Origin of the sequence: Bifidobacterium sp. wkB338 (assembly GCF_003688325.1) — a bacterium.
Classification (GTDB): Bacteria; Actinomycetota; Actinomycetes; order Actinomycetales; family Bifidobacteriaceae; genus Bombiscardovia; species Bombiscardovia polysaccharolytica.
This window is the reverse complement of record NZ_NPOR01000011.1, coordinates 346029-390730: the sequence shown is the minus strand read 5'-3', so window position 1 is coordinate 390730 and position 44702 is coordinate 346029. Positions and strand designations below refer to the sequence as shown.

Annotated in this window: 29 protein-coding genes and 3 tRNA genes (1 of these 32 only partly in view); 4 read left to right on the top strand and 28 right to left on the bottom strand. The window is 63.6% G+C overall.

All coding sequences use genetic code 11. From position 1 onward, the window contains the following. The 7 genes from CI603_RS03085 to CI603_RS03055 all read right to left on the bottom strand — a co-directional run. Positions 1-1056 (bottom strand): ABC transporter substrate-binding protein (locus CI603_RS03085; RefSeq protein WP_121912983.1); only part of this gene is annotated, 1056 nt, incomplete at its 3' end. 392 nt (positions 1057-1448) lie between these two features. Continuing rightward, positions 1449-1940, bottom strand: a complete 492-nt coding sequence (locus CI603_RS03080) for a holo-ACP synthase (protein ID WP_259465458.1) — start codon at positions 1938-1940, stop codon at positions 1449-1451. 333 nt (positions 1941-2273) lie between these two features. Then, positions 2274-2347 (bottom strand) — tRNA-Gly (locus CI603_RS03075). A 668-nt stretch (positions 2348-3015) separates the two neighbouring features. Then, on the bottom strand, positions 3016-12375 hold the full coding sequence (locus tag CI603_RS03070; RefSeq protein ID WP_121912982.1) for a type I polyketide synthase: 9360 nt from the start codon (positions 12373-12375) through the stop codon (positions 3016-3018). A gap of 51 nt (positions 12376-12426) precedes the next feature. Beyond that, positions 12427-13998, bottom strand: a complete 1572-nt coding sequence (locus tag CI603_RS03065; protein WP_121912981.1) for an acyl-CoA carboxylase subunit beta — start codon at positions 13996-13998, stop codon at positions 12427-12429. Continuing rightward, the gene (locus CI603_RS03060) at positions 13995-15830 is read right to left on the bottom strand and encodes a biotin carboxylase N-terminal domain-containing protein (protein WP_046323362.1); all 1836 of its coding nucleotides are present in this window, start codon (positions 15828-15830) and stop codon (positions 13995-13997) included. The genes CI603_RS03065 and CI603_RS03060 overlap by 4 nt, the downstream gene beginning before the upstream one ends. 64 nt (positions 15831-15894) lie before the next feature. After that, the gene (locus tag CI603_RS03055; protein ID WP_147438273.1) at positions 15895-17001 is read right to left on the bottom strand and encodes a biotin--[acetyl-CoA-carboxylase] ligase; all 1107 of its coding nucleotides are present in this window, start codon (positions 16999-17001) and stop codon (positions 15895-15897) included. Between the two features lie 177 nt (positions 17002-17178). Between CI603_RS03055 and CI603_RS08935 the strand changes: the two genes are divergently transcribed. Further along, positions 17179-19071, top strand: a complete 1893-nt coding sequence (locus CI603_RS08935; protein WP_147438272.1) for a DUF6020 family protein — start codon at positions 17179-17181, stop codon at positions 19069-19071. Continuing rightward, positions 19068-20300, top strand: coding sequence for a CdaR family transcriptional regulator (locus tag CI603_RS03035; protein ID WP_121912976.1), 1233 nt, complete (start codon positions 19068-19070; stop codon positions 20298-20300). Before CI603_RS08935 ends, CI603_RS03035 begins: the two co-directional genes overlap by 4 nt. Positions 20301-20390: 90 nt before the next feature. Here CI603_RS03035 and rplA read toward each other — a convergent pair whose 3' ends face one another. The 12 genes from rplA to dapE all read right to left on the bottom strand — a co-directional run bounded on the left by rplA (position 20391) and on the right by dapE (position 32140). Next, positions 20391-21080 carry a 50S ribosomal protein L1 gene (rplA, locus tag CI603_RS03030; RefSeq protein ID WP_121912975.1) on the bottom strand — a complete coding sequence of 230 codons (690 nt, stop codon included), beginning with the start codon at positions 21078-21080 and terminating at the stop codon, positions 20391-20393. Between the two features lie 64 nt (positions 21081-21144). Continuing rightward, positions 21145-21576 (bottom strand): 50S ribosomal protein L11, encoded by a 432-nt coding sequence (gene rplK, locus CI603_RS03025; RefSeq protein WP_015022451.1) that lies wholly within the window; start codon positions 21574-21576, stop codon positions 21145-21147. 138 nt (positions 21577-21714) lie between these two features. Further along, the gene (gene nusG, locus CI603_RS03020) at positions 21715-22557 is read right to left on the bottom strand and encodes a transcription termination/antitermination protein NusG (protein ID WP_121912974.1); all 843 of its coding nucleotides are present in this window, start codon (positions 22555-22557) and stop codon (positions 21715-21717) included. Positions 22558-22587: 30 nt separating this feature from the next. Then, positions 22588-22812 (bottom strand): preprotein translocase subunit SecE, encoded by a 225-nt coding sequence (gene secE / locus CI603_RS03015; RefSeq protein WP_046323894.1) that lies wholly within the window; start codon positions 22810-22812, stop codon positions 22588-22590. Between the two features lie 44 nt (positions 22813-22856). Continuing rightward, a tRNA-Trp gene (locus tag CI603_RS03010) sits at positions 22857-22932 on the bottom strand. 120 nt (positions 22933-23052) lie between these two features. Next, positions 23053-24261 (bottom strand): pyridoxal phosphate-dependent aminotransferase, encoded by a 1209-nt coding sequence (locus CI603_RS03005; RefSeq protein WP_183122222.1) that lies wholly within the window; start codon positions 24259-24261, stop codon positions 23053-23055. A gap of 43 nt (positions 24262-24304) precedes the next feature. Then, positions 24305-25447 (bottom strand): glutamate 5-kinase, encoded by a 1143-nt coding sequence (gene proB, locus CI603_RS03000; protein ID WP_121912972.1) that lies wholly within the window; start codon positions 25445-25447, stop codon positions 24305-24307. Next, positions 25444-27123: a GTPase ObgE gene (obgE, locus tag CI603_RS02995; RefSeq protein ID WP_121912971.1), complete on the bottom strand. Its 1680-nt coding sequence runs from the start codon at positions 27121-27123 to the stop codon at positions 25444-25446. Before obgE ends, proB begins: the two co-directional genes overlap by 4 nt. Before the next feature lie 131 nt (positions 27124-27254). Then, positions 27255-27506: a 50S ribosomal protein L27 gene (gene rpmA / locus CI603_RS02990; protein ID WP_015022457.1), complete on the bottom strand. Its 252-nt coding sequence runs from the start codon at positions 27504-27506 to the stop codon at positions 27255-27257. 32 nt (positions 27507-27538) lie between these two features. Then, positions 27539-27847 carry a 50S ribosomal protein L21 gene (gene rplU / locus CI603_RS02985; protein ID WP_024626855.1) on the bottom strand — a complete coding sequence of 103 codons (309 nt, stop codon included), beginning with the start codon at positions 27845-27847 and terminating at the stop codon, positions 27539-27541. Positions 27848-28001: 154 nt separating this feature from the next. Next, positions 28002-30674, bottom strand: a complete 2673-nt coding sequence (locus tag CI603_RS02980) for an Rne/Rng family ribonuclease (protein WP_121912970.1) — start codon at positions 30672-30674, stop codon at positions 28002-28004. Positions 30675-30910: 236 nt separating this feature from the next. Beyond that, on the bottom strand, positions 30911-32140 hold the full coding sequence (dapE, locus tag CI603_RS02975; RefSeq protein WP_121912969.1) for a succinyl-diaminopimelate desuccinylase: 1230 nt from the start codon (positions 32138-32140) through the stop codon (positions 30911-30913). A 143-nt stretch (positions 32141-32283) separates the two neighbouring features. Here dapE and CI603_RS02970 point away from each other — a divergent pair, with 143 nt between their 5' ends. Next, the gene (locus CI603_RS02970; RefSeq protein WP_121913002.1) at positions 32284-33228 is read left to right on the top strand and encodes an AEC family transporter; all 945 of its coding nucleotides are present in this window, start codon (positions 32284-32286) and stop codon (positions 33226-33228) included. Between the two features lie 22 nt (positions 33229-33250). On the opposite strand, the gene CI603_RS02965 is transcribed toward CI603_RS02970, so the two are convergent. The 8 genes from CI603_RS02965 to CI603_RS02930 form a co-directional block, all read right to left on the bottom strand. Continuing rightward, on the bottom strand, positions 33251-34600 hold the full coding sequence (locus CI603_RS02965) for a Maf family nucleotide pyrophosphatase (protein WP_082097800.1): 1350 nt from the start codon (positions 34598-34600) through the stop codon (positions 33251-33253). Next, positions 34590-35642: a homoserine kinase gene (gene thrB / locus CI603_RS02960; protein WP_121913001.1), complete on the bottom strand. Its 1053-nt coding sequence runs from the start codon at positions 35640-35642 to the stop codon at positions 34590-34592. The genes CI603_RS02965 and thrB overlap by 11 nt, the downstream gene beginning before the upstream one ends. Then, complete coding sequence (locus tag CI603_RS02955) at positions 35642-36982, bottom strand: homoserine dehydrogenase (protein ID WP_183122215.1); 1341 nt, start codon at positions 36980-36982, stop codon at positions 35642-35644. Before CI603_RS02955 ends, thrB begins: the two co-directional genes overlap by 1 nt. 107 nt (positions 36983-37089) lie before the next feature. Beyond that, positions 37090-38661 (bottom strand): diaminopimelate decarboxylase, encoded by a 1572-nt coding sequence (locus tag CI603_RS02950; RefSeq protein WP_121912968.1) that lies wholly within the window; start codon positions 38659-38661, stop codon positions 37090-37092. A gap of 26 nt (positions 38662-38687) precedes the next feature. Further along, positions 38688-40445, bottom strand: coding sequence for an arginine--tRNA ligase (argS, locus tag CI603_RS02945; protein WP_121912967.1), 1758 nt, complete (start codon positions 40443-40445; stop codon positions 38688-38690). Between the two features lie 43 nt (positions 40446-40488). Continuing rightward, positions 40489-40878, bottom strand: a complete 390-nt coding sequence (locus CI603_RS02940) for a Rid family detoxifying hydrolase (RefSeq protein ID WP_046323372.1) — start codon at positions 40876-40878, stop codon at positions 40489-40491. 103 nt (positions 40879-40981) lie between these two features. Beyond that, a complete protein-coding gene (gene spxB, locus CI603_RS02935) occupies positions 40982-42736 on the bottom strand; it encodes a pyruvate oxidase (RefSeq protein WP_110425807.1) in 1755 nt (584 codons plus the stop codon). Positions 42737-43018: 282 nt separating this feature from the next. Beyond that, positions 43019-43094: transfer RNA gene (locus CI603_RS02930), tRNA-Arg, on the bottom strand. A 364-nt stretch (positions 43095-43458) separates the two neighbouring features. On the opposite strand from CI603_RS02930, the gene CI603_RS02925 reads away from it, so the two are divergent. Beyond that, positions 43459-44088, top strand: a complete 630-nt coding sequence (locus tag CI603_RS02925) for a hypothetical protein (protein WP_046323900.1) — start codon at positions 43459-43461, stop codon at positions 44086-44088. Positions 44089-44125: 37 nt separating this feature from the next. On the opposite strand, the gene CI603_RS02920 is transcribed toward CI603_RS02925, so the two are convergent. Next, positions 44126-44702, bottom strand: the 3' portion of a protein-coding gene (locus CI603_RS02920) for a tetratricopeptide repeat protein (protein ID WP_121912966.1). Its footprint extends 389 nt past the window's final position; 577 of the gene's 966 nt are visible here — the last part of the coding sequence; its start codon lies off the right edge, out of view — the gene reads right to left on this strand; it ends in the stop codon at positions 44126-44128.

Sequence of the window (44702 nt, the reverse complement as noted above, 5' to 3'; positions counted from 1 at the left end):
GATGGCAGCCGTGAAGGTCTTAGTCGAAGGAATTAATCCTGCACCATCCTGTATGGCCTTGAGGCCCTGATCAGAAGCAAGATAGGTCAGGAACTTTTCAGCGGAGGCAAGCTTGTCGCCGCTGATCTTGGCATTAATGGCATATCCGGAATCAGCAGATCCTGGGGCCCAAGATTCGTCACCTTTATGCAGCATGGGAATGCGCCCGAAGGCAAAATTGATTCCAGCCTGCTTAAATGGCTTGACATCCCAGTAACCCGAAGGCATGACGGCCAAACGTCCGGAGGCGAATTCTGAACGCACCTGATCATCACCCAGACCAGTCACATCCGAACTCATGACATTCTGAGCAAAGAGCTTTTGCCATTGCTCGTAGTACTTGGTGTAGGAATCTGCGAAGCTGCTTTCGTGATCGCCGATTTGTTGGTCTATTGTCTTCGATTGTCCAGAGGAATCGTTACCAATCCAAGCCTCCACCGGAGCACCTAGTCCTGACTTAGGCTCAAGGTAGGGTTTCTGGACTCCTGCGTCTTTCAGCTTCTTGAGCATAACCAAGAACTCATCCCATGTCTCAGGAATATTGTCATACCCAGCCTTGCGCAGGAGATCCTTGTTATAAGCAAAGGCATTCGACCAAGCCGTGGTCGACATAGACCATATCTTTCCGTCGACCGTGGACTGCTGCTTGTTTGTGTCGCCGATATTCTTCATAAATGACTCATTGGTCAAATCCTTGACAACCTTGTTTTTGACGAGCACAGACAGTTGTTCTGGAGGCGCCACGAACACATCTGCCAACTGCCCTCCTGAGATACGGGTCTGCAAGGTCTGTTGATAACCAGCTTGTGCTCCGTTGGTAGTGGTGAATTTGATTTTGATATCTGGGTTAGCCTTGGCAAAGCCATCCAACACAGGCTTATAGGCTTCCTTAGTATTGTTGGCGAAGAAAGTGATCTCCTTCCCGCTGCTCGTTGACCCGGCTCCGCATGCCGCCAGTGGGAACAGCAACGCCGCCGCCCCTATTACTGCCAGAGCTTTCATACTGCGTTTCATCATCACTTACCCTCCTTGGTAAGAGGCAATGCCCGAGGCACGGCCAGGCCATGAAGTCATCATGTCTTGGTCGTTTCTACTATTGTCGGTTTTCATTATGCACCAATGACATTAAGCATGCAAATCGGCATAGTTGCAGCATATATTCGGTTGTCATTTTTTCTATATCATGTCAATTTTTCTAAAGCAGAATAAAATTTCATCTTGATTGTCCATGAATTATATAGGTAGACTCTTCGTAGCTATGCCAATCAAAGCCACTCATACATATCTAGGTTGTTGATTCTTCATCAAACTGACCAACATGCCATATAAATGACTGTGGTCAGACAGTACAGCCTTCACCATGATTCAGAGCCTGATGTGCTGTTTAGGCGATTCCGAATAGTTTAGATTCAGACACACCTGCACAAAAGCACGACCGCTGAAGCCATCGGTCCGTCATGGCTGAGAGCAATGTGCCAGCATAACTGCACTCGGTCGACCTGACCCCCGGTTAGAGGCAAGGAATCGTAAAGCCTGGCTTCTACGGAAGGCTCTAGATTGACGCTCGGCCGACCCCGGCCATCATCCAAGATCTCCACACCACTCCAAGGAAAATCATCCAAACCATAGGGCGATGACTCAGGTCCCAGCGCCTGCGACCATGCCTTGATCACCGACTCCTTGCCGGCCCAGCGCACGGCCAAGTGTGCCGCTGTGTCGTCATGCTTGAGCAGGGCCCGCTGCTGGGCCTGCCGCCGCTCCCGAGGCGAAAACAAGCTTGTCATACGCGTGCCAGGCATAGCCAGCTGCCGGCCAAACTCCTTCAGGTCGACTAGGTCATGTCCCAACCCCAGCACTTGTCCAAACCCGGCATCTTCCATAGGCCCGAGTATGCCCCTCATCGGCCACCGCAGCAAATCATCCGATCAGAAATTGAGGATTCCGCACCCCCCCCCGCTGTGTCATATTGATAGCTAAGTTCCTGAGCGAACGACTGCAGGGGGATAAAGAAGATTTCGCCATATTAGCAACAGGAGTCACAACGCTGGCATGACGCTGTTGGACAGCTCTGTAGCCACTACCATCCAGCAGTCTCCGCTGTGTAGCCTATCGTGTACCCACTTAGCCCGTAAAGTACCGAATACTAGGGAGAATCTCACTCAGTCAGGCCTGATCCTGACCACTCCAAGTGGTTGAGAAACCCGTCGAAAATCCCGGAATATCAACGATTATCGTGGAGCGGGCGGCGGGAATCGAACCCGCGTAATCAGTTTGGAAGACTGAGGCTCTACCATTGAGCTACGCCCGCGAAGCCGTTGGCTCGGTAAACAGCATAGCACATGGGCCAGCTAGAACATGCGGTCAATTAATCATTGCGTGGTTTTATTCAGTGATAAACCTATGTAGGCATCACTGGGCAGAGCCTTGTACAACATGGAATCCTGCCCACAGCTGAAGGGGAAAATATCGGCGTGGCTATGATGGTCGGGCTTCTCGCCATGAGTATTATGACAACAAACCACAGCCGCAGGAATTCCATAACAGCGGCCACTAACACCAACACTTCGTACGAGTAAGCGGTCGGACGACTCCCCAAAGACAAGTCCGGCCATTCGGGTGGCCCAGCAATAACCCCAAGTAAAATCTGGGCCACCCATCTACTTTTTTATACCTTTTCATGAGCAGGAGCCAAACACCGTCAGGTCGTAAAGGCCGCCTGCCCCTCAAACAGCATTGAAGCAAGACAAGGGATGACCATAGCCAAGCCTGACGTACCCAGGGACATTTCATCCACTCTCCCGCGAAGAAAGCGATCACCCGAGTACGAGCAGCTGATGAGCATCCGCCCCATAACCCCATAACAAAAGGGGAGGTGAGCCGTTTGGCTCACCTCCCTGATCAGCGCAGTGTTTGAGCTCTTACCGATTTCCCATCTCCCACTGAAAAGAATAGAAAACCGACCAATTCACGCTGCTCTCAGCCCCGGTCGTAGTAGCCGTCGGCACCCAGGCGGGCCTGGGGATCCAGCAGCATGGCCTTCTCGACCTCATGACCCACATACCCGTGGCCGTCCTCATGGAAGCGACGGTTGTCTATGGGCTCGTAGAGCGGCGCCCGACCCATGCGGCCCTCCTCCAGGCGACGCTGGCCAGCGGCTAGACGGTCGTTGGCCCGTCGACGCCACTCGTCCAGGGCCTCCTGGCCGGAGGTCTGGAGCACAGCAGCTTCGAAGGCTCCAGGGCTGACGATGACCCCTATGCCGGAGACATGGCCGAAGCCCAGGGATGTGACCAGTCCAGCCTTGACCCTGCCCACCTTCAGAGGCTGTTCCAGCCAGACCAGATGGTCGTCGCGCCTCAGGACCGGATCCACGCAATCCAGGGAGGCATTGGCCGGGATGACACCGGACCGGAAGAGCTGGGTGAGCCCGTTGATCTGGAAGATGCAGGCGCCGCCCTTGGCATGGCCGGTCAGGCTCTTCTGGGAGATGACGTAGAGCGGGTTGCCGTCCGTCCGCCCGATGGCGTGGGCCAAGGTGTTGTGCAGCTCGGACTCGTTGGGGTCGTTGGCATTGGTGGAGGTGTCATGCTTGGAGACCACGGCGATGTCGTCGGGGTCCACGCCCAGCTTGGCCAGCGAGCGCACCAGGTCCGAGTCCCTGCCGCCCATGCCGGCGGCCAGAGCCCCCAGCCCGGGTGCGGGGATGGAGGTGTGGGCGCCGTCCGCGAAGGAGTGGATGTACCCGACCACGCCAGCCACGGGCAGACCCATACGCAGGGCGATGTCGCCGCGGGTCAGCAGTATGGTCCCGCCGCCCTGGGACTCCAGGAAGCCGCCGCGACGACGGTCGTTGGCCCGGGAGAAGAACCTGGGCTGAATGCCCTTGGCATACATCTCGGCGGAATCGGCGGTGGCGTTCATGTTGCCGAAGCCGATGACCGACTCCACGCCGATGTCGTCGATGGCGCCCGTGACCACGAAGTCCGCCTTGCCCAAGGCGATCTTGTCAGCGCCCTCCTCAAGGGAGACCGCAGCCGTGGCGCAGGCCGAGACCGGCTGGACCATGTTGCCGTATCCGCCGATGTAGGACTGCATGACGTGCGCGGCCACCACGTTGGGCAGAGCCTCCTGAAGGATGTCTGTGGGAATCTCCTTGCCCAGGAAGCGGTCCAGGTAGAGCTTGCGCATGGAGGCCATGCCGCCGAAGCCGGTCCCCTGGGTGGAGGCCACCTTCGAGGGATGGACAGCCTGGAGGATCTCCACAGGGGTGAATCCGGCCGACAGGTAGGCATCCACGGTGGTCACGATGTTCCAGAGGGCGATCTCGTCCACGTCCCCGACCATGGAGGCGGGAATGCCCCACTTGACCGGGTCGAAGCCCTGGGGGAACTGGCCGCCCACGGTCCTGGACATGGTGGCCCGACGTGGCACGCGGATACGGGAGCCGGGCAGGCGGGTGACGGTCCACTCGCCGGACTGCTCGTCGTGGGCGATGCTGGTGTGGTCCGGATCCTGGGCCACGTACTCCTGAGCCATATCCTTGGTGGGCACCGAGAAGGCCACGTCGTGATCCAGGAAGACGTCGACCTCCTCTTCGTTGGTGCCCTGTCGGTAGTCGGAACCCATGCCGTCGTCGAAGGGACGGATGCCGGAGCGGGCCACCACCTGGTCGTGGTAGCGCTCGGCAATGTCCTGCTCGGGCACCAGCTCGCCGTCGGTGTCGTACCAGCCCGGCTTGGGGCTGTCCTGCCACTCGACCAGACCCATGTTCCAGGCCAGTTCGAGGACGGCCGCGGCACTCAGGTCGACCTGACCATCCGAATGGATGCCCATCTCGGCCTCGAAGCGGGTGCGGCCGGAGCCCCAGGGACCCATCTCACCGATGGAGACGATGACGATCTGATCCTCGGGACGAGCGGTCACGCCCTGCCAATCCTGCAGGTCCACCGGGGCCTGGGCGGGCACCCGGGGTGTGGGCAGAGCCTTGATGACCCGGCCCGGATCCTTGTCTGCATCTGCGGGAGCATCTCCGGACTTCCCGGTTGGAGCCGGTGTCGACGAATCGCCGTCCTGGGCAGCCTCGGCCTTCAGGGCCTTGAGGTCCAGCGGGCTGGAGCCCAGGCCACCGGTCAGGTCTGCCTTAAGCGGGGCCTGGAGAGCCTGCTGGCGGGCCTGCACAGTGCACAACTCCAGCAGGGAATCGGCCATCTGCCTGGTTGAGTATGTGTGAATGCCGTGACGCTCCACCACCTGGACCAGCGGATCATTGCCGCCCATGAGCCCGGTGCCCCGGACCCAGCCGATCAGCGGGTGGGCGAAGGTTACACGGCCGGACCAGTCCTGTTCGGGGCGGGACCGGTTGACGATAGCATCCAGTGCGGCCTTGACCTCCCCGTAGGCTCCGTCGCCGCCGAACATGCCACGGTTGGGCGAGCCTGGCAGAACCACATGCAGACGGTGGTCGACGTCGGTGTCCGCCCCGATGCCGGCGAACCCGGCAATCTGGCGTTCCAGGCTCCAGAGCATGAGCCGGGCCTGGGACTCGAAAAGCCGGCCCGAGTCGGCCATGGTCCCGTGCATGGCGGGTGCTGCGAAGGGCAACAGCAGGGTGGGCTCGTAGGCGGGCTTGAGCACGGTGGTCGTGGCCCCCGTGGTCTTGCGCTGCTCATTGCCCACCCAGTCGACCAAAGCGTCCACATCCCGGTAGCTGGACAGGTTGGCAGGAACGATCCAGAGACGAGCACCGCCCACGGCATGGCGACGGTAGAGGTCACGGGCCCAGATGACAGTCTGCGGCTTCAAGGAGTGGAAGACAGCGATGACCGTCGCCCCACCCTCCAAGAGGCCCGCAGTCAGAGATCCTGCGATGGACTTGGGGGCCACGCCGGTGACCACGGCCACGTCCTTGGCGAACTGTGCTGCGGTCTGGTCCGAGTCGGCAGGGGTCATGGCCTGATCGGCGATGCCGCTGAAGACCCGGGCCAAATCCTGCTCGCCGCGTTTGTCTGCCTGCTCGGCGTACCAGACGGCCTGATCGTGCACCTCGCGTCCGGCTCCTACGAAGCTCAGACGGCTGCGGTCATCATCATGCTCGTGGTAGATGTGAGCCAGATCCTCTCGGGCGCTGGCCCAGCGGTCGTCGAAGAGGACGGCGCGTGAGGCCTCGAAGCGTGGTTCCACCTGCTCGGGCCAGTCGCTGCCCAGCTCGGCATTGACGGCGGCCACAACGGCAGCATCCTCATTCTCGCCAGGCTGGACGGCCGGGGGTTCAAGCCCCAGCTTGTCCAGGAGGAAGCGGGCGGTAGAGGCCAGCACGCCCTCAGAGCCGGTCACCTGAGCCGCGAAGGCATCAAGGGCAGCGGAGTCGACCACGGCACCGCCAGCGGCACCACCTGCAGAGGGCATGGAGACCGTGACACCGTGACGCTGGGCCACCTGCTGAACGGCCTGGTCAATCAGCGCGTTGGCCGCAGGCACTGTGGAGACGGCTTCAGTGGGCAGGAGCGCCAGATCACCGCCACGCGAGGAGGCACCCTCACGGGTGTCCAGGACCAGACTGGCCACGGTGGCCGAAACCCAGCCCGCACCCAGCTGCCAGACATCGGAGACCCGTTGCTCAACCTGCTGCAGCTTGAGGCCGGAGGGGCCGAAGAGGTCACGGATGCGCTCACGCACGATGTCGGAGAGCACCGGGCCAAAGGGCCGATAGTTAGGAGCCACCTTGTTCACCAAGGCGCTCAGATCGGTCATGCTGGCCTCGGCTGCACCATCCACGCTGGCCACACCCAGCTCCGAGCTGATGTCCATCAGCAGCTGGTTGCGCCTGGAGGAGACGCCATTGGTCAGGGTGTCGGTGGTATCGGTCTGCCCGATCTGCTCGGGTCGAATCTTGGTGGAGTAGGCCAGCAGGACGGCGATGGCGTCCGATGCCTTGAAGGGCAGGTCGGCCACATCGGCACCCGACGGACCAGCGGTCGCCGGGGCCGGAGCAGGAGCCGAATCCTCGGCTGCTGCAGGGGCAGGAGCCGAAGCTGGATCCGGATTCGATGCCGGGGCGGGAGCAGCAGCCTGAGCAAGTTCAGTACTGGAGTCGTGGGCCGGAGCTGCGGGCTCCTCCTCCACTGTGGCCATGGGATCGGTGTCGGTCAGATAGACCCGGCTCTCGTCCCTGCCCAGGTTGTAGACGCTCACGTGACGCTCGCGGAAGTCAGGCAGCTTCAGGGTCTTGGTGCCCAGGTTGGCCAGGGTGGGTGAATGGCCCAGTCCCACCTCAATCAGCTGCTCCACGCCCAGGCCGCCCTGTTCAGGGGCGTCGAACATGATCGCCTGGGTCTCGATCCACCGCACAGGAGAGGCGAACTGCCAGGAGAGCAGCTCAGTCAGCAGCAGACGACCCAGCTTCTGGTCGTCAGCCGCATACTGGTCCCAAACCTGGGGATCGCCCAGAGCCTGCTTGATGCGCTCGGAGGGAACCACCTCCAGGATGGAGGCCGCGAACTCCTTGGTCATCTGGAAGGGCCGTGCAACCAGGTTGGGTATGTAGCGACCCTCCAGGCGGGAGTAGTCAATGTGCTCGGGCAGCAGGGCGTCCAGGGTATCGCGGAACTCGGGCACCCCCTTGCGCAGCAGGGTGGAGTGGAAGGGCACGTCGATGCCGGGCACGTACATGAAGGCCGGCTTGCCGCCCGCCTCCTTGGCCTGACGGTTGGCATCGGCACGCAGATACTCCAGACCGGCGATGGTCCCGGCCACGGCGTACTGCTGGCCGGCCAGGTTGTAGTTGACGATCTCCAGGAATTCGCCGCACTCCTTAGATACGGACGCCACATACTGCTTGACGCCGGAGTCGCCCACGCCGAACTGGTTTGGACGCAGGGCGCCCATCCGGTAGTTGCTGCGCCCCTGGTCGTCGCGTTCGATCAGGGAGTGCATGGTGGACCCACGGTGAAAGACCAGCTCCAGAACCGTCTCCAGGGACATGACCCCGGCGAAGGAGCTCAGGGCGTTGTACTCGCCCAGGGAGTGGCCGGCGAAGTAGGCGGGCCAGATGTCCATGCCGGACTCGCGCAGGCGGGCGGTCTGGGCGAAGGCCACGGTGGCCAGGGCCACCTGGGTGAACTGGGTCAGGTTGAGCAGACCCTCAGGATGGTGGTAGGTGACCCCCTTGGCTGTAAGGGTATGCGGGTTGTCACGCACCACGGCCAGGATGGAGAACCCCAGCTTGCTACGGGTCAGGGCATCGGCCCGCTCCCAGGTCTCACGGGCGGCCGGGGACTTGGCACGCTCATCCAGGACCATGCCCTGCTGCTGGATCCCCTGGCCTGGGTAGACGTAGGCGGTCCTCGGGGCCCGAGCTATTGCCGTGCCGCGGGAGACCAGCTGGCCGTCGATCCTGCAGGTGACCTCCAGGACCAGGCCGCCATGGCGAACCTTGCCCACACGCTCCAGGCTGATCTCCACCTTGTCGCCCAGCTGGACCATGCCGTACATGTTGTAGGTCCATCCGGCGATCTCGTAGTGGACGCCCTGCTCGTCAGTGGCCTGGGCCGCGTACTGGGCGGTGGCCGACAGCCACATGCCGTGCACCAGCGGCGCAGACAGACCGGAGACCGCCGCTCCTCGCTTGGACGTGTGGATGGGATTGAAGTCACCGGAAGTGCGTGCGAAAGCGGTCATGTCCTTGGGGGCGGTGACGGTGACGCGACGCAACAGCCTACGGGGTGTGTCCACCGTGTCGGCGCGGATGCCGCCATATTCGGGAGCCTCCTGGGGCAGCTGGTCGCTGTAGGCGCGGCCACGGATGGCGAAACGCTCGACCTCGCGGGCCAGCACGGTTCCGTCCTGGGCGGCGTGGACCACATGGATGGTCACCACCCGACCGGAGGCTGACTCCTGGTAGGGCTCGGCCCAGCTGGTCAGTTCAATCCGCTGGCCGGTGTGCTCCAGCAGGCGCTTCTCGCTGACCTCCAACTCGATCAGATGGTCCAGATGGACCGCGTTGAGCAGTCCCTCGATGATGGGGAAGCCATCCACATAGACGGATCCCAGGGCTGCGTAGATGGCCGGCCAGGCCGGACCCACCAGAGCGTCGGGAGCGAAGCCGGAGGGGATCAGTGCATCGGGCAGGGCACCTCCGGTGGCCGCCTCATGGTCGAAGCCCAGGTTGGCCGCCAGTGTGTAGCCGCTGTGGGCCAAACCGAAGGGGTGGTCCTGGTCGTCATCATCCTTCTCGATGACAGGCATGGCCTCCAGCTTGTCGCCGGTGATGGAGGTATTGCCGATGCCGGCTGTGTCGGCCAGCATGGCGTAGACGTCCTTGGGCAGGCGGCTGCGGTCAACCACCGGGAAGAGGCCGACCTGGTCGCTCTTGAGGGTCAGAGGCACGACGATGTCACGCACCGCATGCCGGTCCAGACCGCCGTCGGGATCGTCGTCCCAGTAGGTGTCCAGATGGATGTCCAGATCGTAGTGCTCGCCCTGGTCGTCCTGGCCGGTGGCGGTGATGGTGTAATTGGGGTCGTCCATGGCCGTGCCGTAGGCCGGATTGGCCATCAGGTGTCCCACCCAGGAGATGTTGGGGCTGCGGCGGATGAACTCCTGTGCGTCAGCGGCGCCTGCCAGCTGGCTGTAAGCCTTGGCGGGACCGCTGTCCAGGCCACGCACCCGATCTATGGCCGCCTGCTCGAATCGTCCCAGAATGGAGGCCACCGGCTCGTCCACCGTGGTGATGCCCGCCACGGAGATGGGTCCGGGGATGGCCCTGACCGAGTCGGCACCGTAGCGGGGATCCTCGGACTGCCAGAGCTGGTCCTGACCCCACCAGCGCAGCAGATCGTTGTCGATGACCGGCACGAAGGGCATGGGCTTGGGGTACTCGCGCACCAGGACGGGGAACCAGGCCACGTCGGTGGGCACCACCTTGAGCTCGGCTGCCTGGGGATAGGCCTCGTGCAGCCGTCGAAGCGCCTGCTCGGGCTCGGCAACATCCTGCCTGGAGGCGAAGATGGAGTCGAACTCGCCGCTCTGACGCTCGCAGACACGGGCCTCGATGCGCCGCAGCAGGTGCAGGAAGCGGTCGATGTAGGTGTCATCGGCCCAGGGGTAGGCCAGGTCGGCGAAACGTTGGGCCCAGTCCTGGTAGGTCATGGTCTCCAGATCGCCGAAGTAGGGCTTGGCGGTCTTGTTCAGGGCCTCGATGATCTCTGCGCGACGGGTCTCCAGCTCCTCGGGGTGCTTCATAACCCGGACCAGCAGGCGGCCGCACTCGGCTGAGGAGTTCTCCATCTCGTAGATGTCGGCGTGCAGATGGCTCAGGCCGGAGCCCACACCTCCCACAGACTTGCCGCTGGGCACCCACTTCTCACCCATGGGGGCGAAGGGGTCCGGATCGGGGGTGGAGCTGTCGATGCCAAGGGTGGCCACCAGAGCCCGCTTGATCTCAGGATTGGTGTGGGCCTCCTTGGCGGTCATGGCCGCTGTGCCGATCATGACGCCGTCCACGGGCATGTCCGGCAGGTGGTAGGCACGGGACCACTGACCACTGATGTAGTCGGCCGCCCGCTCAGGGGTGCCGATGCCGCCGCCAGCCACGAGCACGATGTTGGGGCAGGCACGAACCTCGGCATAGGTGGTCGAGAGCAGGTCGTCCAGGGACTCCCAGGAGTGGTGGCCTCCTGCGGCCCCGCCCTCGACCTCCATCAAAATGTGGGTGGGTGCGACCTTGCGGGCGATGGCCACGACCTGACGGATCTGGTCCACCGTACCGGGCTTGAAGGCCACGTAGGGGAAGCCTTCCTCGTTGAGCTGACGGATCAGGGTCACGGCCTCGTCCAGCTCGGGGATGCCGGCAGAGATGACCACACCGTCGATGGGGGTGCCGGAGGCGCGCTTCTTTGGCACGATGTGCTGGCTGCCGAACTGGAGGTTCCACAGGTAGCGGTCCATGAACATGGCGTTGAACTCGACCGTGCGGCCCTCCTGCAGCTGGTCCTCCAGCTGGGACACATGGCGGTCGAAGACCTCGGCGGTCACCTGACCGCCGCCGGCAAGTTCGGCCCAGTAGCCTGCGTTGGCGGCTGCAGCCACGATTTCAGGCTCCACAGTGGTCGGGGTCATGCCGGCCAGCATGACCGGGGGCTTGCCGGTCAACCGGCTGAAAGCAGTCTCCACCCGGGGGCCAGCCGGGGTCTCAAGCAGACGGGGGGCCAGCTTGGACCAGTCCTGGGTTCGGGCCGGATCCTCCTCCATGGTGGACAGCTGCGCGCGCCGGGCCTGGTTGGAGGCCTCGACCACACCAACACCGGTGCCCTGGACCAGGTTGTCCACCAGCTTGCCCAGGGTCTCGCCCGGGCCCAGATCCACCAGCCAGAGGGAGGCGGCATCCTGCTGGTCCATGACCTCGGCGATTCGGCCGGCCCAGTCGGCATGGTTGAGCAGGACCTCCTCAGCCAGAACCCGGGCACGCTCGGTGTCCAGACCGCAGCGGGAGGCCCATTCCACGCTCAGATCCACGGCTTCCTTCATGAGCGGGGAGTGGAAGGGCAGGGTCACATCCAGGTACTCCAGAACCGGCGAGAAGGCGGTTCCGCCACGGACCTTGTCTTCGCGCAGTTGGCGCTGATGCTCGCTCTCCTTGCCAGCCTCGATGGCAAAGGCGGCCAGATCCTCCGGATAGCCGGACAGGACCAGGTTGCGATCCGAGTTGGTCACGGCCACGCTGATGGGGCCGCGAGCGCCAGGCACCCGGTCGACCAGAACCTCCACCTGATGGCGGGTGGCCCCGCGCACCGAAAGCATAGGGGTGGCCTCACCCTGGCGGTGGATGCCCAGACGACGGGCCTGACGAGTGCCAGCCGTGCCGATCAGCATGGCGGTGGCCAGAATCTGGTCAATGGCACCCTGGGCAGCCTTGAGGGATCCGGCAGCCTGAATCTCCTGAACCATGTGAACGCCGATGATGCCCTGGGAGTGCCCCAGCAGGGCCACCGGACGGGCCTGGGCCGCGTCGTAGCCCAGCTGGTCCATATCCATGAGGGCGCCCAGCTGGACCAGGGCGATGCCGGGCACGCTGACCGCCGCGTCGGCGGCCGGCCCCAGCCTGACCGGGTCGGGCCTGTAGCCGAACATATCCAGCTGACGACCGTTGGTGGCCAGCAGGTCGGGCTTGACTGCCCTAAGCAGGTCGGTGGCCGCCGCCATGCGCTCCTTCAGGGCCTTGTCGATGTCAGGATCGCCCTGCAGATCGGCCAGGGCCACGGTCCAGGGGTTGGACTGGCCGGCGAACATGAGCGCGTGCGGCTGCTCAGCGAGACGGTTGATGAAGAATGTACTGGTCATGATGTCCTATTCATAGAGAGTTGGTGATTGCTGATAATGACGAGGGGAAGTTCACAGAGGCTGGTTGCCGTGGTGCTTGTCGTTGACCCTGACGCGTTGCTTGTCTGCCAGGAGGTCCATGGCCTGAACCAGGACCGGTCTGGTCTGCTCGGGGTCGATCATGCCGTCCAGCTCGCCCATCTCCAGGGAGAGATTGGCGTTGACGGTGCTGGTTTCGTACTCCTGGGCCAGCCTGTTTCGCAGCTCATCCACGTCCCGGCCGGCCTCCTTGGCCTCCTGCAGGTCGCGCCGGTGGATGATGTTGACCGCGCCCTGGGCTCCCAGCACGGCGATCTGCGAGGAGGGCCAGGCGTAGTTGAGGTCCGCGCCGATGGCCTTGGAGCCCATGACGATGTAGGAGCCGCCAAAGGCCTTGCGCAGCACAATGGTGACCATGGGCACCTGGGCGTTGGCATAGGCGTAGATGACCTTGGCCCCCCGGCGGATGATGCCGGCGTGCTCCTGGTCCGATCCCGGCTTGTAGCCAGGGGTGTCCACCAGGGTGATGACCGGCAGATTGAAGGCGTCGCAGAGGCGGACAAAGCGGGCCAGCTTCTCGGAGGATTCCACATCCAGGCTGCCTGCGTCCACCATGGGCTGGTTGGCCACGATTCCCACCGGCCGGCCCTCCAGGCAGGCGAAGCCCACAACGATGGACCGGGCGTAGAGCTCCTGGACCTGAACCAGCTCGCCGTAGTCGACGATGGCGTGGATGACGTCCAGCACGTCGTAGGGCTGCCGGTCGTTCTCGGGGATGACCGTGGCCAGGCGTTTGGCGGCCTGGCGCTCGGCATGGCCGGAGATGAAAGCGTACCGGGGAGGCTCCTGTCCGCTGTTGGCAGGCAGGTAGGCCAGGACGGTCCTGGCGTAGTCGATGGCGTCGGCCTCGTCCTCACCCAGGTAGTGGGCCACGCCGGAACGGGTGTTGTGCACGTAGCCGCCGCCCAGCTGGTCCATGCTGATGGTCTCGCCGGTGGCCGCCTTGACAACATCAGGACCAGTGACGAACATGTCGGAGTTCTCCTTGGTCATGATGATCAGGTCGGTCAGCGCCGGGCAGTAGACAGCACCGCCTGCGCAGGGCCCCAGGATCAGGGAAATCTGCGGAACGAAGCCGCTGGCCTGACAGGTCTTGCGAAAGATGCGTCCGTACTGGGTCAAGGCAGCCACACCCTCCTGGATGCGGGCGCCGCCCGAGTCGATCATGGCCACGATGGGGACCTTGATACGCAGGGCCATGTCCATGAGCCGGCAGATCTTCTCGCCCTCGGCCCGGCCCAGGGTGCCGCCCCTAACGGAGAAGTCCTGGGCATAGACGCCGACCTTGCGCCCGTAGACCAGGCCGAAGCCGGTGATGACCGCAGAGCCCGCCCGGTCCCCGGCGATGTCGCCGCCGGCGAAGCGGCCCACCTCCTCGAAGGTGTCCTTGTCGAAAAGCAGATCCAAACGCTCCCGGGCGGTTTGCTTGCCCTTGGCATGCTGACGGTCGCGGGCGTGCTCCTCGGCCTGCTTGGCCAGGGCGGCGGCCCGGTGGACGCCCTGGCGCACCGGCTGGGAGCCCAAGGTGGATTCGGTGACGCTCATGCCTGCTCCTCCCCGCCCAGATCCAGGGTGACCAGGGTCTGGCCCGGATCCACCCCTTGTGCCACGGACACATCGATGGTCTTCACACGCCCCTTGGCCGGGGCATAGACGTAGTTCTCCATCTTCATGGACTCCAGAACCACCAGCAGGTCGCCCTTGTCCACCTCCTGGTCGGGGGCCACGTTGATGCGGGTGACCACCGCCTGCATGGTGGCTACGATGATGCCGGACCGGGCTGCATCCTGCCGGGGGGCGCCAGGCTCCTGATCCCGAAGCCCGCGCCCGCGCAGGGGCTGCCGGGGCCGGGAAATGCCGCCATGGCCGCCGACGCCGCCCATGCCTCCCAGCAGTGACTGGGGCAGGGCCAACCTGACCCGCTTGTCGTCGATCTCCACGTTGTAGGTCTCCATGGGATCGCTGTCCCGGTCCTGTTCCTGGGCGGAGGCGCCGGAGACCGAGGCTGGCTGGCCGCTGCCGTTGGAGGCAGGCTCCACATTCAGGTAAACCCGTTCCAGCCACTTGGTCGACACATCGAAGGAGTGCCCGTCCTCGGCGGTGAACTCGGGGTTGGTGAAGATCTTCTGGAAGAGGCCGGCCGGGGTGGGGACCCCGCTGATGCTCATCTCGCGCAGGGCCCGGCGAACCCTGGCCACGGCGGCCGGGCGGTCCTGGGCGGTCACGATCAGCTTGCCCATCATGGAGTCGTCCCTGGGCGAGACCGTGTCGCCCACCTCGACACCCGAGTCCACGCGGATGCCGGGGCCGGAAGGCCACTGAATCGACTCGATGGTCCCTGAGCTGGGGGTCAGGTTGGTGGCCGGGTCCTCGCTGGTGATGCGCAGCTCGAAGCTGTGGCCTCGGGGCGGAGGCGCCACATTCAGGGAGCCGCCGTCAGCGATCCGCAGTTGCTCGCGGACCAGGTCCAGTCCGCAGACCTGCTCGCTGACCGTATGCTCCACCTGCAGCCGGGGGTTGACCTCCATGAAGTAGACGTCATCCCTGGGAGTGACCAGAAACTCGCAGGTGCCCAGGCCCACATAGCCCACCGTGTCGAACAGACGGCGGGAGAACCCCTCCAGCTGGGCGATCACATCGTCGGACAGGAAGGGAGCCGGGGCCTCCTCCACCAGCTTCTGGTTGCGGCGCTGAACCGAGCAGTCCCTGGTGGAATAGACGGTGAACTGGCCGTGGCTGTCCCTGCCGGACTGGGTCTCCACATGTCGGGCGCGGTCCACGAACTTCTCGATGAAGTAGTCGCCCAGGTCGCCGCCCTGAAGAGCATCATGGTTCATGTAGAAGGTGCGCAGCTCGTCGCTGTCGTTGATCAGGGTTATCCCCCGGCCGCCGCCGCCGTCAGCCTTCTTCATCATGACCGGATAGCCGTGCTCGTCGGCGAAGTCCAGCAGGGGGCGCATGTCGGTGACGGGCTCGCTCAGGCCAGGCACCACAGGCACCCTGGCCCGCTCGGCCACCTTGCAGGCGGTGATCTTGTCGCCCAGCTCGTCCAGGACCTCTGGATCCGGCCCCACCCAGGTGATGCCCGCATCAAGCACCTTGCGGGCGAAGGAGGAGAACTCGGACAGGAAGCCGTATCCCGGGTGAAGGGCATCAGCGCCGGCCCGGCGGGCGATGGAGACGATCAGATCCTCGTTCAGGTAGGTCTCCATGTTGGTGTCCCCAGGCAGGAGGTAGGCCTCATCCGCCATCTGGGCATAGGGGGCATCCCGATCCTGGTCGGCATAGACGGCCACGGTGGCGATGCCCATCTCCTGGGCTGTGCGCACAACCCGCAGGGCTATCTCGCCGCGGTTGGCGATCAGCAGTTTTTTCATTCCCCTCTCCTCACTGGTTGATCAAGGGTGATTGGACTGACGGAAAGCATGAACAGGGTGGGGATTAGGCCCCCACAGCGGCCACTTCAGGCAGGACACCCACGTCTGCCGTAGATACGTCGACCTGGTCGCCATCCGTCAGCTGCACCCGCAGGGAGGCATCCGGGTTGATCTCCAAAGCACGGCCCTCCACGGGCTCACCGGCCACGGGGACGACCCTGACCCGCTTGCCCAGCGTCCAGCTGAGCGCGGCAATCCGCGAGCGAAGACCCTGGGGCCCGTTCAAGGTCCTATCCAGCGAACCGTCAAGGCCAAGGGGGGCCATCTCCTCGCTCAGGTGCCAGCTGATGGCATCGACCAGATCGTCGCGAAGGGTCTGATAGTCGGGCAGGTCCTGGTAATGCAGCTGCAAGGATGTGGACTCCGCAATGGGCAGCGCCTGCCGTGGCAGGAACAGGTTGATGCCGATGCCGACAACCAGGGCCGACCAGTCCTGATCCACCCGGACCAGTTCGCAGAGGATACCCCCCAGCTTGGCCCCGCGGCAAAACAGATCATTGGGCCATTTGAGGGTCAGGACCCTTTCAGGGTCGCCGCCGTCAGCCAGCGGGCAGCCGTGGTACTCAAGCACATCCTGCAGGCCTTCCAGAGCAGCCAGCCCCGCCACCATGGGCATCCATCCGCCAAAGGGTCCAGTCAGCAGTCCGGTGGGCAGCGGCAGGGCCCAAGTGGCCAGCAGGGAGCATCGGGCCTGATTGACCCAGGTTCGGGCAAGACGACCGCGGCACCGGGATTGCGCATCGGCAACCGCTACACTCAGCGGCATGGTGCTCTTCCCGGCGCCCGGCCATCGCCGAATACCCCTACTTGCGACTCTTCCCTCGTACCGTGTAGTCGTAGAAACACCCTGACGGGCATTTTTTCGAGGCGTATCTTCGGCTTTTCCCCTTGTGCCAGAGGCCAGTCCCTTCACGGTCTCCGTGCTCGTTGTCGATTCACCGCCCCCAAACAGCCGCTCGACCCGGTCGCGCGCATCCGAATACGTCGAGGCTTCCAGAGCATGAGCCACGAGCGTATTGGTCGAATCGACGGTGTCGAGCACCACGATCGAGGAGAGTACGCCGCTGTCCAGCGATGCCGAAGGCTGCCACTTGATATTCTGATGAGGCACGCGTTCCACTATACGGCACAAGGGGTCAGCCCCGGTAGCGAACCACCCACAAAAGCGGCGCCCGATTTTTGTATCTTTTCACAGGCGACCATTGGATAGCTCAGAGCGCATCCTCGGACAGGCACTGGATAAAATGGGGAAGCCGTACACCAGGCATGACCCGCGAAAGGGGTTCTTTTGAGCGCAGACAGCGGACGGGCGCAAGCGAGAGAGGTGGGCGAACAACCTGTGCAGACATCTGCCTTGCAGACCGGGAGACCTGGGTCTCGTGCATCCCGGACCGTCGGCCTTGTCCTGGCCTTGCTGGCCTGCCTCTGGATTGCCTTCTGCACTGGACTGGGCCCCATCTACCGGCAGCAGGGTTCGCTGACACAGGTGGGTCTGCTCCAGGTGCTGATCATGCTGGGAACCCTGGCCATCTGCCTAGCACTGGTCCTGGTCTGCCGCCGGATTCTGCTGGGTTGCAAACCCCTCAGGATGCCGCAGCGGCTGACCGCCCTGGCACAGCGCCCACGGATGCGTGCCTACGCGGCCTTCATCACCAGACAAACCAGCGGCTGGCGACCCATCATGCGTCTGCTCCTGCTGGGCTGGGCCTGGGCCTTTCTTACCCTGCTGGCCGCCTACGGGGCCGACCTGTATGCACAGGCCCAGGAATGCGCCAACTTCCTGGCTCAGCTGCAGGGCGATCAGCCCCCCTACGGCGGCAATGCCTTCACCCAGATGGACGTCTACCCCATCGGTCATTACCTGTGGCCTGTTCACCCGGCCTTCCTGACCGACCAGCACAACATAGTGCTGACCCTGTTTTACGGGATGACCATCATGGCCTCCAACCATCTGACCGGATCCTATGACGCGGGCATCGTACTCCTAGCGGGGTTGCAGGTGATCTTTGCGGCCTTCTGCTGCGCCGTCACTGCCGACCGCTTCCTGCGTGGCAGTAAAACCGAACATTTCGGGGCCCTGGCCCGCACCCTGGTCATGATCTTCTTCCTCTTCTCCCCCTTTGTAGTCTTCAGCACCTTCAGCCTGACCAAATCCCCACTCTTCGCCTTCGCCTTCGTCTGGTGGTTCGGCATCTGGCACCAGCTGGAGTCAGCGGACAAGAACTCGCCACTGTACGCAAGCCAGGCGGCCCGACTGCGACCTGCCCTCGCCTTGAGCACCCTGACCATGCTGATCAGCGCCAAGTATGGCCTTTACATCGTCCTGGCCCAGCTGGTTCTGGCCCTGATCATCCACCGTCGCCAGTGGGCCACCATCCTGATAGGTCTCCTGCTGCCCCTGGTCCTGTTCACAGGGGTGACCGGCGCCCTGACGGCCACAGGGACGGTCATCAAGGGCGACCCAGTGGAGAGCCGCAGCATCCAACTGCAGCAGATCGCCCGGGTGGCCCAGCGCAATCCTCAGGGGATTCCGGCCCAGGCGAGGGCCGACCTTGAGCCCATCATGGACCTGGACAATGCCGCCATCCAGTACACCCCCTGGGAGGCAGACCGGGTCAAGTCCTCGGGCAACCAGCCCAAACTGATCGTCTATCGATGGAGAACCGTCACGCCCGAGCAGCTGTCCCGGCTGAATCAGGCCTGGCTCCAGGTGGGACGACGCAACCCGATGATCTACCTGGATGCCTTCATGGCCGAATCCTACGGGTACTTCGACCCCGGCGACCCTGCCTACGTGGCCATGTCCTACTACATCAACAACGGCTACGTGCAGAACTCGGGCTCCTGGCTGGCGGCCTGGTGCCATGACTGGCGCAATGGGGTGACCGGATTCGTCAGAACCTGGGCAGACACCCCCCTGCTGGGCCTGGTGGCACGGGCCAACTTCTGGGTGGTGGCCGCCCTGCTGCTGATCGTCGCCCGCCTGGCAGCCGGCCACTGGCGCGGGGCCCTGGGCTGGTTCCCCCTCCTGCTGATCATGGGGGTCATGATCACCGCCCCAGCCAACAACTTCGAACGGCACATGCTGCCGGTGGACATGGCAGTGCCCTTCCTGATCCTGGACATGGTCCGGCAGAGCCGCCGTGCCCGCGCCGAAAACCTGATGGACCGGCCGACATGATCGGCAAGTCGAAGCGGTCCAGACCGAAGGACGATGAACCTGCCGAGGCGCAGCAAGCTCACCGGGCACCTACTGCCTCCGATGCCGCCATGGAGCAGATTCTCCTGAAGACACTGGATCATCTGCAGGAGGCGTTGCCCTGGGCCAGGTCCTTGCCCGCTGATGGACACAGAACCTTAGAGGGGGCCATTCAAACGGCTCTGGACGACCTGCTGTCCCGACTTGACACCCAAGGCACTGAAGACAGCGAAGTCCCCTCACCCGTACCAGCCGAGCTCTCCCGAAGCCTAGGTCCGCACAGAGCCATGGAGCTGACCCAGGTCATTCTGGACATGCTTGAGGAGGCTGGCCGGACCATGGGAGCCGAAGGGGAACGAGCCACACTGGTCTACACCCGCCAAGCCGCCACCGCAGCAGCCGAGCTCTACGCCGACCTGGCAGAGACGCGGAGCGGCCGCAAGGCAGTAACGGAGTCGAGGATCATTCGGCATCTGATCGAGAAAACGGCAGACACACGGACGGTGGATGATCTGGCCCGTTTAGGCTGGCCGACCGAATTCGACTGCTTCGCTGTCGTCGGCGAGGCCCAGGGCAACGATGACGGGCAGGGCATGGAGAACGCCCGCCAGCCCATACACACCACGGTGGTCCGTCAAGGTGGCAGGGCTCTGGTGGGCGAGAGCGAGGGGCTCATGGTGGTCCTGATCAATCCCGACCGGTCAGGCACCCCAGCCGACTTCTGCGCATCCATCCTGCGGTTCTTCACCGACGAATCAGCTGTCTGCCTGGGACCTCTCCGCCATGGAATCTCCGGTGCGGAAGACTCCATCCGAGCTGCCCTGAGCACGCATGCGGCGGCTCCAGCAGTGGCTGACCCCATCACTGCCGCCCTACCCAGACCACTGCACGCCGACGATCTTCTGCCCGAACGAGCTCTGAACGGAGACACGGACGCTGCCGACCAGCTCTATCAAGAGGTCTATATGAGCCTGGCTGGACAGGACCCGGACGGGCCTCTGCCGACCACGCTGCTCACCTTTCTGCGCTCGGGCAACTCGCTGGAAGTCACCGCCAAGAAGCTAGGCATCCATCCCAACACCGTGCGCTACCGGTTGAGGCGCTGTGTGGAGGTGACTGGCTGGGATGCTATGGACCCGCGAGAATCCTTCGTCCTCCAGGCGGCCCTGATCATCGGCAGAATCCGCAGATCGCATCCGGGCGCTGACTGACTGATACCGGACCAACTGCCGTAAGACCAAGATGTAAAAAGGGCGGGAACCCGAAGGTCTCCCGCCCTGGAAGTAAACAGTCGAACTGACTCAGAGCACCGCGGTGTCCAGAGGAACGCCCGGGCCCATGGTGGTGGTGACGGTGGCCTTGGTGATGTAGCGGCCCTTGACCGTGGCCGGCTTCAGACGCTTGATCTCCTCGTCGACCGCGTGGAAGTTCTCCTCCAGAGCCTGCTGCTCGAAGGAAACCTTGCCCACCGGGAAGCTCAGGTTGCCGTTCTTGTCCACACGGAACTCGATACGTCCGGCCTTGATCTCGGCGACCGCCTTGGCCACATCCATGGTCACGGTGCCGGTCTTGGGGTTGGGCATGAGGCCACGGGGACCCAACACGCGGCCCAGGCGACCGACCTTGCCCATCATGTCGGGGGTGGCCACCACGGCATCAAAGTCCAGATAGCCGCCGGCGACCTTGGTTACCAGCTCGTCGTCGCCAACCTCGTCAGCTCCGGCCTCAGCGGCTGCAGTCGCCTGAGGACCACGGGCGAAGACCAGGACGCGCACGGTCTTGCCGGTGCCGTTGGGCAGGCTGACGGTGCCGCGAACCAGCTGGTCGGCCTTGCGGGGATCGACGTTCAGGCGGTAGACGGCCTCCACGGTCTCGTCAAACCCGCGCTTAGGCATGCTCTTGAGCAGGGCGATGCCCTCCTCGGGGGTGTACAGGTTGGTGCGATCGACCTTCTCGGCCGCTTCGCGGTACTTCTTGGAACGCTTGGTCATCTGCTTCTCCTATCAGCAGTCGCGGTGCGGGCAAGCGTATGCCCTACCGCTCACAACAAAAAATTCAGTCGGTGACGGTGATGCCCATGGATCGGGCGGTGCCTTCAATGATCTTCATCCCGGCCTCGACGTCACGAGCCGACAGATCCTCCATCTTGGTCTGGGCGATCTCGCGGACCTGGGCCTTGGTGACGGATCCCACCTTGGTGGTCAGCGGGTTGCCGGCACCCTTGGAGACGCCGGCCGCCTTGCGCAGCAGGTCTGCTGCCGGCGGGGTCTTGGTGATGAAGGTGAAGGAACGATCCTCGTAGACAGTGATGATGCAGGGGATGACCTGGCCCATCTTGTCCTTGGTGGCATCGTTGTACTGCTTGCAGAAGTCCATGATGTTCACGCCATGGGAACCCAGTGCGGGGCCCAGCGGGGGCGCGGGGTTGGCCTTGCCGGCCTCTATCTGCACCTTGATCAGCGCGGTGACTTTCTTCTTTGCAGCCATATGCTGGTTCTTCTTTCTACGAAGCGGTGATGTCGGAGACCATAGGTCCCCTCCCGCAACCTGTTCTTTCCCAATGCGCTCCACAAGGGAGCACAAGCTCGACGATTATCTCATCGACCGGGGACCGGCCGACAGCGCTCAGACGATCTTTTCGACCTGGTCGAAGCCCAGCTCAACAGGGGTGTCCCTGCCGAAGATGGAGACCAGAACGGTCAACTTCTGCGTGGTGGGCTCGACATCAGAGACCACGGCGGCCATGGTGGCGAAGGGTCCTTCAGTGACGGTGACCTGATCACCGACGGCGTAGGAGACCTCCATGGTGCGCTTCTTGGCAGCCTCGGGTTTGTCTCCAGCGGCCTTCAAGGCCTCGGAAGCAATCATGGGGGCCATCATCTGGACGACCTCTTTGCGGGTCAGCGGAGCCGGCTCCTTACTGGGACCGACGAACCCGGTGACGCCCTCGGTGTCGCGGATGATGCGGCGGGCGTTCTCATCTGGCCACATGCGAATCAGCACATAGCCGGGCACACGCACGCGGGTGACGACCTTCTTGCCCTTGTCGGTGTGCTTTTCGACCTCCTCCATGGGAATCTCCACCTGGAAGACTTTGTCCTCCAAGCCGAAGGAGGCCACGCGGGACTCCACGTTGGCCTTGACGCGCTTCTCGTAGCCGGAGTAAGTGTGCAGAACGTACCACTTGCCCTCAAGAGTGCGCAGCTTCTTGGAGAACTCGTCCACGGCACGCTGACCCGGATCCTCCTGGTCAGCCTGGTCGTCAGAATCGGAAGAATCTACCTGGGTATCCTTGGCCTGGGCAGATTCGGCGGATGCCTTGTCCTGCTCAGCCTGCTCCGAAGAGGTTCCGAGCTGCTGATCCTGGACCTGGGCATCCTCCTGCGCGGGGGCGTCGACGGATGCCGACGGGACCGACTCAGTTGCCTGATCGGGGTCCAGTCCCTCTCTGGTCAGATCATCACTCATGGATCACTCCACCTTCTACCTTGTCACGGCTCAGCCGAATATCAGGAGGGCTAGTTTGCCCAGCCCGAAGTCCATCGCAGTCACGAAGATCATCAGCAGGAGCACAAAGATGAAGACGGCCACGGACCAGCCCACCAGTTCCTTGCCCGTGGGGGTCACGACCTTGCGGATCTCATCGATGACCTGCTTGATGAAGAGCCCGATACGCATGAAGAAGTTCGGCTTGGCTTCCTCAGCCCCATCCTTCTGTGCCATGGTCATCCATCCTTCGTTTGTTCTGCATCATCTGCTGCAAGCCTTGGCAGGGAAGGCGGGACTCGAACCCACAACCTACGGTTTTGGAGACCGTTGCGCTACCAATTGCGCCACTTCCCTATCGGAACTTCCAACCAGCCTACTCGACAGGGAGGAAAAACCGCCAAATGGCAAGTCTAGCCTAAAGGATGGATTGCGTCCAACCGTGTTGCCACCATAGCATTTCGCTCAGGAGCCGGATCAGGCGCTGATCCAGTCCCCAAGACGCCGCATGCCCTCGGCCAGGTCGTCATCGGCCAGCGCATAGGAGAAGCGCAGGCAGCCAGGCGCGCCGAAGGCCTCGCCTGGCACGGCCGCCACCTGGATCTGCTCCAGGATGACCTCGGCCAGCTCACCCGAGGTGGCACAGACCGTACCTTGTGGACCCGCTGGCTGATTCAGCAGGCCAGTCACGTCGGCAAAGGCGTAGAAGGCACCCAGGGGTTCAGGGCAGGTCACACCCTGCATGGCGTTCAAGGCATCCACGATGGCCCGCCGACGCAGGGCGAAGGCCGACCGCATGGCCTCCACGTCCTCCAAACCGCCGGTCAGGGCCGCCAGGGCCGCCTGCTGGGAGACGTTGGCCACGTTGGAGGTCATATGTCCCTGAAGCTTGGCGGCCGCCTTGGCCACCGGCAGGGGGGCAATCAGCCAGCCCACCCGCCAGCCGGTCATGGCATAGGTCTTGGCCACACCGTTGACCACAATCAGCTGATTGCGCACCTGGGGCACCAGAGCGCCCGGATAGGGGGTGTGCGCTTCCTGGTAGGTCAAATGCTCGTAGATCTCGTCGCTGATCACCCAGATCTGGTGCTCCACAGCCCAACGGCCCACAGCTGCCACCAGGTCGTCGTCCCAGACCGTCCCGGTTGGGTTGGCAGGCACGTTGAGAATGATGGCGCGCGTGCGCTCGGTCCGGGCCGCCTCCAGCTGCTCCAGGCTGGGGATATAGCCATGGTCGGCTCCGCTGAGCACGGGGACCGGCCGGCCGCCGGCCAGCAGAACCATCTGTGGATAACTGGTCCAGTAGGGTGCAGGGATGATGACCTCATCGCCAGGATTCAACAGGATCTGAAAAGTCTCATAGACGGCCTGCTTGCCACCGTTGGTAACCACCACCTGATCCGGGTCGATCTGGTAACCCGAGTCGCGCAGGGTCTTGTCGGCGATGGCCTGTTTAAGTTGGGGCAGGCCCGCCGTGGGCGTATAGCGATGGTTGCTCGGATCCAGGCAGGCTCGGGCCGCTGCCTGCACGATGTGGTCAGGCGTGGGAAAGTTGGGTTCGCCGGCACCGAAGCTGATCACATTCATGCCCTGGGCCTTCATGGCCTTGGCTTTCGAATCCACGGCCAGAGTGGCACTGGGGGCCACCGCATCTATGCGTCTGCTCAGGGTCTGCCATTGCGCCATAGTCATGCTGTCATGCTACCGCCCGCCACCCCCAGGGCTGCGCTCAGACCAGGACCAGAGAGTCCCGATGCACCAGCGGGTGGGCATAGTGAGCGCCCAGTCGGCGGCGGAGCTCCTTGGTGTTTAGGCCCAGCATGTCCTGAGCCTCCTCGGAATCGTAGCCGGACAGACCCTTGGCCACCTGGTGACCGGACTCATCATGAATCCAGACCGGATCCCCGGCCGAGAACTCGCCCTGGACCGATCTGGCACCAGCTGCCAGCAGGCTGGCCCGACCACCGCGCAGAGCTTTGACGGCCCCCTGATCCACCAGATAGCCGCCCCGGGGACGGGATGCGAACTTGATCCAGAGCCGGTGCGAGGAGCCCCGCGGACGGATGGGGGCGAAGAGGGTGCCCACCCGGTCGCCGGCCAGGGCAGGACCTGCAAGATCGGCGCGAGTCAAGACCACGGGCATGCCGGAGGCCGCAGCAATCCGCGCAGCCTCCAGCTTGGTGGACATGCCCCCGGTTCCCAGCCCAGAGACGGACCCCTGGGCATCCACTTGGTCCATAATGGCCGCCACGTCCGGCACAAAGCCGATCCTGTGGGCCCCTGGCTGGAACGGGGGTTCAGTGTAGAGGGCATCCACATCAGTCAGCAGGACCAAGGCATCGGCACTGACAATGTTGGCGATCAGGGCCGAAAGATGGTCGTTGTCGCCGAAACGGATCTCGTTGCTGGCCAGGGCATCGTTCTCATTGACGATGGGGATGACCCCCAGATCCAACAGACGGCAGAGGGTGCGCCGGGCGTTGCGGTACTGGACGGCATGGGTGGTGTCACGAGCGGTGATCAGGATCTGGCCAACCCGTATGTCATAGCGGGCGAAGGCGGTCTCGTACTGAGCCATGAGCAGACCCTGGCCCACTGAGGCCGTAGCCTGCTGGGTGGACACATCACCGGGGCGTTCGTCGAATCCCAGGGTGCCAAAACCAGCTGCAATGGCCCCGGAAGTGACCAGGACCAGGCGAGCGCCATTCACTGCAGCCGAGGCCAGGGCGCCCACCAGCGAACGCAGGCGGCCAAGGTCCAAGTGCCCATGGAGATCGGTCAGAGAGCTGGATCCTACCTTGACCACCATGGTACGGGCCTGAGCCACTCGGGAGCGGATCTCAGCCTCATCAGATCCTTCCCGTTCGGTCATTGCCCAGCCTCCTCCGAACTGGCAGCATCCGCGTCCCCGCGCCCCAGCAGGCCCTGCCTGTCGTGGGGATCGTCGTCCACGGAGGGGTCGGCCCAGTGCCCCTGGCGCCGTTCCTGCTCCATGACCTGTCGCACCGCCTGCCGGGCATCCATCATCTGGTGGTACTGGCGGCGGCGTTCGCTGTTGGTGCGGCGACGGTTGAGCCCCTGGCTCTCCTCCAGGCGCAGGTCACGACCCCGGGCCACCTGGGGGGTGCCGTCCAGCATTTCAGCGCCGGCTGCCACACTCGGATCCCAGTCGAAGGCCACTGCATCGTCGCCAGGACCGATGCGGACCTCATCCCCAGGTCTGGCTCCGGCCTTGCGCAGGGCATCCTCCACACCCATCCGGGCCAGGCAGTCAGCCAGATAGCCCACGGCCTCCTCGTTGTCGAAGTTGGTCTGGCGGACCCAACGCTCGGGCTTGGCTCCGCAGACCCTGAACCAGGTCTGTCCGGAACGGGTCTGATGCCGCTCAAGGGTGAAGTCCCCGGACTGGTCGCCGCTCCTGCGCCGCCGCTCCAGGGGGCGGATGACCACGCGTTCCTCCTGCCTAGCCTCTTCCCGCTGACGCAGCTGCCCGCGCAGGCGGTCCACCAGACCGGCCAAGTAGTAGCCCAGTTCCTTAAGCCCCTGATGCGAGGCTGTGGAGACCACAAAGACCTTGAGACCCAAGGCCTCGAAGTCAGGCCTAACAAATTCGGCCAGTTCGCGAGCTTCCGGCAGGTCAGCCTTGTTGAGGATGATCACCCTGGGCCGCTCGGCCATGGGGATGACTCCCAGAGGAAGCTCCAGGCGGTCGGCATAATGGGAAAGCTCCTCTTCCAGGGCCCGGTAGTCGCTCATGGGGTCCCGATCAGGCTCCAAGGTGGCACAATCGATGACGTGGGCGATAATCTCGGTACGCTCGATGTGCCGCAGAAACTCCAGCCCAAGACCCTTGCCCTGGGAGGCTCCTGGAATCAGCCCTGGCACATCGGCCATAGTAAAGCGGCTTTCCCCTGCCTGGACCACGCCCAGGTTGGGCACCAGGGTAGTGAATGGATAGTCGGCGATCTTGGGCCGGGCCGCGCTCATGGCTGCCACCAGGCTGGACTTGCCTGCGCTGGGGAAACCCACCAGGGCCACGTCGGCGATGGATTTGAGCTCCAGCACCAGGTCGCGCTCCTGCCCGGGATCCCCTAGCAACGCGAAGCCAGGAGCCCGCCTGGCCTTGGTGGCCAGGGAGCGGTTGCCCAGGCCGCCCACGCCGCCTTGGGCTGCAACGAACCGGTCTCCCACGTGGGCCAGGTCGGCCAGTCGCTCACCAGGCTGCTTGCGCTCGCCTTGGCCCCCTTTGGCGGTGAAGACCACGGTGCCCACAGGCACCGGCAGAATCAGATCCTGGCCGCGGCTGCCGTCCTTGTCGCCGCCCAGACCCATGGTGCCTGATTCGGCCTGGCGGTGCGGCAGGAAGCGGTAGTCCAGCAGGCTGGTGGCGTTGGCATCGGCCTGAAGAATGACCGAACCGCCCTGGCCGCCGTCGCCTCCATCAGGCCCGGCCAGGGGCTTGTACTTCTCGCGGCGGATGGAGGACGCCCCATTGCCGCCGTCGCCACCCTTGACATGGACGGTGACCTGATCCACAAATGCGCTCATAGGGGCCCATGGTACTCAATCCGGCCTGACATGCGGCCCCTGAGAGCTGAATGCCCTGCATCTTCATACATATATGCAAAAAGGCCACCCCCACGACAGGGATGGCCTTGGCTGATGCCAATAAAGAGCAATCAGGCGGTAAGCACGTCAACGACCTTGCGGTCACGCCGGTTGGCGAACCGAACGGTTCCGTCCGTCAGGGCGAAGAGGGTGTGGTCCTTGCCCAGGCCGACGTTCTGGCCAGGATGGAACTTGGTGCCACGCTGGCGAACGATGATGTTGCCGGCCACTACGGCCTCGCCGCCGAACTTCTTGACGCCCAGGTACTGTGCATTCGAATCGCGCCCGTTGCGTGAGCTGGACGCACCCTTCTTATGTGCCATGTCTGGTTCCTTTCCTACCTCGACCTAGGCCCTCAGGCGATGGCCGTGATCTTGACCACGGTCTGCTTCTGGCGGTGGCCCTTGCGGCGCGCCACGCCGGTCTTGTTCTTGAACTTCTGGATGTTGATCTTGGGGCCCTTGGCCTCGTCGTCCACGACCTCGCCCTTGACGGAGATCTTTGCCAGATCCTTGGCGGCCATGGTCACCTTGGATCCATCGACGACCAGCGCGACCGGAAACTCGACCGACTCGCCCTTCCTGGCAGCCAGACGGTTGACCGTGATCTGGTCACCGACCTCGACCTTCTCCTGATGGCCTCCGGCCTTCACAATCGCGTACATAGCCCTACCTTGCCTGTTGTCCAAAGCTGTATGCGCCCGGCATCCGGGTCTCGCCATGCAATTGACGGACCCGTCCAGACACCAGCTAACCAGTATAGAAGCAAACACACCGCGTCGTCAAATGTGCCTGCTCCGCCGACAAAACGAATTCAGTTTATGACTCCTTGGCGACATCCGCCGTCTCAGCCTGGGCATCATCCTCGTCCGACGCCGCCTGGGCCGCCGCAGCGATCCTGGCCAGCTTGGCCTTGACTGCAGGGGTCGAACCTGTGGACAAGGTCTCCTTGGAAGAGGAGCCGTGCCCATGCTTGTTGGTCTTGACGAAGGGGTCGCCGCCCTTGACCGCGTATGGGTCGGCATAGGAGGCGGAGATGGTCGGTTTGTCGTGAAGGATGAAGCCTCGGCCATGGCAGGTGGGGCACTCCTCGGAGAAGGCCTCGACCAGTCCCTGGCCCACCCGCTTGCGGGTCATCTGCACCAGGCCCAGGGAGGTGACCTCGGCCACCTGGTGCTTGGTGCGGTCCCGGGCCAGGCACTCGACCAAGCGGCGCAGGACCAGGTCGCGATTGGCCGGCATGACCATATCCACGTAGTCGATCATGATCATGCCGCCGATGTCGCGCAGGCGCAGCTGGCGGGCGATCTCCTCGGAAGCCTCCAGGTTGCAACGGGTCACCGTCTCCTCCAGAGACTTACCCTTGCCGATGAAGCGGCCCGTGTTCACGTCGATGGTGGTCATGGCCTCGGTGCGGTCGATGACCAGGGAGCCGCCGGAGGGCAGGTAGACCTGGCGCTCCATGCCCTTGCGCAGTTGGCTGTCGATGCTCCAGCGATCGAAAACATCCTTGCCCTGGTGCTCGGCCGGGTCCCAGTGCTCAAGTTTCTCCTCCAGGTCGGGGGCCATGGTCTCCAGGTAGTTGCGGACCCTCTCGTAGACCCCCTCGCCCTGGACCACCAGCTTGGCGAAGTCGTCGTTGAAGATGTCTCGAACCACACGGATAGCCACGTCCGGCTCGCCCTGCAGAAGCTTGGGACGCTTGCCGTGCAGGAACTCCTTGCGCTTGTCCTCGATCTTGCCCCACTGACGCTGCAGGTTCTCCAGGTCCTTGGTCAGGGCCTCCTCGCTGGCCCCCTCTGCCGCGGTGCGAATGATGACGCCCATGTCCTTGGGGGCCACCTTGGAGACGATGCTCTTGAGACGGGAACGCTCGCGGTCGGGCAGCTTGCGGCTGACGCCGGTCATGCCGCCCGAGGGCACCAGGACCAGGAAGCGGCCGGCCAGCGTGACCTGCGAGGTCAGCCGTGCACCCTTGTGGCCAATGGGGTCCTTGGTGACCTGGACCAGCACAGGGTCGCCGGATTTGAAGGCCAGTTCGATCCGGCGGGGCTGACCCTCCAGACGGGTGGAGTCCCAGTTGACCTCGCCGGCATAGAGCACGCCGTTGCGGGCCTGGCCGATGTCCACGAAGGCGGCCTCCATGCTGGGCAGGACGTTCTGAACCCGGCCCAGGTAGATGTTGCCTACAGTGGAGACCTCCTGGATGTCGGAGACGTAGTGCTCGACCAGGATATCGTCCTCGATGACCGAGATCTGGGTGTGGTGCTCCTTCTCGCGCACCACCATCAGGCGGTTGACGTTTTCACGGCGGGCCAGGAAGTCCTGCTCGACCAGTTGGGACTGACGCGAGCGTTCGCGGCGGTTGTCCCGCCGGCGCTGCTTTTTGGCCTCCAAGCGGGTGGAGCCCTCCACGTCGGTGATCTCGTCAATATATTGCTGTTTGCGCGAGCGGCGGGTATTGGGCTCCTCTGACTCGCCCTCAGCGGACTTGGAGCCTCTGCGACGGCGGCGGCGACGGGTCAGCGGGGCCTCGTCCTCGTCATCCTTGTCCTTCTCCTGCTCGTGCCCGCGACGGTGGCGAGTGGAAACGGACTTGTCAGAGCCCTCATCATCGCTCTTGGCACGGCGGCGGCGACGAGTGCGAGTGCCGGACTCATTCTGGTCCTCGTCCTGTTCCTGGTCCTCGTCAACCACGAAGGTTATGCCCTCGTGATCCAGATCCTCTTCGATGCGCTCCACTTCGTCGGCGGCCCTGCGCTCCTCGGCATTGAGCCTGCGGGAACGGCGTGAACCGCCCTCCGAGGTGCTCCTGGATCTGCTTCGGCGGGAGGGCTTGGATGACTGTTCGACATCCTCGTCCTCCTCATCCCGTTCGTCGCGCTCATTCTGCTCAGGCCTGGAGACGGGTATGACGGGCTCCTGGAAGAGCAACGACGTCATAGGACGGGGACGGGCGGTGCGGGCGGCACGCGGACGCTCATCCTGCTCCTCAGCCTTCCGGTCTGTCCTCTGGCTGAGCCCCGATGTCAGAGCCTCCACAGCCTCAAGGGCACGTTCCTGACGGTCTTGATCAGGTTCGCCCTCCTGGGCATGCTCCTCGGTACGTCGGCGGGCAGTAGTACGGCTGCGACGACGAGTAGTCGTCCTGGTCGGCTTGGACTCGCTCTCATCCCCCTGAGCATCTTGGCTGGAGTGGTTCTGCACGCTCTGATCGGCAGCCTGATCCTCCTTGGGCTTGCGGGTGCGGCGACGACGGGTGGCGGAGGGCTTGGACTCGTCGCCCTCCTCCTTGGCCTTGCGGGAGGTCTTGCGCTTCTCGGCCTCGACCTTCACAGGCACGTCGGCACCGGCAGCGCCGGCCACCCTGACCACACGCCGTCCGGAGCGGCGACGAGTGCCGGAACTTGCAGTCTCTTCAACCTGCCGTCCCTGCCCATCACTGATGGCGGACCGATTATCTTTGGTATCCTCATTCGTATTTTCGGGCACAATGCTCCTTGCGGCACGCCGCCTCGCGCCGCTCTCACGGTCCCGATCCGTCCTCACGCTGCACTCTCACTGCAACCGCGCACCTGCGTACGCCCGATCGAAACGCCTTGGCAAAAAGTCTTCCTGACGCAGGCGGACACCGACGCCCACACGGGTCACTGGGTCTCCGTCCGGGGGGATCAACGCCTACGCTGCAAGTGGTCAGGCAGAACCACCGTCATCTAGTATGTCACAGATCAGCGGTCTTCAGGTCCATTGAGCCATTCGACCAGTATTGCTTCCAGCCGGACCAGGTCATCCAGGGGCACCTGTTCGTCGGCCTTGTGGGCCAGTAGGGGGTCCCCTGCGCCCAGGTTGACGGCTGGTAGGCCAAGGGCTGAAAATCGGGCCACATCGGTCCACCCCAGCTTGGCACGAGGCTGCTGGCCCGTGGTCCGGGCAACCAGGTCCGCCAGTGAACTCGCCCAGGGCGAATCCAGTCCAGGACGGGCCGCTGGCGATTCGTCACACATGCGCACCGAGAACCCCTGGAAGACCCCGCCGCGGGCCATATGCTCGCCATTGCCCAGCTCAGCGCCTGTCCCTTGCCCCATCATCAGCTCCTTGGCCTGGGCCAGACTCTTGTCGGGGGCGAACCGGTAGTTGACATGCACCCGGCAGCGGTCGGGAATGACGTTGGTGCCCAGACCGCCCTCGATCATGGTGGCGTTGAGCCCCTCCCGATAGTCCAGGCCGTCAACCCGCACCGTGGCCGGACGGTACTGCTCCAGCCGATCCAGAATGGGCGCGGCCGCGTGGATGGCATTGCTACCCATCCAGGCCCGGGCGGAGTGGGCCGCCGTGCCGTGGGTGATCAGATCGAAGCGCATGGTTCCATTGCAGCCGGCCTCGATGGTGCAGTCGGTTGGCTCGCCGATGATGGCGAAATCACCTTGCACCCAGTCGGGGTGGGCGGCCACCACCCGGCCTAGCCCGTTCAGGTCGGCCTGGACCTCCTCATGGTCGTAGAAGACGAAGGTCAGGTCATAGACCGGCTCCTGCAGGGTGAGCGCCAGGTGAAGAAAGACGGCATCCGAGGCCTTCATGTCGGCGGAGCCCCTGCCGTACAGCACCCGGGATCCAGGGTGGGCGGCGGCCAGGTCGGCGCGGATGTCCGGGTCGCCGGGCTCCAGCCAGCGCGGGGGGAGGTTCCCATCCACGGGTACGGTGTCCAGATGCCCGGCAAGAACGATGCGGTGGGGACGGCCCAGCTGGGTGGAGGCCACGACCGTATCTCCCAACCGTTGGACCAAGAGGTCGGCTCGTGAGGACAGGGCCCTCTGTACGGCATCAGCCAGGGCGCCCTCCTGGCCGCTGATCGAAGGCAGGGCGGTCATGGACTCCAGTATCCTTGCCAAGGACTGGGCAGGTTCAACCCCCCGGGTGCCGGCGAGAAGATCAATATCCGTCTGTGTGTTCTTGGCCATAGTGCCATGCTAGCGGGCCGGGAATCGCAGATGGACCTGCAGCCGCAAGCATGAGGTCCTGGTGGCACAATGGGGGCGACGGAAGCGGTGGCACTCCGCCTGGGAGGCCGCCGTCCACCATGCGAGACGAGGAGGATGCCGGAGTGCCTGGACTGCTCAGCGCCATGGAGGGGTTCTTCATCATCGGCGTGGTCATCGCCGTGGGCTATGTGGCCGCCCGCTTCCATGTAGGCGGTCCCACAGCCCAGCTGGTACTGAACAAGTACTCATTCTTTGTGTCAACGCCCTGCCTGATGTTCGCCATCCTCTCCAAGCAGAAGCTGTCGGTAATCTTCCACCCCAGCATCATCGTGGCCTTCCTGTCGGCGGCGGCCGTGGGTCTGCTTTTCGTGGCTCTGAATGCGACCAGCTTCCACCTGCCGGCCGCCGAAGCCACCATCGGCGCTCTCGACTCCCTGTATTTGAACTCCAATAACATCGGGTTGCCTGTAGCCACCTATATTCTGGGCAATCCCACACTGGTGGCCCCTATCCTGGTCATGCAACAGGCCCTCTTCACCCCAATCGGGCTGACCGTTCTGGACGCGACCACCTCTGGCAAGCTTTCGGTCAAGACCATCCTCAAACAGCCCCTGAAGCAGCCGATCCTCATCGGCTCCATAGGCGGCATAGTGATATCGGCCATTAGCGCCCAGGCCGGCCATTTCGTCATCCCTGACTTCGTCTACAAGCCCATCGACATGATTGGGCAGTCGGCCGTGCCCATGATCCTCATGGCCTTCGGCATGTCCCTGCGGGGTTCGCGACCCATGGGCCGGGGCACTGACCGTCGTGCCACCCTTTGTGCTGTGATCCTGAAGAATCTGGTCATGCCCATGATCGCCTACCTGCTGGCCCGGTTCATGATGGGCTTCAGCGGGTCGGAGCTGTACGGGTGCGTGGTTCTGGCGGCCCTGCCCACCGGCCAGAACGTCTACAACTACGCCGCCCGCTACGAGGTGGGAACCACCTTCGCCAGGGACGGCATCCTGTTGAGCACGATCACCTCGCCCGTGATCATCGCTCTGGTTGCTCTGCTCCTGAGCTGATGCGCCCAGGCAGGCTGCCTACTCAGCCTTCGGCTGCCAGAACCTCCAAGCGTTGCCTGAAGTGCGGCCAGTCCTGTCCGAAGGCCTTCAGAAGGGGCAGGTCCGCGACCTTGTCCAGGTCCACCCATTCCAGGGCAATGCTCTCATCGTCATTCATGCGGGGATCGACTCGGTGGCCGGAACGCTCGAAGGCCAGTATGGTCGTGTAACCCCAGGGGCCGTGGTCCTCCAGGTAGGAGCCCACCACCTGAATGTCCTCCGGGCGGATGTTGGCTTCCTCATAGCTCTCGCGCAGGCCGCCCTCCAAGGGATTTTCCCCGTCGGAGATGGCGCCGCCCGGCACACCCCAGGTGCCGCCCTCGGCGCTCCAGCGTGCCCGGTGCTGCAAAAGCACACTGACCGGCGCGCCCGTGCGGGCATCACGCCGGGCCAGCAAAACGCCGGCAGCCCCGTTGAGCCCCCAGTGTCGCTTGCCGCAGGCGCAGTCCACCCACCCGTCGCCGGGCTGATGGACGTTCTCCACGGGAGCGACCAGTCCCTCAGGGCCATGCATCGATCCATCAGTCTGCTGCCGCTCGGGCATGACTCGTTCGGCCCACAGCTCAGGCCAGGAGACGCCCAGCTCCTGGGCCAGGGCGCGCAGGGTGGGCATACTCAATCCCATCACTCCACTGGGATCACCCTCGATGCCCTGGATGAAGGCGCTGCCCAATCCCTCCAAGGTGAAGGATCCAGCCACCTCAAGGGGTTCGCCTGTGGCTACATAGGCCTGCATGGATGCCCGGTCATAGTCTCCGAAGGTCACTTGAGCGCTGCTGACCGCCCGGACCTTTCGTCCGGTGGCCAGATCGATCAGACAATGACCGGTGACCAGGGTACCTGTTTGGCCACGCATGGCCATCAACCGCTCCATAGCACGTTCTGGCTTGTGAGGCTTGCCCATGACAACCCCGTCCATGCTGAACAGCGAGTCACACCCCAACAGGAGGGGCCCGCGCCCGGCGCCGATCATCCCGCCCCAGGCCCCAATGACCCGGCTCATGGGATCCCGGGAGGATGCACCTGAATCACCCTGGCTCAGAGGCCTGAACGTGACCAGATCGCCCCGGGATCGTCTTTCGGCATCCTTGACGGCATCCAAAGTCGCTTGGACAGCCGAAGCCTTGGCCTCAGCCAAGACACTGACCCGTTCGCGCACATCCAGGTCATCCAGGCGACAACCCAGTTTACGGGCCCGTTCAGCCAGCACAGCCGGCTCATCGACCTTTGAGGGTCGAATGATGGGGTCAATGCCGGCCTGGACCAGAAGCCGCCGCCTGGATGGAGAGGATGATGCCAGGATCAGTGGGATATGCCTGTCTTCAGTGTTCACGATTGCCTTCCTGGTCCCGTTCCACCTGGACCCCCTGGCAGTCCACGTCCAGGGACAGGATCCGCCAGCGACCGGAATCCAGATAGTCCCTGGCAAGGGTCCGCAGCTCATTTTCGGCATCCCCGTAGTGCAGGACGATAATGCAGGGTCCAGCCCCTGAGACGGCCGCCGCATAGCCTTGACGACGCAGGAGCTGCAGGAGCTTGGTGGAGGACGGCATGAGCCCGGCCCGGTATGGCTGATGGAGTCGATCCTGGGTAGCTACAAAGAGCAAGGAGTTAGCTTTGGCAGTCTGCCCGATCGTCTCGGTCCCCAGGTCATCCAGTGACCCTGGGTTCAGAGCGCCGGGAATCAGGGCCGCCCGAGACAGGTTGTGGACGGCATCCGCGTAAGGCACCCTGTTGGGCAGGGCCTGTCGTGCCTTCTGTGTGGACAGATGAACGCCAGGAACGAAGACTGTGGCCTTGATGGCCGGGTCCACCTTGTATCGCAGGGTGTGGTAGCCGCCCTCCAAGGGCGCACCCCCGGCTATGGGCAGGGAACCCACTCCCTCGCCAGTGGCCAGATCATAGGAGACGGTCAACCCCCCGTAGACAGCAGGCGCCACGTTGTCGGGATGCCCCTCAATCTGGGCGGCCAACGCAAAGACGGCATCACGACGCAGAGGGCCGGCATGGGCGAAGGCCGCAGCCGCCGCGATACCGGCTACGATGGCCTCGGCGCTGGAACCCAAACCCCTGGCCTGGGGGATACGGTTGACCGCGCGCATGATGAAGCCGAACCTTGGCAGTCCGAAGACCTGGCAGGCCCGCCGGAAGGCTGAGACGACCAGGTGGGTCTCGTCTCGGGGCAGAGTCCGCTCCCCCTCGCCCTTGATGACCACATAGGCGGTGGTGTCGTCCTGGTCCACGGAACGGGTGAAGACGATCTCGTCATGGTAGTCCAGCGCCAGACCGACTGCATCGAAACCCGAACCCAGGTTGGCGCTGGTGGCTGGCACACGCACCCGGACAGTAGATGGGCCCTCTGTGGCAACGGTCATCATTGGGCCTGCCGATCGAATACGCGCAGAATAGAGGCCTGCCCGGTGACCGAGTCGAAGGTGGAGATTCGCTGAACTACCTGCCGCAGGGTCACCTCGTCGCACAGATGGGTGACTACGCGCAACTGCTGGATCTCGCCGCTGTAGCCCGGGTCATGCAGGGTGGGCTTGATGTCCTGATTGACTCCGTTGATGGAAATGCCCGCCTCGGAGAAGACCTGGGCGATGGCCGCCAGCACGCCAGGCTTGTCGTGGATCAGAAAGCGGACAGCAAAGGCGGCCCGGGATGCATCCAGCGGAGCCATGGGGATGTTGGCGTACATGGGGATTCCCGGACCCATGCCATGCTGGACGATGTGGCGTGCCTCGGTGACCACATCCCCCACAACGGCTGATGCTGTGGGCGCTCCGCCGGCACCCCGGCCGTAGAACATGAGATCGTCGGCGGCTTTGGCGGTGACGAAGACCGCATTGAAGCTGCCATGGACCGAGGCCAGAGGGTGGCTGTCGGGGATCAGCGCCGGGTAAACCCGGGCGGAGATGCCCTGCTCTCCGCGTTCAGCCACAGCCAGAAGCTTGATGACCCGGTGCTCGGTCTGTGCGGCCGCAATATCGTCGGCGGTGATGGCGCGGATGCCCTCCACGGGGACATCATCCAGGCGCACATCGGTGTGGAAGGCCAGCGTGGCCATGATGGCGGCCTTGGCTGCCGCATCCAGCCCGTCCACATCGGCAGTGGGGTCCGCCTCAGCGAAGCCCTTGGCCTGGGCATCGCACAGGGCCTGATCGAATTGAAGACCCTTGGTGGTCATCTCATCCAGAATGTAGTTGGTGGTCCCGTTGACGATACCCACCAAGCTGGTGATTCCGTCGCCCACCAGAGATTCGCGCAGGGGCCGCACGATGGGGATGGCTCCGCCCACAGCCGCTTCGAAGTAGATGTCGACGCCCCGTTCTTCGGCGGCCCGGTAGAGCTCAGGGCCGTGCTGGGCCAGCAAGGCCTTGTTGGCGGTGACCACGTTGGCGCCGGACTCGATGGCCTTGAGCAGCAGGGTGCGGGCCGGCTCGATCCCGCCGATCAGTTCGATGACGATATCCGCTTTAGTGACTAAGTCGGCTGAGTCTGTGGTCAGCAGGGACGGATCAATCCAATCAGCCTTGACCTTGTCAGGATGGAGGACGGCGATACCTACCAGCTGCAGTGGGCGGCCCACTCGACTGGCCAGATCCTGGCTCTGCTCCACCAAGAGGCGGGCAGTCTGGGAGCCCACGGTCCCGGCCCCCAGAAGTGCTACGCGGATGGGCCTGACGGCCTCCTGCTGCTGCATGCGTTCAGGCATATGGTCCTCCATCCGCCCCAACGGGGCCTGTCTCCGGGTGTTGCTCCATCTTAGAAAGCCAATCCGACACCTCTACCCCAGCGGCTGGTTCCATCCGAGGGCGAGGCTCATCCCTGGTCCAAGGCCAGCAGATCATCCATGGTCTGCCGCCGTAGCATCAGCTGGGCACCAGACTGGTCCAGGCCCACCACGGGAGGGATCAGAGCCTGGTTGTAGTTGCTGGCCATGGTCCGTCCGTAGGCGCCGGTCACCGGTACCAAAAGCAAATCACCCCGGCGAATGTCCGCAGGCAGAGGCACATCCTGCACCAGGATATCCCCAGATTCACAATGCTTGCCCACCACACGGGCCTGAATCCGGTCCACGCTGCCATGTCGGTTGGCAAGGACGGCAGTGTACTCGGCCCCATACAGAGCCGGACGAATGTTGTCACTCATGCCGCCGTCAACCGAAACGTAGGTGCGCACACTTCCGTCAGACAGGGGAACGGGCTTGACGGTGCCCACCCGGTACAGGCTCATGCCGCATGGGGCCACGATCCAGCGGCCGGGCTCGAAGGCGATGACCGGCATGGGCATGCCCAAGCGGCGGTTGATGGCGGCCATGTCAGCCCCCAGGCTGGTCAGGGTCTCGTCCAGGTCCATCCGATCCTCATCTGGAGTGTAGGGCACGGAGAAGCCGCCCCCCAGATCAACCTCAGGCATCAGGTATCCGTCGGTGGCCCAGAAGGTATGCCGCAGGAGCATCATGCGCCGGGCGGCCTCGATGAAGGCCGAAGAGTCATGGATCTGAGAGCCGATATGGGTATGGATGCCCACCAACTCCAGTTCCCGCTCGTGGGAACGTATCTCCTTGAGCAGGGCGATGGCCGGTCCGTCGGCCAGAGCGGACATGGCTTTGATCCGGGCAGGATCGGCAGGTTCAGCAGGCTCGTTGGCAACCGAATACAGTGCCGAAGACGACGGGGAGACCACAGAATCACCAGGAGCCGAAGAGCTGTCATTCTTCGTGGCCGCCGGAGTCGCTGCCCCAGCCTGTCCTGAGGACCCAGGCTCAGCGCCCAGGTCCAGCAGACTCACGTCGGTGCCCTGGGGCAGCAGGGGGATGCCAAACTTCTGATCCTCGTGTGCGGTGGAAATGTACTCGTGACCGCCAGCGTGCACCCCCACGGTCACCCGGAGCATGACCTTGGCGCGACGGCCCTGTGCCCTTGCAGCAGCGGCGATTCGGGCAGGCTCGTCGGGCGCATCGATAACGATGGCCCTATAGCCCTCCCTCACAGCCAGGTCGATCTCCTGGTCGGACTTGTTGTTGCCGTGCAGAACCAGACGACGGCCAGGGGCGCCGGCAGACTGGGCAATCAGCATCTCGCCCAGGGAACAGGTATCGATATCCAACCCCTGGCGCAGCATGATCCGCACGGTCTCCTTGCTAAGAAAGGCCTTGCCCGCGTAACTGACCCTGGTGGTCGCACCGCCCAGGTCTCGCAGAGCCGCCTGGCGGAAGGCCGAGGCCCGTTCCGCCATCATCGCGGTGTCCATCAGATACATGGGGGTGCCGTAACGCTTGGCCAGATCTTCCATAGAGCACCCGTGCATGCTCAGCATGCCCTCATGGTCCTGCTGCAGAGCCTCGGGCCAGAACCCATCGGACCCCAACCCGCACATCCCTGTCTCCATCAACGACCTCCCGGTAACCTTCAGGCTTACATACGGTCAGGGGCCTGGACGCCCAACAGATCCAGACCATTGGCGATGACCTGCTGCACAGCGTCATTGAGCCGCAGACGTGCCGCCGCACGGGCTGGCTGTGGATTCCTGTCCTCGTCCTGGTCCAGATCTTTACGGCCGGTGGGTTCCATGGGCACCACGCGCTCCAGGTTGTACCAGCGGTGATAGACCCCAGCCAGCTGCTCCAAGTAGTGGGCCACCCGATGGGGAGCCTTCTGGTCGCCTGCAGTCTGAACCACATTGGGATAGAGGGCCAGGACGCCCAGAACATCGTTGTCGGCAGCGGTGTCCAACAGGGACAGGTCGGCTCCGGACCGGTCGATGCCCGCCTGGGCTGCGTTCCGATCAACATTCCTGGAGCGGGCGTGCGCGTACTGCACGTAGTAGACGGGGTTGTCATTGGTGTGCGAAGCCAGCAGGTCCAGATCAATGTCCACGCTCTGGTTGTAGTCAGTGCGGGCCAGGGAATACCGGGCGGCATCCACACCCACGGCATCCACCAGATCGTCAATGGTGACCACGTTGCCTGCCCGCTTGCTCATGCGCACAGCCTGACCGTCCTTGATGACATTGACCATCTGGCCGATCAGGATCTGCATGTTCACGCCTGGGGTGTCCCCGAAGGCTGCGCAGATGGCCATCATCCGGCCGATGTAGCCGTGATGGTCGGCGCCCAGCATGTAGATGGCCTCGTCGCAGGGATCCTTGGGTCTGCGTCGCTTGTTCAGGTAGTAGGCGATGTCGGCCGCCACATAGGCTGCGTGGCCGTCGGACTTGATGATCACCCGGTCCTTGTCATCGCCGTAGGTGGTGGAGCGGAACCAAGTAGCCCCGTCCTTCTCGAAGATGTCGCCCTTGGCCCGCAGCTCATCAATGGCCCGGTCCACCTGGCCGGACTCATACAGGCTGTTCTCATGGAACCAGACATCGAAGTTGACCCGGAAGTCACGCATGGACTGCTGGATCTCGGCGAACATCATGGGCACGGCCCGGGTGCGGAAGGCCTCGCGCTGGGGGCTGTCACCTTCGGCGCCGTCCTCGTCCTGCACCCTGGGCATAGCCAGGATGTCCTGCCCCTGGTCGGCGGCTTCCTTGACTACCCGCGAGGCAATCTCGTCAATATACGAACCCTTGTAGCCGTCAGCAGGCACGGGCTCGCCATGGGCCGCCGCCACCAGCGAGCGGGAGAAGCGGTCAATCTGCGTGCCGTGATCGTTGAAGTAGTACTCCCTGACCACCTTGGCGCCGTTGGCCTCCAGGACCCGGGCCATGGAGTCGCCCACAGCCGCCCAGCGTGTGCCGCCGATATGGATGGGGCCCGTAGGGTTTGCCGAGACGAATTCCAAATTGAGCGTGCGTCCACTCAGATGATCGTTGCTTCCGAAGGCGGATCCCGCATCCAGGACCGCATCAACCACAGCAGCCGCCGAGGCCGAATCCAAGGTTATGTTGATGAAGCCGGGCCCGGCCACATCCACCTGGGCGATCCCATCGGCCTCTCGTAGGGCCTCAGCCAAGGCCTGCCCCAATTCGGCAGGCCTCATGCCGGCCTTCTTGGCCAGCTGCATGGCAATGTTGGTGGACCAGTCCCCGTGGGAGCGGTCCTTGGGGCGCATAACCGCCAGATGGTCGGCATCAGGAACCATGTCGGGCTCCAGGTTTCCCAGCTGGTCCGATTGGGCCATCTGGACGGCGGTCGAAGAGATGATACGGGCAAGTGCTTCAGGACTCATGCCCTCAAGTCTAGCGACGGCGGGGACCAGCAACCGACCTGTCTCAGGCCAGGGCCACGACCTCGATCTCGACCAGGGCCCCCTTGGGGATGTCCGCGCCACCGAACGCCACGCGGGCCGGCCGCACCGAGCCGATGAAAACCTGGGAGTAGGCCTGATCCACCTCGGTGAAATCCTCCACACGCCGCATAAGGATGGTGGCCTTTACCACCTTTTCCATGCCGGTGCCGGCTGCATCCAAGATGTTCTTGACGTTCTTCAGAGCCTGGGTAGCCTGGTCAGCCGCAGTGCCCTCCACCAGCTCGCCGGTGTCCGGGTCGATGCCCAGCTGTCCGGAGACAAAGACAAAGCCCCCGGCCTTCACAGCCTGACTGTAAGCCCCCAAAGCCTGAGGCGCATATGGCGTGCCGATCTCTTCCGGTCCATCTTCCATGAGTCCGTCCTTTCTTCAGGTCCGCCGCACCCATGTCGGGCCGAAGCCCCGGGCGGACACCGTCCACTATAGGAGTGCCCGCCCGGCAGAAGCGGTACCAGTCTCAGCCCTTGCGAGCCTCCTGACCCATCCAGTAGGCCAGGGAGCGCAGGTCGCCGGCCTCGTAGGTCTTGACGAATTTCTCGACCTGGTCCGGATCCGAGCAGGTCTCCGGGAACCGCATGTAGCGGGTGTCCAGAGGGCTGGCTCCTGTCAGCTTGATGTCGATGACCGAAGACCTGTCAGCCTTGCGGGCCTCGGAGAAAGCGTGGCGCGCGTCGGCCACCGTGCGCACAGTGAAGCCCAAGGCACCCATGCCCTCGCCGACCTTGGCCCAGTCGGTGTCGGGCAGGTCCACACCGCTCAGAGGCTGATGGCTGTCATCGCGCTGCTCGGCCTCGATGTAGCCCAAGGATTGGTTGGAGAAGACCACGTTGATGACCGGGGCATGGTACTTGAGCTGGGCCAGCACCTCCTCGCCGAGCATGGCGAATCCACCGTCGCCGCTCAGGGAGTAGACAGTCGATTCCGGATGCTCCAGCTTGGCGGCCAAGGCGGCCGGCACGGCATAGCCCATGGTGGCGTGCTTGCCGGAGACGGTCCAGCGGTTGGTGGGCTTCAGGTGCAGCAGACGCAGGAAGTCGATGTCCACATTACCCACGTCGGGGATGACAATGTCATTGTCCTCAAGCTGCTGATCGATGATGTGGTAGACGGGCTCGGGCCTCAGGGGCGTACGGGTGTCTTCGTTAAAGGAGGCCAGCCACTGGTCCCAGTTCTCCTTGCTGCGCAGGCAGGCCCGGTAGAAGACGGACTCCTCCTGGTCCTGGCCGGCGGCGGTTATCGCCTTGAGGGCCTCGCGAGCATCTGCCTGGATGGCCAGGACCACGTTGGCCTGGAAGCGCTTGCCCAGCTTGACCGGGTTCAGGTCGATCTGGATGACCTTGGTGTTGGGAGTGACGAACATGGACCCGAAGGGGTTGTCCGAACCCACCCAGACCGTCAGATCCGAAGTGTAGATGGCCTCCGTAGCGGTCTTGGTGGCCACACGGCCGGCCGACTGCAGGTAGGCAGGATAGGTGTCCTCCACAATCCCCTTGGCCGGGAATGTGGAAACCATGGGCATCTTGAAACGCTCGGACATGGCGACCAGTTCATCGCGTGCCCCGGCAGCGCCTTGACCGAAGTAGAGCAGCGGCGCCTTGGCGGACTGAATGATCTCAACTGCCTTGCTGACCTGGTCGGCCGCGGGCTTCAGCGGCTCCGGCTTGCGGAAGTTAGGCGCAGATGCCACCGGGCGGTCGTCAATCTCGGCCCAAGCCAGATCCTTGGGAATGATCACCACGGAGACCCCGTGGCTGGCATAGGCGCGGCGGATGGCCTCATCCACCAGGGCCGGCAACCCCTGGGCGTTGGTGGCGGCCCGGGCGAATACGGCCACATCGGTAAAGATAGGCACCTCGTCCATGGCCTGGAAGAAGTCCATGTTCATAAAGGCCTGAGGCACCTCACCCACCAGAGCCAGCACCGGCACGCCGTCTTCACGCGCATCGTAGAGGCCGTTGAGCAGGTGGACGGCGCCGGGACCCGACGAGCCGAAGCAGACACCAATCCTGCCGGTCAACTTGGCCTCTCCGGCGGCTGCCAGTGCTCCGGCCTCCTCATGACGGACCTGGATAAAGTCGATGCGCTCGCGCTCGTTGTGGATGGCATTCATCATGGAGTCGAAGGAACCGCCGGGCAGGCCATAGATGCGCGGCACCCCCCACTGCTCCAGGACGTGAAGGACAGCATCCCCTGCATTGATTCGATTGGCCATGTGAACTCCTTTGCTTCACCGGGGAAAGGAGGCTCCGCCACAACGCGGAAGCGTCGGTCCTCCCCGACGTTCGGTCTTACCCTTTCACTATGGCACCTAGAAACGAAGACACAAGCGGGCTAAGGGCCATGTTCCTCAAAAGCTTAGTGATTCACCACACATATCGTGACGTATGCGGTGCACTTACTTCATCAAGCAGATGCCGTAATCTCAGTCATTGCGACAGACAGATTTGTCTAAAGAAAAATCCCTGCGCTCTTCCTGGCGGCAGGGATTGCATCCTGGTGGGCTCGAAGGGATTCGAACCCTCGACCTTCTGTTCCGGAGACAGACGCTCTATCCGCTGAGCTACGAACCCGACAGCCACTTTCCAGTGGACAACAGAGACCATACTAGGACACTTTGCGCATTTTCGCACCCATGCGCGTCTTCACGTGTCGGTCCAGCTCTTGCTGACATCGGCGTGTTGCCGCAAAATTCCGGGCGTTTCATAGGTATCGTGATGGCAAGGCCTCGTGCCACCGCCCCGGTTGCGCCATTGCATCCTCATGCGGTGGCGCGAAGCCGCCAACATTCCCGGATGATCTTCTCTCGGGATAATTTACACTGTAGTTCCTTCACCCGGCCATCACAAGCGGCCTTCACATACCTGGACCATGAAACGGGCTGTGGACAGCAAATGGTGGCAGCAACCGGCCTACCGTACCATGGGAAGCATGGCCATGGATGAGGACGAGGACGATTTCGAGTTCGAACGCAGATTCTTCTGCCGGAACCTTCCTCGGGAGCTGCTCAGGGAGAGCCGACCGACCCTGATCGTGCAGAGCTACTACGTGCATGAGGACAACTTTGCCCTTCGTGTGCGTCTGCAGGGCCAGGTGGATCCAGTGGTACCCATGACGGCCCGGACCGATGCCCTCCACACTCTGCTTGAGGAAGGCGACCACTTCGACGCTGCCTCAATGACAGCCAAGGGGCCCTCCGTCGGCGGCACCCGCTACGAGGCCGAAAGGGCCATCGATCCGGGAATCGCCCTGGAACTGATTCTGCGCGGCGGCATTCCCATCGTCAAGAACCGGTATGGGGTCTGGCTGGACGAGGACTGGTGGAACCTGGATGTCTTCGGAGACGGCAACGCTCCCCTGGTGGTGGCCGAAGTGGAGCGGACCGGCCCGGTGACCGACCTGACCATCCCCGACTTCTGCGCCACGGAGATCACCGACGACCCGCGGTTCTCCAATGACGGTCTGGCTGACCACCCATTTGGCGACTGGGCGACCGACTTCGACCGAGAGTTGAAGGCCAGCGGACCGCGCTTCCTGACCAACTTCGACGGGAACCGCGAGTCCTGACCCAGGACCGGTTCAGGCCGGTACGCGGCAACCTAAATCAGTACATCAGCGTGGACAAACGGCGACGGGCCTTGGCCAGCCGAGGATCGGTCGGTTCAGGAATAACGAAGTACTCCAGCAGGCGGCGGCGGATGGGATCGGTCTGATCCCGGTGCCCGGCCAGAAAGTCCAGCAGGCGATCGAAAGCATCCTGAATCTGGCCGCCGATCATGTCCACATCGGCCACATCCAACTGGGCCTGCAGGTCGTCAGGAGCATCGGCAGCTGCCTGACGGACCTTACGAACATCGGCCTGGGCCGACCGGGCCATCAGCAGGCACTTGGCCTGTTCACGCTTGGCCAGGTCGTCGGTCGAGTCGGCCTGAACCAGCTGGCCATAAGCTTCGGCCGCAGTTGCATAGTCGCCCTCTTGAGCCAGCCGGTGGGCCTCCTGATGAGCAGGAGGAATGGCATCAGCCGCTGCCTGGCCAGCTTGCTCGTCCTGCCCCTGATCGTTGGTCTCCTGATAGGGTGCGCTGCCGGTGATGCCGGCCTTCTGCGCCATCTGGACCACCTGTGGGATGAGCTGATCGGTGATCTGGTTCATCTCCTCATCGGTGGGCAGACCTTGCAGA

What these genes read in the sequence shown, in the direction of transcription:
- CI603_RS03080 (WP_259465458.1), bottom strand. Translation starts at nt 1,940, where the DNA reads ATGAGGGGCATACTCGGGCCTATGGAAGATGCCGGGTTTGGACAAGTG.
- CI603_RS03070 (WP_121912982.1), bottom strand. Translation starts at nt 12,375, where the DNA reads ATGACCAGTACATTCTTCATCAACCGTCTCGCTGAGCAGCCGCACGCG.
- CI603_RS03065 (WP_121912981.1), bottom strand. Translation starts at nt 13,998, where the DNA reads ATGAGCGTCACCGAATCCACCTTGGGCTCCCAGCCGGTGCGCCAGGGC.
- CI603_RS03060 (WP_046323362.1), bottom strand. Translation starts at nt 15,830, where the DNA reads ATGAAAAAACTGCTGATCGCCAACCGCGGCGAGATAGCCCTGCGGGTT.
- CI603_RS03035 (WP_121912976.1), top strand. Translation starts at nt 19,068, where the DNA reads ATGATCGGCAAGTCGAAGCGGTCCAGACCGAAGGACGATGAACCTGCC.
- rplA (WP_121912975.1), bottom strand. Translation starts at nt 21,080, where the DNA reads ATGACCAAGCGTTCCAAGAAGTACCGCGAAGCGGCCGAGAAGGTCGAT.
- rplK (WP_015022451.1), bottom strand. Translation starts at nt 21,576, where the DNA reads ATGGCTGCAAAGAAGAAAGTCACCGCGCTGATCAAGGTGCAGATAGAG.
- nusG (WP_121912974.1), bottom strand. Translation starts at nt 22,557, where the DNA reads ATGAGTGATGATCTGACCAGAGAGGGACTGGACCCCGATCAGGCAACT.
- secE (WP_046323894.1), bottom strand. Translation starts at nt 22,812, where the DNA reads ATGGCACAGAAGGATGGGGCTGAGGAAGCCAAGCCGAACTTCTTCATG.
- CI603_RS03005 (WP_183122222.1), bottom strand. Translation starts at nt 24,261, where the DNA reads ATGGCGCAATGGCAGACCCTGAGCAGACGCATAGATGCGGTGGCCCCC.
- proB (WP_121912972.1), bottom strand. Translation starts at nt 25,447, where the DNA reads ATGACCGAACGGGAAGGATCTGATGAGGCTGAGATCCGCTCCCGAGTG.
- obgE (WP_121912971.1), bottom strand. Translation starts at nt 27,123, where the DNA reads ATGAGCGCATTTGTGGATCAGGTCACCGTCCATGTCAAGGGTGGCGAC.
- rpmA (WP_015022457.1), bottom strand. Translation starts at nt 27,506, where the DNA reads ATGGCACATAAGAAGGGTGCGTCCAGCTCACGCAACGGGCGCGATTCG.
- rplU (WP_024626855.1), bottom strand. Translation starts at nt 27,847, where the DNA reads ATGTACGCGATTGTGAAGGCCGGAGGCCATCAGGAGAAGGTCGAGGTC.
- dapE (WP_121912969.1), bottom strand. Translation starts at nt 32,140, where the DNA reads ATGGCCAAGAACACACAGACGGATATTGATCTTCTCGCCGGCACCCGG.
- thrB (WP_121913001.1), bottom strand. Translation starts at nt 35,642, where the DNA reads ATGACCGTTGCCACAGAGGGCCCATCTACTGTCCGGGTGCGTGTGCCA.
- CI603_RS02955 (WP_183122215.1), bottom strand. Translation starts at nt 36,982, where the DNA reads ATGCCTGAACGCATGCAGCAGCAGGAGGCCGTCAGGCCCATCCGCGTA.
- CI603_RS02950 (WP_121912968.1), bottom strand. Translation starts at nt 38,661, where the DNA reads ATGGAGACAGGGATGTGCGGGTTGGGGTCCGATGGGTTCTGGCCCGAG.
- argS (WP_121912967.1), bottom strand. Translation starts at nt 40,445, where the DNA reads ATGAGTCCTGAAGCACTTGCCCGTATCATCTCTTCGACCGCCGTCCAG.
- CI603_RS02940 (WP_046323372.1), bottom strand. Translation starts at nt 40,878, where the DNA reads ATGGAAGATGGACCGGAAGAGATCGGCACGCCATATGCGCCTCAGGCT.
- spxB (WP_110425807.1), bottom strand. Translation starts at nt 42,736, where the DNA reads ATGGCCAATCGAATCAATGCAGGGGATGCTGTCCTTCACGTCCTGGAG.
- CI603_RS02925 (WP_046323900.1), top strand. Translation starts at nt 43,459, where the DNA reads ATGGATGAGGACGAGGACGATTTCGAGTTCGAACGCAGATTCTTCTGC.